Origin of the sequence: Hymenobacter antarcticus (assembly GCF_039539545.1) — a bacterium.
GTDB classification, from domain to species: Bacteria; Bacteroidota; Bacteroidia; order Cytophagales; family Hymenobacteraceae; genus Hymenobacter; species Hymenobacter antarcticus.
Genome location: NZ_BAABDI010000021.1, coordinates 1 through 56,557 on the forward strand (window position 1 = coordinate 1; position 56,557 = coordinate 56,557).

The window sequence follows — 56,557 nt, forward strand, 5'->3', positions numbered from 1 at the left end:
CAACTCACGGCCCGCTTTCCCAAGCAAATTCATGCCGTTACGGCCCAAGGTTTCTTCCTCAAAATCGTCCTCTTCATCTTTGTGCACGCCCTCGACCAAGCCGGCATATAGTCCGCAACTTGGGTTACTTACCTCCGATTAATGTCGAATAATCCCACCTTACTACTTGCTTCCATGAGCCTGCTGGCCGCTTGCAGCGGCCCCAGTAAGCAGGAAAAGCAGGAGGCCGCCGCCGCGCTGCCGGCCCAAACCATAACTACGCCCGCTGCCGACTCGGTACACTTGCCCGCGCCCTACGCCACCGAATCGGTATCGAACCGGGTGAAAGTCGTGGGCTGGCCCGCGGGCAAAACCCCCACCGCGCCCGCCGGCTTTGCCGTGGCCGAATACGCGGGCCAGATGGAAAGCCCCCGCTGGATGTATGTGGCCCCCAACGGCGACGTGCTGGTGGCCGAGTCGAGCACCGTGCCGCAGTCGACCCCGCTGAAAGTAGCGGCCAAGCTGAACCTGGACAAGTCGCGCTCCCTGCGCTCGGAAAGCGCCAACCGCATTACGCTGTTTCGCGACACCGACAAGGACGGTAAACCCGACCTGCGCACCACCTTCCTGGCCAATCTGAAGCAGCCTTTTGGCATGCTCATCATCGGCAGCTACTTCTACGTCGCCAATACCGATGGCGTGCTGCGCTTTGCCTACCAGCCGGGCAGCACCAAAATTACGGGCAGCGGGCAGCGCATCCTCCGCCTGCCCGCCGGGGGCTACAACAACCACTGGACCCGTAACCTGCTGGCCAGCCCCGATAACTCCAAAATCTACGTGACCGTGGGCTCGGGTAGCAACGTGCAGGAGCACGGGGCCGAAAACGAGGTGCGCCGCGCCAACATCCTCCAGATAAATCCCGACGGCAGCGGTGAGAAAATCTACGCCAGCGGCCTGCGCAACCCCGTGGGCCTTGGCTGGGCCCCCGGCACTACCACCCTCTGGACGGCCGTGAACGAACGTGACGAGCTAGGCGACGAGCTGGTGCCCGATTACCTGACCAGCGTGAAAGAAGGCGGTTTCTACGGCTGGCCCTATGCCTACTACGGCCCCAATGAAGACCCGCGCCGCAAGGGCGAACGGCCGGACCTGGTGCAGAAAACCCTGGTGCCCGATGTGCCGCTGGGTGCGCACACGGCCTCGCTGGGCCTGGCTTTCTATGATAAAGCGGCTTTCCCGGCCCGGTACCGCAACGGCGCCTTCATCGGCCAGCACGGCTCCTGGAACCGCACGGCGTTTTCGGGCTATAAAGTGGTGTTCGTGCCCTTTGCCAACGGCCGGCCCAGCGGCCCGCCCGAGGATTTTCTCACCGGTTTCCTGGCTGGCGGCGACTCCAATGAGGCTTACGGCCGTCCCGTGGGCGTAACCGCCTTACCCGATGGCTCCCTGCTGGTGGCCGATGATGCTGCCGATAAAATCTGGCGCGTGAGTGCCCAGGCCATCAACTAGCGCCCACCCGATAAAGACTGGTGGCTGCCAACCCGCCCCCGGCAAATGCGGCCATCCGTCAACATTCACCCTTTGCGGCCTTGCGGGATTCACTCTGCCAGTGCAGTCAGGAAGCTTGCTGCACAAGTAGTAACCTACCCCCGTTTTCTCCTCCGATTGTGGCCGAACCTATCGCAACTCCCCAACGCAGCAAGCCTGCCGAACCCGCTACCATCGTGCTGGCCGGGGCCACCAGCGACGACGTGTTTCCGCCCTGGCAGGGCATGCAGTACCTGCACAACATGTTCACCGGCCTGCCCAGGCTCGCTTCGCTGGACAATGCCCGCTACCCCGAAATCCAGTGGACGTCGGTACGGGAAATGCTGGCTACTCGGAAGTAACGCCCGCCGCCATGCCGCGCCCTGCGGGGGCCGCTGAAGAAATTGGCGCTTCAAAGTCGAACGAACCAGTCAAGCTGTCTCTTCATTTTGCGAGGACATTGCATCGTCTTCTTCCGGTGCCTACCTGGATGCTTTCCCAGTCACATCAGTTGCAGAGTGGTGTCGCGACCCCAAAGACAATTTCCTGCTCAGCCTGGCCCTGGACAGCCAGGCCGATTACCTGGTTTCGGGTGATGAGGATTTGTTGGTGCCGGGCAGCGTCGGTTCCACAAGCATTGTGACATTGGCAGCGTTGGCGCAGCAGTTGGGATTAGGAGATTAATATCACTCGACCCTGCCGCCGCTCCGGCGCGGCCGCCCCGCCTGACGCCCGCGCCCTACCGGGTTCCCGGTGGCGCGGCGGTGCTTTGCGCAACGGGCGCTTCAGCAACGGCTGCTACAGCGGTTTCCAAGTCCGTGTACCCTTTTGAAAGAAGTTAAAAGGTGAGAGTTAAAAGTTAAAATACACGCTGCCTGAATTTTAACTCTCAACTTTTAACTTGGTGCATAAAACGGGAAACCGCTCTGGCTGCCCGCCAATGCTACTCTACGTGTATTGAACAACGGCAAAATACAGTGGCATACCTACCGTGATATTCAGGGGAAACGTTACGCCCAGCGCCATGGGTAGGTAGAGGCCCGGGTCGGCTTTGGGCGCCGCTAAGCGCATGGCTGCCGGCACGGCGATGTAGGAAGCACTGGCCGCCAGAATAGCGAAGATGAAGCGGTTGCCCACACTCTCGGTCACCTGATGGCTGGCCACGGCTACCAGGCAGCCATTGAGCAACGGCACGAACACGGCAAAAGCCGTGACAAAGCGTCCGTAGCGCAGAAAAGTGCCGAAGCGGCGGGCCGTGACCATGCCCATTTCGAGCAAGAAAATAGCCAGAAATCCTTTGAAAATGTCCGTTGTGAAGGGCTTTATGCCGTCGGCCTGCTTGGTGTCGGCAATCAGGCCAATCACGAGGCTGCCCAGCACCATGAGCACGCTGCCATTGGTGAAGGAGTGTTTCACGACCGTGCCCAGTCCGGTGCCAGCCGCGCTGGTAGAATCCTCGTAGCGCATCATCAGGACAACGCCCACGATGATGGCGGGAGCCTCCATCAGGGCCATCACGGCCACCATGTGCCCGCCAAAATGCAGTTGCTGCGCATCGAGAAACGAGACGGCCGACACAAACGTGACGGCACTCACCGACCCGTAGGCGGCCGCCACGGCCCCGGCATCGGCGATGCTGAGCCGCTGCTTCAGCACGAAAAACGTGTAGACCGGAATCAGGCCCGCAACCAGCAGGCCGAAGCCCAGCGAGTAAATGATTTCGGCGCTAAACGCGCCGTGGGCGAGCTCCTGCCCGCCCTTAAACCCGATGGAAAACAGCAGATACAGCGAGATGAACTTGACGGTGCTCGGCGGGATTTCCAGGTCGCTTTTTACGGCTGTCGCTATAATGCCAAGCACAAAGAATAGGAGCGTGGGATTGGTCAGGTTCGAAATAAGGAGGGGCACATCCATGCAGAAACAGGAAAAAGGGGGGGGGCTAAACGAGCCCACTGACACAGGGAGTGCCATTTTGTGCGTTGCTTATCGCTCTGATTAGCATTTGGCGTTACACAAAAACGACACAAATTTAAAGCGCAATTTTAGTGTCGCAATCACTATTGATAGTAAATCTATTATTTCGGGCGGATGATTGACTTTACTGCCTCTAACAATCCTTTCTTTTCAGTGCATCGCTGCCCCTTGCGCTATCAACCCCTCAAAATAACCGACCGCCCTCCGCCCAACCCCGCCCTGCCCAAAAGCTACTGCGCGCCCCGGGCGCTTCTGCTGCTGCCCCGTTCTCCCGCCCGCCCGCCCGCCCGCCGCCGGGCCGCGCCATGCGGGAGCCGCTGAAGAAACGGGCGCTTCAATTCAACCAAGTCCGAACTGATTTCCAAAGTGAGGCGTATCTTAGTGAGGATGAAAAAGACTTCTCAACTTCTGCCGGATGCTTCGGATATAGTGCTTAGTGAAGCACGTAAGCGGACTGCGTTTAAAACGCTACGCCAGCGTTACGAGGCGCATGAGAAGGCGACGGGCCTCAAATCCAGCGAGGAGTTTACGAAACTGCAAACTGGCAAGAGTGCTTGATGACCCGCATTGCCTGCGGTGTGAGTGCGACCGGTGGGTACATTGAATACAGCATCCGGCACCTGCACCCTGAGTGGGACATTCTGACCCAAACGTACGAAATCCGCTCAATGACCGACGATGGGCGGTTCATCTATCACAGCGACTTTCAGCTATTCCCGATTGGTAGCAGCATCCCAGCCGACTTCAGCCGTTACCCGCGAGCAACAAAGGCTGAACTGTGGCAAGCCATTTTCCGAGTAAAGCGCTACTATCTGGCTACGTTCGAGCCCGATATCGTGCAGCACCTCATCAAGCAGCCGTTTTCGGTGCCGCAGCGGTTTGCCTTCTACCGCCAGCATCTGAGCCTGCCGAACTACGGCATCAGCCATGACCGATTCAATATCTGGTACGTGCTCAAAGTGGAGTAGCCCTCCCCGGCGCGCCCGCCCCGTACTGCCGCCCGCCGCCGCCCCACGCGCCCTGCGGGTCCCGCTGAGCGAAACGGGAGCTTCTGTGTAACTTGTGCAAGCAAATCCTTCTGAATATGACCACTACCCTCGTCTTAGAACCCACCAACGATTCCGACCTGCACCTGCTGCTGAGTCTGGCACAACGGCTGGGCGTGAAGGCCACTGCTTCACCAGCCGCTAAATTATCGCTGGATGAGCGCGAGCGTCGTTTTCGGGCGCTGTTCGGTTCTTGGCAGTCGGATGAAAGCGGGGATGAGATAAATAAGATGTTACAGGAGTCGCGCCAGAGCAACCGCCCCGATATTACGTTATGAGCGCCGGCTATTTGCTCGACACAAATATCTGTGTACACTATCTGCGGGGCGAATACCAGCTTGACGCGAAGTTCAGTGCGGTTGGCTTGGCGCAATGCTTCGTGTCCGAAATCACCATTGCGGAACTGCTGTTCGGCGCGGCCAACAGCGCTCCGGTTTGGCAAGCCCGCCAGCACCAGCAGGTAACAGAATTTCGGGAGTTGTTTGCCGAGCAGGTATTGCCCATTGCGCCCGCGCTGGAAATATTCGCCGACCAGAAAGCGGCTTTACGGCGCAGTGGTCGGCCGATAGATGATTTTGACATCCTCATCGGCAGCACGGCGCTGGCCCACGGCCTCACCCTGGCCACGCGCAACACCCGGCACTTTGCCGACCTGGCCAACCTGCCGCTGGAAAACTGGATTGACACGCCTTAATTTCGCCTCCCACCCCGGGCTCCCGCCCGCCGCCGCCCCGCGCCCTGCGGGTCCCGCTGAAGAAACAGGAGCTTCTTCAGTAGCGTCAGGAACTAAGCGGAATCTTTGTAGTTTTGGATAGCATGAAATACACCCTCGAAATACCCGACCAGGAAGCGGAGTTCGTTCTGGAGCTGTTGCGGCGTATTACGTCCGTCAAGCTCACGCCCGTAACCAGCAAAGGCAAAAAAGCGGCAATGGATACGACCGAGTATCTGATGAGCACGCGTGCTAACCGTGAGCGGCTATTGGCTTCAATTGAACGGTTAGAGCGCGGTGAAGGGGTGCAGCATGACCTTATCGAAGTGTAATGCGGCTTTCGTGGGATGAAGATGCGTGGGAGCAATACCTGCACTGGCAAACAACGGATTTGGCCATCCTGCGCAAAATCAACGGCTTGCTGAAAGAATGTGTTCGTACCCCGTTTGCAGGCACTGGCAAGCCCGAACTGTTAAAAGGCAACATGCGCGGCTATTGGTCGCGCCGCATCACGCAGGAACACCGCTTGGTTTATAAAGTCGCGGGTGAAGAGCTGCGAATTGCCCAATGTCGCTTTCACTACGACGATAAGTAAGCCCCAACGCCCTCCCCGGCGCGCCCGCCCCGCCTGCTGCCCCCCGCCCCGCCCCACGTGCCCCCAGGCGCTCCGCCCGCCCCGTCCGGCCGCCCACCGCCGCCCCGCGCCCGGCGGGTCCCGCTGAGCTAAACCACCGCTTCTCCAGTAGCTTCTTCTCCTGCGCCACCCCCGCCCGCTGCCCGCGCCGCTGAAACGATACGAGAGCTTCTGTGTAGATTTTAAGTGCCTTTCTGTAAAGTCAAAAATATGCCTTCTAAGAACTGTTCATTGATTTCAGTTCGGTTTGTTTTATAATAATTTATCATAAATTTTAAATATTCATCATGCTTGCAGCAAATAAATCTTTTAGCCAAATGAATAATAGCTAAGTCTTTATCTATCGAAAATACGTCTGGTAATTGCTTCATTGATTTGATGTCAGCGAATACGGCTGTACGCTGTGCTGAAAGAGGAAAAATAAATTCTTCGTTAATTCTATCGTGGATTGATTTTGGGTTGAATATTATGGGAAAGTCGCCTGTAATTGGAAACCCTCCCTCTTGGTATAGAATATGCCATTTCGATGTATCATAATTTGCGTTTGCCATTGAGTTTATAGACAAAGAGCCCATAAGAGGCCTTAACATTTTTCGTGCATCTGGCTCATCCATTATGCGCTTATTGATTTCAACGGCTTGTTTGTCGGTGGCTCCTTTAAATTGTAAGCCGAAGTCCTTGATTGAAAGTCTTTGGACAATACTTTCGTAAACAGCATCCAATGCTGGATTCCGCCACCTCATTGTTTCAACAAGGAACTTTAGTCCAACCATAATATCAGATGTGAGGACTGGCTCAGTATGATTAGATTTTTCGATTGCAGAAAGTGTAGTTGCGAAGGTTGATTCAATATGAGAATACATGTCTTCTACCATCACACTTTTCTCACCACCTAAATTTGTTGTGTTTCTGAATTTTTCATAGAATTCATTCTCTGGTCTGCTTTTGCGAAACTCATTTCGAACTTTGTCATAAATTGTAAATCCTCCATTTGTATCTGTGAATCCTCTTAAATAAAACTGGGGAATATAATGGTGTTTTTTGGATAAAGGAGTCATGACTTTCAATTTTAATGCTTAAATTTTTTTGTTTGCGGTATGGAGGCAGTAGTACAGATTTATTATAGAGAAAATGACAGTGATTACTGTTTCATTGGAAGCGGGTTCTTTATTTCGCACAAAATAATTGTTACAGTAGGTCATAACTTTGATGTTCCTGGAAAATACTTTGCTCTATTGAATGGCGAATTTTTAGAGCTTCGGATTCTAAAAAAGGAAAAAGAATTTAAAGGAAATACTAAGATTGATTTAGCTTTATGTGCTTTTGTTGATAGGGATATAGTAAATGAAATCTATTTTGAGCCTGTATCCGAAGCTCCAAAACGGTTTGAAGAGTGCAAGGTTATTGGCTTCTCTGTTCATGGCGAAGTTGAAAAGGATGTATGCTATAAGCCTCGAGATATTACGCAATTCATTGAGCATTGTGAGATGCATTTTGAAGGGGCTAATTCAGGAGAATACAATATTGAGTTTTTAGCGCTTTCTCTCCAAAATATAAAGAAAGGCATGAGTGGTGGCGTAATTATAAATGCTGAAGGTCAGTACATAGGCGCGTTGATAGGTCCTAGGCTATTTAATACGCCAACGGGAGCTATTGGCAATAGTAACTATTTCGTTATTATGAGTTCAAGTTTCAAAAGGATTCTTCAGTTTCAAAAGGATTCTTCATCTTAAAGAGTCACTATGATATCCAGCGTAAACAGACAAAATTTCTTATTATCTGTTTGCCTTTTGTTGATTTTCCCGCCAAAAAGTCCGGTTTCCACCTCTCGCACCCCGTTTGCTAGTCCTCTTGTACATCTTCCTAACCCGAAGTACTTACACGGAAGACAACGCAAAATGGACTTTAAAAACTTCACCATCAAGGCGCAGGAGGCCGTGCAGAAGGCTACCGAAATTGCCGGCGGAAACCAGCAGCAGGCCATCGAAACGGGCCATTTGCTGAAGGGCATCTTCCAGAGCGACGAGAGCGTCTTCTCGTTTCTGGCCAACAAGCTGGGCGCCAACCTCAACATTCTCACACCGCGGCTCGATGCCCTGGTGGCCGCCTACCCCAGGGTGAGCGGCGGCTCGCCCTACTTCGCCAACGACGCGGCCAACGCCGTGCAGCGCGCCAACGCCGCCATGAAGGACCTGGGCGACGAGTTCGTGTCCATCGAGCACCTGCTGCTGGGCATCCTCTCCGGCCGGGATGCCGTGGCCACGCTGCTCAAAGACACCGGCTTCAACGACAAGGACTTGAAGGCCGCTATTCAGGAGCTGCGCGGCGGGCGCAAAGTCACCAGCCAGAGCGCCGAAGACCAGTACCAGAGCCTGAACCGCTACGCCACGAACCTCAACGAGCAGGTGCGGCGCGGCAAGATGGACCCCGTGATTGGCCGCGACGAGGAAATCCGCCGGGTGCTGCAAATCCTCTCGCGCCGCACCAAAAACAACCCCGTGCTGCTCGGCGAGCCCGGCGTGGGCAAAACCGCCATCGTGGAGGGCCTGGCCCAGCGCATCGTGGCCGGCGACGTGCCCGAAAACCTGCGCGACAAAGTCATCATGAGCCTCGACATGGGCCTGCTCGTGGCCGGGGCCAAGTACAAGGGCGAGTTTGAGGAGCGCCTCAAGGCCGTCATCAAGGAAGTGACCGACTCCGATGGGCAGATTGTGCTCTTCATCGACGAGATGCACACCCTCATCGGGGCCGGCGGCGGGGGCGAAGGGGCCATGGACGCCGCCAACCTGCTCAAGCCCGCTCTGGCGCGCGGCGAGCTGCACGCCATCGGAGCAACTACGCTCAAGGAATACCAGAAGTACATCGAGAAGGACAAGGCCCTGGAACGCCGTTTCCAGGCCGTGCTGGTGGACGAGCCTAACCAGGACGACGCCATCAGCATCCTGCGCGGCATCAAGGAAAAGTACGAGCTGCACCACGGCGTGCGCATCACCGATGACGCCGTGATTGCCGCCGTGGAGCTGAGCGCGCGCTACATCACCGACCGGTTTTTGCCCGACAAGGCCATCGACCTCATGGACGAAGCCGCCGCCAAGCTCCGCATCGAGCTGAATTCCATGCCCGTGGAGCTCGACGAAATCCAGCGCCGCATCATGCAACTCGAGATTGAGCGCGAAGCCATCCGCCGCGAAGACAACCGCGACCGCGAAGCCGTTCTCAGCAAGGACCTGGCCGAGCTGAACGACAAGCGCGACACCCTCAAAGCCCGCTGGGAAAGCGAAAAAGCGGTTCTCACCGGCATTCAAACCCAGAAGACTGCTATCGAGCAATTCAAGCTGGAAGCCGAGCAGGCCGAGCGCCAGGGCGATTACGCCCGCGTGGCCGAGCTGCGCTACGGCAAGATTCAGGAAGCCGAAGCCCGGCTGAAAACCCTGCAAGACGAAGCGGCGGCGAACAAAGACGGCGGCACCATGCTCCAGGAAGTCGTGACCAGCGAAAGTATTGCCGAGGTGGTGGCCAAGTGGACCGGCATCCCGGTGAGCAAAATGCTGCAATCGGACCGCGCGAAGCTGCTCCAGCTCGAAGCCGAGCTGGGCAAACGAGTAGCAGGGCAGGCCGAGGCCATCGCGGCCATTTCGGATGCCGTGCGCCGCTCCCGCGCCGGCCTGCAGGACCCCAAGCGGCCCATCGGCTCGTTCATTTTCCTGGGCACCACCGGCGTGGGCAAAACCGAGCTGGCCAAGGCCTTAGCCGAGTATTTGTTCAACGACGAGAATGCGATGGTGCGCATCGACATGAGCGAGTTTCAGGAGCGCCACTCGGTGTCGCGCCTCATCGGGGCCCCTCCCGGCTACGTGGGCTACGACGAGGGCGGGCAGCTCACGGAGGCCGTGCGCCGCAAGCCCTACTCGGTGGTGCTGCTCGATGAAATCGAAAAGGCCCACCCCGACGTGTTCAACATCCTGCTGCAAGTGCTCGACGATGGCCGCCTCACCGACAACAAAGGCCGGGTGGCGAACTTCAAGAACACCATCATCATCATGACCTCGAACACGGGGGCCGACATCATTCAGCGCAATTTCAAGGAGCTGAACGAGTACAACCACGACGAAGTGGTGGACCGCACCCGCGACGAGGTGATGGACCGCCTCAAGGAGCACATGCGTCCCGAGTTCCTGAACCGCATCGACGAAATCGTGATGTTCCAGCCCCTCAAGCGCAAGGAAATCCGCCGCATCGTGGACATCCAGTTCCGGCAAATCCAGCAGCGCCTGGCCGAAGCCGGCATCCAGCTCGAAGCCACCAGCGAAGTCCTGGATTTCCTGGGCGAAGCCGGCTTCGACCCGCAGTTCGGCGCCCGGCCTTTGAAGCGCGTGTTGCAGCGCGTGATTCTGAACGAGCTGTCGAAAGATATTCTTTCGGGCCGCGTTTCGAAAGATGCTGTTGTTGAGGCGGTGCTGGAAGACGGCGCGGTGAAGTTTGAGAACGTGGAGATGCCGGCGGTTTAGGTTTGGTTCGTTTTGAAATGGGAAAGCCCCGCTGGCATCGTGCTGGCGGGGCTTTCCTTTTTTTAACGAAATAGAGAGGTTATTTCTCTATCTGCACCAGTTTGTCGTTTATGAAATGCAGGTTGCGTTTATATGAGTAGTAAAACAGTTCATACACTTCGTCCGCAGTAACTCTTTTGGACCTGTCATAGGGCGTGCCCCAACTGTATAAACACATTTCTTTTGTCATGCCAATGCTAACTAAACCTTTGGCAACCAATTCTCCTTTTTCAGGTCCGAATTTATCGATACAGTTTTTCCTGTAATTGCTGGCCTTGACTTGGGCGGAAAGCTTGGCTTGTGTATCTCTCTGTTTCTGTAGAATGGCAAACTGTTCCTGCTTTAATTTTTTGGCTGCTTCCTGTTTAAGGTAGTCATCTTTGAGTGTGAATTTGTAGGATTGGTATTGAGGAGCAAGACTTTCAGTAACGATAGTATTTCCATTAGCATCAGTGAATATGTAAGAAATATCGCCTTTACTTATTTCTAATAGGGCAACCTCGCATAGCCACTCATCTTTATCAGAAACCGTTATGTCCTTTGACGTTCTGAAGTCTTTAATGGATAAAGTCTTTTCATAACTTGGGATTCGAATAATGAATTTCTTTTTGTCGTATAGCTTCTGCTGCTTTACGAAATAAGCTACAGATATGAAAGGTTTTCCGATGTTGTCAGTGTAAATGGAGTCGCCGACTTCATTCTTGAGTAGGTATAATCCGATTCCTCTATAATAATTAGGTTCAAATTCATAGTCTAATTCGGTGGTTTCATCATTGTTTTGCTCTGCTCTCAGTTTGCGGATTTTAGAAATTACAGCTTGTGATTGTTCGCGATTAAGAATGTTTAATACGGTGTAATATTTATCACTTATGGCGTTCTTGTCAGCGCATACCTCAAATCGAAGGCTGTTGTTGACAAATCCAAAGGATGTATTTACTGCCTTGTAAATATAGGTTTTGATGTTTTTTATACTGCTTGCATGTTTGAAATCGTTATACAGATAAGCATCTTTGTTTGAAATTGGCGCAACTTTGTTTGCGCTTGCGGGAATGATGCTGCTATGAGTAGCATATAAATTACAAACACCAGAGAAGGAAGGTAGATATATTTTTTGGCCTATGTATTTATAGTTGTCAATAAAATTATCCTCGATTCTGAAATCTTGCAGACTGTCATAAGGCTCTGGCCTTGCAACGGGTGCCGTCTCAACGAAATTGTCAAACTTCTTAACAACAATTTGTGACCTGACCGTTAAAGACAGAAACATGCACAATAACAGAAGGGCTGCAAATTGAAATTGATTAAAGGCTTTCATTCTCAATCGAAGTAAATAAAGTGGGTTAGTGCTTTCGCAGTCTTTGAATCATTAAAGCGCAAGTTAGTGCCGACTACAGAAACTCTAGTTACTGTCGCCGCTTGGGGTGGCGGCCGGGGCGCCGGGGCGGGGGTGTAATTTTAGGGCATCTTACGCACTCCGCATGAAACGAATCCATCTGTTCGAGCTTGAAGACTTCGCTTGGTTTCCCAACTGGATACGCATCTGTCTGACGCGACTCATTGTGGTTATGCACAAATTCCTGGGTTCACCGGCGGACTTAATTCAGCTGCTCAACCGGGCGTTGGCCCATTCCGAAAGCGCGGCCATCGTGGACTTGTGCTCGGGCAGCGGAGGACCAATGCTGGAAGTCTACCGGACGCTGAAAAAGCAGCCCGGCCTGGGCAGTCTGCAGCTCACGCTGACGGATTTGTATCCGAATTTGACTTTGGCGGCTGCCATCAACGCGCGGGCAGATGCTGAGCTGCGGTACGATACTCAATCCATTAACGCAGCCAACGTAGCCTCGGGATTGCGCGGCGTGCGCACCCTGGTCGGCAGCTTCCACCACATGCGCCCGGAGGTAGCCCGGCATATTCTGCAAGACGCAAAGGAAAAGCATCAGCCCATCTGTGTGTACGAAATCAGTGACAACAGCTTTCCCATCAGCCTGTGGTGGGTGGCCCTGCCCCTGAACTTCCTGATGGCGCTTTTCATTACGCCCTTTGCGCGTCCGGTTACGGTAAAACAGCTCTTTTTTACTTACGCCTTGCCGATTATCCCGTTCTGCTTTGCCTGGGACGGGGCAGTGTCCAATGCCCGCACGTACACCTTGGGCGATATGGCAATCCTGCTCGAAGGGTTGCAGTCCGATGACTACACTTGGGAAACCGGCTTGATTTCGGGCAAGGCTAAGAAATTGTATCTACTCGGCCTGCCCAACAGACTGTAGCATCCAACGTTCTGGGATTGGGGTGGAGATACAGCCTCGCCCGATAGGCGGCCACGGGTCACGCTGCGCTAAATTCTCATCATCACTCACTACCTGAAACGCCCGCTACTCCCGCCGTTTGGGGTGGCGGCCGGGGCGCGGGGGCGGGGGTGTTTTAGCTTTTAGCTGATGGCTATTAGCTGTTAGCTTTTGTTCTCGTTCGTCGTATTTTTGACTACTCACCCATTTCAACCCGCATGGATACCGCCGCCATCACCGCCCACATCGAACTGAACCCGCAGGTGCGCTTCGGCAAGCCGGTGGTGAAGGGCACGCGCACGACCGTGGCCGAAGTGCTGGAAATGCTGGCCAACGGCATGAGCGCCGCCGACATTGAGGAGGACTTTCCGGCCATCGGCGCGGCGCAGGTGCGGGCCTGCTTGCTGTATGCGGCCTACAAGGAAAGCATTGTGCTACTGGCCGCCGCGTAGTTGCTCATGCGCCTGCTGCTGGACGAAAATATCTCCTGGCGCTTAGCCGCCTACCTGCGGCCGCATTGCGCGACGGTGCTCCACGTCCGCGATATCAACCTGGACAACAGCCCCGATACCAGCATCTGGCGCTACGCCAAGCAGCACGGCTACGATGTGCTGACCAAGGACGAGGATTTCCTGCGGCTGGTGTTGGCCGAAGGGTTTCCGCCCCGCGTGGTGGCCGTGCAAAATGCGCAAGTGCCGGTAGCCAAGCTGGCGGAGTTCTTGCTGGCGCGGCTGCCGCAGATTCAATCGTTTCTGGGGCCGCAAACGGAGTTTGGGCTGTTGCAGCTGCGGCTGCCGTGAGCAGAAACTGAAGACACTCCCACTACCCTCGCCGCTTGGGGTGGCGGCCGGGGCGCCGGGGCGGGGAGGTTTTGGCTGGCTATTAGCCCTCGTTCGTCGTATCTTAGATAGGCAAATGCCTGATGAAGCAGGCCGCGATATTATGAAAAAGACCGAAGATATTCCCGCCGAAGTACTGCAAGCGGCTACGCGGCAAGCGTCGTTGCGGGCAGTGAGCGAAAGCCGGGCGCTGGGCCTTACCGTGACGGTTTACGAAAACGGCAAACTGGTGCGGATTCACGCCAACGGGCAGCGTGAAGTAGTGATAGACCAGTACCAGAACCCCAGCCGCAAAGCCTAGCGATGACGGCGAGTGCCACTCCGCGACTGCGCCTGTTTGCGGGGCCCAATGGCTCGGGAAAATCGGCGCTGCTGGATGAATTGCGCGGGCAGTTCAATCTGGGCGTGTATGTGAATGCCGATGAGATTGAGAAGCAGCTGGTCCGGCAGCGGTTCCTGCATCTGTCTGATTACCAGCTGGCCGCAACGCAGGCCGATTTTGCGGCGTTTCTGGCGGGCGGAAAAACGGCCGTGGGAGCGCAAACCAGTCAGGAAATAGGGCTACACATTGCGGAGAATATCGTGGTAATGCAGCCGGAAGCGGCCGTGAATTCGTACGTGGCTGCCACGGTGGCCGATTTTTTGCGGCATCAGCTGCTGGCGGCCCGGCTCAGCTTCACGTTTGAGTCAGTGATGTCGCACCGGTCGAAGCTGGAGTTTTTGCAACTGGCGGCGGCTCAGGGCTACCGCACTTACCTCTACTACATTGCCACGGAAACCCCGGCTGTAAACGTGGACCGCGTGAGCAACCGGGTGAGCAAAGGCGGGCACGGCGTTTCGACGGAAAAGATTGTGAGCCGATATGCGAAAAGCCTGGGCCTGTTGGTCGAAACCATGCAGCAGGTAAGCCGGGCGTATCTGTTCGATAATTCGGGCACGTCCATTTGGTGGTTTGCCGAATACGAGCCGGATAAATTGACGACAGTTGCCGAGGAACTGCCGGAGTGGTTTCGGCGCGCCTGGATGAAGGTATAAAGACACTGCCGCTACCGTCGCCGCTTGGGGTGGCGGTGCGGGGCGCTGGGGCGGGAGTGTAAGCGCCTCTATTGCGAGGCACAAGCTCGCCCGAATAGTAATGCACGAGTTACGCTCCGCTAAACTCGCGTCAGGGTACGCTGGCAGAAATCGCGGCTACCCCTGGCGTGCGTCACCCTCGGATACGGGCTCCGGTATGGGGAACGCCCCACGGGCCAGTAATTGCCTATTTCCGAGCCGCGGCTTTCTCCAGCCGCTCGTTTAAAGCCATTCCCAAGCCGGTATCGGGTAGTCGCTCGGCAAACAACTGCTGCAGGTCCAGGGCGTCGAGATAATGCAAGGCCGCGTAGAGGCCGTGGGCAGCCTCGGCCAGGTCGCCCCGGCCGGGGCTCAGCACCACCTGCTGCGCAGCGGGCAGGTTCGGGAACGGCTCGCGCAGGGTGAGCGCACCCGTGGTGGCGGGGTCAAAAGCGGGCAGCGCCGCTTGGCCCGGGCCAAAGAGCCGCAGTGGCGTGTGGGGCGAGTAGTGGTAGGGCAGCAGGCCCGGGCTGGCGGCGGGCCGGGCTTTTTCGGGTGCGCTGCGCAGGCGGGTGGCGGGCACTACGGCTCGAAGCATTTCCAGCGAAATGGCCCCGGGGCGGTACACCACCGGCTCGCCATCGGGCCCAAATCCCACCACCGTGCTTTCGATGCCGGCCTGGCAAGGCCCGCCATCGAGCACGTAGGGAATCTGGCCGCCCAGCTGGCCCAGCACGTGCTCGGGCCGCGTGGGGCTAATGTAGCCGAACGGATTAGCCGAAGGTGCGGCCAGTGGGAAATCGAGTTGCCGCAGCAGCTCCTGTACCAGGGGGTGCGCCGGGATGCGCACGGCCACATCCGGCAGGCCGGCCGTTACGAGGTCGGGCACCACGGCCGGCTCGCGGGGCAGCAGCAGCGTGAGCGGCCCCGGGCTAAAAGCTGCCAGCAACTGATGCGCCGCCGCGGGTACGGCATCGAAACGGACGTACCCGGGCAGTTGCTCCACGCTGGCGAAATGCAGAATGAGCGGGTTGGTCAGGGGCCGGCCCTTCACCGCGAAGATGCGGTGCAGGCTGTCCTGCCGCAGGCCGTGCCCGGCCAGGCCGTACACGGTTTCGGTAGGAATGGCCACCAGCTCGCCGGCGCGGAGCAAGTCTGCGGCATGGGCCACATCGGTGCCTAATAAAGTATTCATAGCAAGCGGCTGGGCTCCCGGTGAGAAGCAAAGTGAGCCTCAAAAGTAAGGGCCTGCTGTTTGGTGCAGGGCAGTATTGCCGGCTTATGTAACTGCTGTTACGCAGCAGGATGTAGCGCGGACTTTGTAGTCCGCGAGTCTGCGCCGCTACAACCACTAAACGGCGCAGACTCGCGGACTACAAAGTCCGCGCTACATCCCCCGAAGCGCTTTAGCAACGAGAGTGCGTAACAGCAGTTATGTAAGGCATCTGGTGCCAAGCCGGGGAATTGCCTTTTTGGGGAAGGGGCTCGCCCCAAGCTGGCCTAAGCCGGCGCGAGTTTAGCGCAGCGTAACTCGCGCCGGCACTCATCACCTGAAACCTTCGCTACGTTTGCCGTTTTCGGTAGTAGCCGGGGCGCTGGGGCGGGACTTTAGCCGTTCGCTCTTCGCTACTGGCTGCTAAGTAGTCGTGCATAAGTAATCGTATTCGCTTGAACGTCATGCTGAGCTTGTCGAAGCATCTCTACCGCTTCGTTGAACGGCTCATGCCAAGCGGTAGAGATGCTTCGACAAGCTCAGCATGACCGCCTTTTCACTGTGCGTTTACTTGTGTGTGACTGCTTGAGTAGTCATTCAAAAGTAAACGGGCTGTCAGTTGCTCGTTGTTGGTTGTCAGTCAGACAATTGCCATACTGCCAACAACTGACAACGAATGCCTAACAGCCTAGTCCTCGTTCATTGTATTGTTGACCAACCACCTATTCCAACCCGCATGGATACCGCGCCATCACCGCTCATATCAAACTGAACCCGCGGGTGCGTTTCGGCAAGCTGGTGGTGAAGGGCACGCGCACGACCGTGGCCGAAGTGCTGAAAATGCTAGTCAATAGTATGATTGACAACGATATAGTGAAGGGTTTTTCGGCTAGCGGCCCGGCGCAGGTGCGGGCCTGCCTGCTGCACGCGGCCTACCGGTGGCGCTGCGCCCGCCGGTCCATCCGTTCGCGGTAGCGCCGGCCCTGTGCCAGGTGGCGGGGGCGCAGTTTCTGGCGTAGCGCGGGTGGCAGGGGCGTACCAGCCAGGTAGCCGGTGCGCAACTGCTCGAAGTGGGCTTTGGTATACGGGGCGTTGTGAATGAGCATGAAGGCCAGCCCGGCACTCATCAGGCCCAGGCCCACCGCCACGGAGTTATCCGATGCCTTGGCGGGCTGAGGCGCGTAGGGACTGCTGGACGAGGTGGCGGCACCCGAGCCCGTCAGAATGCGGGCTATGGGCAGCAGGGCTACCAATGGCCAGGTCCCGGCCGAGCGGCGCGCCAGAAACAGCCCTTGCACCGCATCAAGCGTATCGGTGCGGGCATCGGCCAGCACCTGCTCCACCGACGGGGTAGCAGCAGGTGGGGCCAGGGGGGCAGCCGGCAGCGGGGCCGGGGCAGCAGCCGGTACCGGGGTCGGGGCCGATGGGCGCAAGGCTAGCAGCGGGTCGGGCTGCGAGGCGGTTCCGTGCAGGGGGGCGAAGTTGCCGTGCAGGCGACGCTGGATATCGGTAGGCAAGTGGCCCGTTGCGGCCAGTTCCCGCAACACGCGGTGCTCGCGCCCCCACCCAAACCGGACAACTTTTTTGGTGCCCAACAGCGCCAATGTCGAGCCGATGACCACGCCGGGCGTCCAGACGCCGGCACTGGTGCTTTGTTGGGCGGGAATGATGGAGGCCGCCATCCCGGCTGCCCCAAACGCCAGCCACCCAAAGCCCCCGCCGCGCCGGCTCTGGAACAGCTCGTGCACGGCGCGGGCGGTGTCCTGGCGGGTGAGGGGGAATGCAGCCTGGGCGACGGAGGCCTGTGCCCGGGCCTGGCCCGCCCCGAGGAGGAGTGAAAGCAGCAGCAATCGGTAGCGGTTGAACATAAAATGAACAGGAAGTAAAAAAGCAGCACAAGGTAGTGAAGGCCCCACCAACTCGACACCGTTAGCTTTGCCGCATGGCTTCCGTCTTTCAGACTTATTTCCAGCTGGGCTTTCTGCACATCTGCACGCCCCGCGCCGCCGACCACCTCACGTTCCTGCTGGCCCTGTGCGCGCCCTACGTGCTGACGGACTGGCGGCGGGTGCTGGCGCTGGTCACCAGCTTCACGCTGGGGCACTCGCTCACGCTGGCGCTGGCTACGCTGGGCGTAGTGTCCTTCAACCCGGCCATTATCGAAGCCCTGATTCCCATTACCATCATGGTCACGGCCCTGCTGAACCTGCGGGGCGCGGGCCGGGTGCTGCGGCCCCGTGCCCCGGTGCTGGCCGCCGCACCCAATGCGCTGGCCCTCGGCTTCGGCCTGATTCACGGGCTGGGCTTCTCCAACTACCTGCGGGCGCTGCTCGGGGCCGGTAGCCGGCCCATCCAGGAGCTGCTGGCCTTCAATGTGGGCGTGGAAGTAGGGCAGGTGCTCATCGTGACCATCATTCTGCTGCTTGGGGCAGTGCTGCTGCGGGGGCTGGGCGTAGCCCGCCGCGACTGGCTGCTGACCACCAGCGGGGCGGCCCTGGGCATTGCCACGGTGCTGCTGCTGCAACAGCTGTGGCCGTAGCGCGGGGTACAGGGAGGAGTTAAAAGTTAAAAGTGAGGAGTTAAAGGGGGCGTTAGGATTTCACCTTTAACTCTCAACGGTATCCCCCGCCCGTTGTCGCTGAACCAGTCACTATAGCGCAACGTTGGCGTAACTTTCGCCGACCTTTTCGACTAAGGTTTTCAACTTCTTTCGATTTCTTCAACTCACGCTTACTCTATGCGTCGTTTTTTATTCGCCGGCCTGGTGCTGGCCGTGGCGGGCCAGCTGCCCGCCGTGGCCCAGAACACCAACTCGGGCACCGACAAATTTGCGCAGCTCGAAACGATGCTGCCCACACCCAACAGCTACCGCACCGCCAGCGGCGCGCCCGGCTCCGACTACTGGCAGCAGCGCGCCGACTACGACATCAAAGTGACGCTCGATGATGCCAGGCAGGCCATTACGGGCCGCGAAACCATCACCTACACCAACCTCTCGCCCGACGCGCTGCCCTACCTGTGGGTGCAGCTCGACCAGAATATTTTCGAGCAGAACTCCATCACCAACGCCACTCAGGTGGGCTCGATGCAGGACAAAGTGCCGTTTCAGGCGCTCGAAGGCATGCTGTCGGATTTCGATGGCGGCTTCAAAATTGAGAGCGTGACCGGGGCCAACGGCAAGGCGCTGAAAACCGTGGTGAACAACACCATGATGCGCGTGGATTTGCCGTCGCCGCTGCAGCCGCGCCAGTCGGTTTCCTTCAATGTGAAGTGGCACTACAACATCAACGACCAGACGAAAATCAACGGCCGCAGCGGCTACGAGTATTTCGCGGACGACAAGAACTACCTCTACGAAATCGCGCAGTTCTACCCGCGCATGGCCGTGTACTCGGATAACCAGGGCTGGCAGCACAAGCAGTTCCTGGGCAACGGCGAGTTCACGCTTCCCTTCGGTGACTACAAAGTGAGCATCACCGCGCCCGCCGACCACATTGTGGGAGCCACCGGCACGCTCCAGAATGCGTCTCAGGTGCTCAGCAGCACCCAGCAGCGCCGCTTCGAGCAGGCCAAAAATGCCAAGAAGCCGGTGCTCATCGTGAGCCAGGAGGAAGCCGTGAAAAACGAAGCAAACCGCGCCACCGGCACCAAAACCTGGAATTTTGCCGCCAAAAACGTGCGCGACTTTGCCTGGGCCAGCTCGCGCAAGTTCATCTGGGATGCCATGGGCATCAATCAGGACGGCAAGCAGGTGATGTGCATGTCGTACTACCCCAAGGAAGGCAACCCGCTGTGGGGCCAGTACTCAACGCAGGTGGTGGCTCATACCATCAAAACGTACTCGAAATACACCATTCCCTACACCTACCCAGTGGCCATTTCGGTGCACGGCCCGGTGGGCGGCATGGAGTACCCCATGCTGTGCTTCAACGGCGGGCGGCCCGAGAAGGACGGCACGTACTCGGCGGAGCGGAAATACGGGATGATTTCGGTGATTATCCACGAAGTGGGCCACAACTTCTTCCCCATGATTATCAACTCCGACGAGCGGCAGTGGTCGTGGATGGACGAGGGTCTGAACTCCTTCGTGCAGTTCCTGACCGAGCAGGAGTGGGAGCGCAACTATCCCAGCCGCCGCGGCGAGCCGCGCAACATCACGGCCTACATGGCCACCGATAAGACCCTGCAAACCCCGATTATGATTAACTCGGAATCGGCGCTGCAGTTTGGCAACAATGCCTACGGCAAGCCCGCCACGGCCCTCAACATCCTGCGCGAGACGGTGATGGGCCGCGAGCTGTTCGACTATGCGTTCAAGACCTACGCCACGCGCTGGGCCTTCAAGCACCCCACGCCCGCCGACTTCTTCCGCACCATGGAAGACGCCTCGGCCGTGGACCTGGACTGGTTCTGGCGCGGCTGGTTCTACACCGTCGACCACACCGACCTGGCCCTGGAATCGGTGAAATCCTTCAACGTAAGCACCAAAAATCCACAGGTCGAAAACCAGCGCCTGCAGCAGCAGAAAGCCGCCGCGCCGCAGTCCATCACGGCCCAGCGCAACGCCACCGACATCAAGCAAACCCTGGTGGAGGAGAAAACTGAGCTGAAGGACTTCTACAACGGCTACGACCCGCTGGCCGTGACTTCGGCCGACCAGCAGCGCTACGCCGCTTATATGAAAACCCTGAGCCCCGAGCAGCAGCAGCGCCTCGGCAATACCCAGAATTTCTACGAGTTGAGCCTGCGCAACGCCGGCGGCCTCGTGATGCCCGTGGTACTCCAGATGACTTACGCCGACAACACGCAGGAAATCCAGACGATTCCGGCCGAAATCTGGCGCAAAAACAACGAGAAAGTCACGAAAATCATCGTGACCAAGAAGCCCGTCATCAGCTTTGTCATCGACCCCTTCCAGCAAACGGCCGATACGGACTTGAGCAACAACGCATTCCCGCGCCAGCCCGCCGCCTCGCGCTTCGAGCTATTCCAGCAGCAGCAGCAGGCCGCGCCCAACCCCATGCAGCAGGCCGCCCAGGCCAGCCCCATGCAGAAAATGGAGCAGAAGCCCGGCAGCGGCAACTAAGGTTTCCGCCCGTCATTGCGAGGAGGCACGACATTCCGCGAATTAAGCGGCGTCAATCCGTCCTGTTCTCAGCGACTACCCTACTAACGTGAAAAGCCCCGACACTACGCAGTGTTCGGGGCTTTTTCGTAAGGCTGGGGTCGTTGCTCCGGTCTGACCGCCCTAGGCGGTCTGACCGGTTGAAGCACCACCGATTTTGGCCGCTCGACAACCGGTCAGACCGCCTAGAGCGGTCTGACCGGACCGTTCATTCTTCGCCTGGCGGCAGCCGGATAAGGACAAGATTCTATGCAGTATCGGGGCTTCTTCCTAAAGCTGGCCACATTTCAGGGATGGTGGCTGAGAACAGGACGGATTGACGCCGCTTAATTCGCGGAATGTCGTGCCTCCTCGCAATGATAGCCGTAAACCTGCTTAACTGGCCTTTGGGGCTTCGCCGCCTACCATGCGCGAAATCAGCCCGTGGTCCTTGGTCAGCTCGGCCCATACCACGCCCACTACATGCACCACGAAGAAGCCGATGATGAGCCACATGGTCACGTTGTGGATTTCCTCGGCCGTGTGTTCGAGTTTATCGAATAAGGCCACTTCGTTATGGTACGTCAGGATGAGGCCGGTGAGGCACATAACCGCCAGGAAAGCATAGAACAGCGCATAGGTGCTCGTGGAGAAGAGAATTTTGCCAGCCGTCCCTTTCTCTGCGGGCGGGGCCAGGCGGTAGCGCCGGGCCACTGCCAGCAGCCGGGCCGAAAAGCGCATATCCGAGGGCCCGCGCAGCTCCAGCACCACGCGCAGTAGCCAGAAACCCACCAGGGCCAATCCAATGTAGATATGCCATTCCCAGATGCGCTCGCTGATAATGTGCGTGAGCGAGCGGGCCTGCTGCGTCGTGAGCACGATATTATCCTTGCTCAGCGCCTGCTGAAACTCCGGCACCGCCGACCGCGAGTTCACAATAACTTTCTGAAACAGAATGGTCGCCAGCTGCGCGCTTATGAGCAAGGCGCTGCCCCAGTGCCAGAAACGTAGTGGGGCGCGGTAGTCTTTGGTCGGGGCTTCGGTAGCGGGGGCAATGGTTGGAGTCATCAGCGAAAAATGGGGGCGAAAATGGGTTATGCAGGCAGCGCAGCGGTGGTTTCTAAAACCGCGGTGGATACCGTTTCAGTCCGGCCGGGGTATTCGCGCAGGGCGTGCGCCAGGCAGGTTAGCGCTGCGTTGAGGTCGGTTTGGTTGAGCACGTAGGCGATGCGTACCTCGTGCCGGCCCAGGCCCGGCGTGTGGTAGAAGCCGTTGGCGGGGGAAAGCATCAGGGTCTGGTTTTCGTAGGAAAATGACTCCAGCAGCCACTGGCCGAAGGCTTCGGTATCGTCGACGGGCAGGTGGGCCAGCACGTAGAACGCGCCGCCGGGGCAGGGGCACACCACGCCGGGCATGGCCCGCAGCCGGGCCACGGTCAGGTCGCGCCGGGCCTGGTATTCAGCTTTGCTGTCGTCAAAGTACGACTCGGGCAGCTCGGCGGCGGCTTCGGCCAGCAGCATGCCCAGGCCGGGCGGGCTCACCCGCATCTGGGCGAAGCGGAAGGCGGCCGCGTACACCGCTTTATTCAGCGTAACCAGCGCGCCAATCCGCGCCCCGCAGGCGCTGTAGCGCTTCGAAATGGTGTCGACCACTACCACGTTGGGCTCGGCCCCGGCCAGCTGCAGCGCGCTCACGTAGGGCGCGTCGTAGCAGAACTCCCGGTAAGCCTCGTCCGAAATCAGGTATAGATTATGGGCTTTGCACAGGGCCAGCATGCTTTCCAGCTCGGCGCGGCTATACACGTAGCCGGTGGGGTTGCTGGGGTTGCAGACGAGGATGGCGCGGGTGCGCTTCGTGATGGCCCGCTCGAAATCGGCCAGCGGCGGCAGCGCGAAATTGTCCTCAATGTGCGCCGTGACGGGCACGATATTCACGCCCGCCGCGATGGCGAAGGCCGTGTACGTGCCATAGAACGGCTCCTGAATAATCACCTCGTCGCCGGGGTTCAGGCAGGTGAGCAGCGCAAACAGAATGGCCTCGCTGCCGCCCGTGGTCACGATAATATCCTCCATCACCACGGGCAGGCCGTTGCGCTGGTAGTAGGCGGCCAGCTTGTGACGGTAGCTTTCGGTGCCCGCGCCGTGGCTGTAGCCCAGCACCCGGATATCAGCGTTGCGCAAGGCGGCCAATGCGGCCGGTGGCGTTTCAATGTCCGGTTGCCCGATATTGAGCGGATACACGATTTTGCCCTGCTTGCGAGCCTGTTCGGCATAAGGAGCCAGCTTGCGGAACGGGGAAACGGGCATGGCCTGCCCCCGCTGAGATATTTCTAACATACACTTGCTTTAAAGCCCGCCACGCGCGTTGCGGCGGCTTCAGTTGGTTAAATATAAGCGTGGCTGGCTGGTCAGAGGCACTTCTGGTACAGATTGTACAAAATCCGGTTGTCGGCCTCGGTCAGCGGCCCGCCCACGTTCTGCTGGATAAAATGCAGCTTAAACGCCCGAGTAGCCGCCGGTAAATCCCGCGTATCGTACCCGATAATGCGCAGCGCCTCCCGTTGGTTAAAGGTCGTAACCGGGCCGTTGAGGCGGGCCAGCTGGGCATCCACGGTGCTGGTGTCGGGTAGCAGGGTGGGGGCGGGGAGAGCAACGTCAGTTTCGGGTAGCCGCGGCAGCAGCAGACGGCTGGCCAGCGCAATGGCACTATCGGCCCCAAACGGACTGGGCAGCGGCCCGGCATCATACCACAGGCCGAAGCCGTTGTCCGCCAGTTGTTTCCAGGGAAAGTACGCGCTGGGGTCATTCTTGCGGCTGGGCGCAATATCGGCGTGACCGATGAAATTGGCGGCCGGAATGCCGTAGGCTTTCCTCAGGTCTGCCAGCACCAGCAACAGGCTACTCACCTGAGCCTGGGCAAAAGGCTCGGCCCCGTTGTTGTCCAGCTCAATACCGATGGAGCAGGAGTTGATGTCGGTGGTGTTGCCCCACCGGGCTACGCCGCCGTGCCAGGCGCGCAGGTAGTCGTTCAGCATGTGGTATATCCGGCCGTCGCGCCCAATCACGTAGTGCGCGCTCACCTGCGTGCGGGGCAGCGTGAAGGTCTTCAATGTTTGAGCCGTGGAATCCTGCGCCGTGTGGTGAATGACGACGTAGTTGGGCTTGCGCAGGTTAAAATTGGTGGTGCCCACCCAGTACCTGCCCAGCAGGCTGTCGGCCCCCGGCGTTGGGCCGGGCATGGCCCGCAGGGCCTCCCCGTAGGCCTTCACCTGGGCCCGATACGACTTATTGGTGGCGGCGTAGGGGTTGCGCTGGGCGGCGCAGGCGGTGAGGGTGGCGGCCAAGGCCAGGCCCATACTGTGGCGGAGGTTCATGCGGGCGCGGAAGATTTGAAGGGCTGAGTGAGCACCGCAAATTTCAGCAAAAAAGCAGGAAAGCCAGCAACTTAGCGCCCGTTGCCACCAGGCTGCACCTTACGAAATAAGCAATGCGGGAAGATGGTGATGCCCACCGTGGTGTAGCCCCGGCCCTGTTTTAGCTCGCGCACGCCGGGGGCATAAATAGTCTGACTGTTCCTTTCATCGTAGCCAAACGTGGCTGACGTGCCCCAGGCTGCCTGCAATTGCACCGGCCGGTCCTCGAACGGCCCATTGCCCAGCCGCACCCGCATGAACAACATGGGCTCGCTTCGGGTCATGCTGCTCAGGTCCACGGGCGTGCGCTGGTCGGTAAGGGTGGTGAAACGCACTTGCGTGATGCGGTAGGCCGCCCCGAGCGAAATGACATCGCCGGTCTGAAAGATGCCATACACTTCCCCAAATAGCTTATTGTAGCGGGCATCGAACTCGTAGCGGGTGGGGTAGCTCAAAATAAACCCGCCTATGGAGTAAGCCGCCTCGTTGCGGGCCTGCCCAAAGCCCCCCAAGCCGCCCACTACCCAGCGTGAACCCAGCCGCCAGTACGTGCCCAGGCCGAAATCATAATGATGGCCGCGGTAGTACGTCGAGTCCCTGGTATCGCGGGAATCGTTGCGCAGGCTGCCGGTAGAGGCCCGCACCAGCAGGTGCGGCAGCGGGGAGTAGGTGCCGGACAGCTCGTAGCGGCTGTTGAGGTAGGTGCTGGCGGTGATTTCGGATTGTCGGGAGCCAGTGATTTGCGGCGCGGCGCATTGCGTGGGCTGATACACCACGCAGCCCGCCAAGCAGTGCGCACAGCTGGCTAGTAGCAGCGCGAGTAGGGGTTTATTCATGGGAAAAAGGAAGCGGAAAAGGAAAGACAAGATAAGCCGAAAAAAGCCCCCGCAACTTCTGCTGCGAGGGCTTTTTTAGCATAATCAGCGCACAAGCTAAAGCATGTGCTACAATCTATTTTGCGTAGGCCACGGCGCGCATCTCCCGGATTACGGTGATTTTAATCTGGCCGGGATACTGCATTTCCTTCTCAATTTTCTGCGAAATCTCGAAGCTCAGCTCGGCGGCGCGCTCGTCGGTTACGTTCTCGGCGTCCACCATCACGCGCAGCTCGCGGCCTGCCTGAATGGCGAAGCACTGGTTTACACCCTTGAAGCCGTTGGCGGTTTCTTCCAATTGCTTGAGGCGCTTGATGTAGCTCTCCATCATCTCGCGGCGGGCACCGGGGCGCGAGCCCGAAATGGCGTCGCAGGCCTGCACCAGCGGCGAAATCATAGCCGTCATCTCAATCTCGTCGTGGTGGGCGCCGATGGCGTTTACCACATCGGGGTGCTCTTTCCACTTCTTGGCCATCTCCATGCCCAGAATGGCGTGGGGCAGCTCGGGCTCCTCGGTGCTCACCTTGCCGATGTCGTGCAGCAGGCCGGCGCGCTTGGCTTTCTTTACGTCGAGGCCCATCTCGGCGGCCATGGTGGCGCAGAGGTTGGCTACTTCGCGGCTGTGTTGCAGCAGGTTCTGGCCGTAGGATGAGCGGAAGCGCATCCGGCCCACCATCTTAATCAGCTCCGGATGCAGGCCGTGAATGCCGAGGTCGATGATGGTTTTCTCGCCAATCTCAACGATTTCCTCCTCAATGTTCTTACGGGTTTTGGCCACAATCTCCTCCACGCGGGCGGGATGAATCCGGCCATCTTTCACCAGCAGGTGCAGCGAGAGGCGGGCAATTTCGCGCCGCACCGGGTCGAAGCCCGAGATGATGATGGCTTCCGGGGTATCGTCCACGATGATTTCCACGCCCGTCGCCGCCTCCAGCGCGCGGATGTTGCGGCCCTCGCGGCCGATGATTTTGCCCTTCACGTCGTCGCTTTCAATGTTGAAAATCGACACGCAGTTCTCAATGGCGTGCTCCGACGCGGTGCGCTGAATGGTTTCCAGTACAATCTTCTTGGCGTCCTTAGTAGCAGTCAGCTTGGCCTGGGCCACGGTGTCCTTCACGAAGGAGCTGGCCTGAATCTGGGCTTCGTTCTTCAGCGATTCCACCAGCTGCTCGCGGGCTTCGGCGGCCGTTAAGTTTGCTATGGTTTCGAGCTGGCGCTGCACGGAATGCAGCTGCTCGTCGGCCTCTTTCTGCTTTTCTTCGAGCTCAGCCGCGGCCTCCTCGTGGTCGGTGCGGCGCTTTTCAGCCTGGCTTTCCAGCTTGTCGCGCAGCTGCTGGGTGTCGGTCTGGTTTTTCTCGCGGGCTTTTTCCAGGTCCACCTCCTTGCGCTGTAGCTGCTCAAGCTGGCGCTGAGTGGTTTCGGTCAGCATCTTGATGCTTTGCTCCTGCTCCACCACGCCCTGGCGGCGTTCGGTCAGCTCCTGGTCGAGGGCCTGCTTGAGGCGGCGGCTCTCCGTGTCAAACTCGTTGCGGATGCTCTTGAACTTGTTCTTGGATTGCTCCAGACGCTCGTCGGCCTGCTTGATTTTTTCGTCGCGAAGGCGGTTGCCTTTCTCCTCCGCATCGCGGAGAATTTGCTGAGCGCGGGCCGTAGCCTCGCCCTCGTGGTCCAGCCGGGCTTTGCCGGCTAGCAGCCGTCCCACCACGATGCCCGCCACAAGGGCGACCACGGCGGCCAGCAGACTGTACATTATCACTGGTGACATATAATTATGGTTTTTGGATGGATGAAAAAACCATAACCGGGGGAACAGTTTTGCCCGGGCGCGGGCGGAAGCGGCCGATTGCCGCGCCGCCCTGCCGGGCCAACGAGTATTGTGGGTGCTGAGCGGGCTGTATCAGCCCGCCAGCACCACGCCTGATAGCAGCTCGTCGAAACGAGCCAGCCGCTCGGTCAGCGCCGCATCGGTGCCGTCCTTTTCCTTGCTCACTTTCAATTGGTCGGCCATCGTAGCCAGGGCTACCATGGCCAGCAGGTCCTGCTTGTCCTGAATGCCGTAGCCTTCCCGGAATTCGCGCAGCTTGTCGCCCAACAGGCGGCCCGCCAGGCGCAGCCGTTCTTCATCCTGCACTTCTACGCGCATCGGATAATCCCGGTCAGCAATACGAATTTTGATGGCTAGTTCGCTCATAAGGCGTCAGTTACGGCGGCAGGGGTGAGGGTCAGTCGGTTTAGTCTCTCAAATAGGCAAGACACTTGTCGAGTTCGCGGATGTATTCGTTGAGGCGCAGTTTTAATTCGTTGGCATGGGTTGGTTCCCCAGCTATGGTTTGCACAAGTTTAACGATATTTTCCTGGTTTTGGCGCTCCTTGAGTTGCCGGTCCCGCTCGCGCACGTCGCCCTTCAGCTGCTGCACGGTGGTGTTGGCATCGGCCAGGTCCTCGCGCAATTGCTGATAGGCAGCCACTAAGGTGGTAATCTGCCGCTCCAGGCGGTCGAGTTGCGCAAGCTGTTGAGTAGAGGCCACGGGCGGTAAATTTTTGGGTGAAGATAAAGCGCCGCTGCGAAAGCTACACTTTATACCCGGCCCGCTCGCTGCTTGCTAGTCAGGCAGGTTTGCTTTCGGGCCTGGGCGATACCTTAAAACCTGGGCAGCGAACAAAAATAGAACGTCATGCTGAGCTTGCCGAAGCATCTCGCGTGCAGGAGTAATCCAATTGATTGGGATACTATCACAAGCGAAATGTCTCGGCTACGCTCGACATGACGTTCTATTGCCAATCGGCAATTACTACAGCGGTTTTCAAGCTGCTGTATGGGTGTAGAGACGCAACATTTTGCGTCTCGTCGTTGCTAATGTTGGTTACATTGAGCGGTACTGCGCGGTTCCGGTCGTTCAACGACGAGACGCAAAATGTTGCGTCTCTACACCCGTACACCAATTCGAAGACTGCTTTAGCCCTTTTTCGACTTGGTTTTCATTTTGCCGCCATCTTCCATTTTGGTCTTCATCTTCTCGGTGGTGGGGGCGTCGGAAGCCGTCTTGGCGGCTTCGGCCACGCGGTTGCCGTCCATATCCAGCTCCACCACTTCGTAGCCGAGGGCCTGCACAGCGGGCAGCTGCTTGCGGTCGCCCACCACTACGATGTACATTTTATCGGCGGGCAGGTACTTTTTGGCCGAAGTCTGCACGTCTTCCTTAGTCAGCTTTTGCAGAATCTGGTTTTGCTCGTCCACGTAGGTAGTAGGCAGGTCGTACTCCACAATGCGGCTCAGGAAGCCCGCTTTTTGCTGGCCGGTTTCGTATTTCAGGGCGTCGCCCTGGCCGATGGACGTTTGCACGAAGCGCAGCTCCTCGTCGGAAATGCCGTTGGGGAAGTTCTTGATTTCGCTCATGAACTCCTTCACCGAGGCGGCCGTCGCATCGGCGCGTACGCCGGCCTGGGCCGTGAACGGGCCCACGTAGCTGCTGCCGCGAAAGCCACTGCTGGCGCCGTAGGTGTAGCCCTTGTTCTCACGCAGATTCAGGTTGATGCGCGAGTTGAAAGCCTGGCCCAGGTTGTAGTTGGCCAGGTAGGCGCGGTAGTACTCGCCGGTGGCGTCGTAGGGCAGGGCCAGGTAGCCCACCCGGATTTCCGACTGCGCCGCGCCGTCCTTGTTCACGAAGTAGATGCGGGTCTTGTCGGGCTGCGTGGCGGCCGTGGCGGCGGGCAGGGTCACGTTCTTCCTAGGCCACGCCTTGAGGAAGGCCAGCTGCGGGGTGAGGGCGGCCTGGTCCACATCGCCCACCACGGTCAGGAAGCTCACGTTCGGGGCGTAGTTCTGCTGGTAGAACTGCTTCACGTCGTCGAGGGTAATGCTAGCGGCGGTAGCGGCGGTGCCACTGCTGGCGATGCTCATCACGTCGTTCTGGCCGTAGAGCAGGCGGTTGTAGGTTTTGTTGGCGATGACCACCGGCTGGGTGTTCTGGTTGGCAATCAACTCCAGGGCCTGCTTTTTGAGGCGGTCAAAATCGGCCGGGTCGAAGCGCGGGTGCAGTAGGCGCTGGTCGAGCAGGGCCAGGGTGGCGGGCAGGTTTTTGGTCAGGCTTTGCACGTACACCGTGGTGCGGTCGTCGCCGCCCGACACCTGCACGGTGCTGCCCAGCTTGTCGAGGGCGGCTGAGAACTGCTCGCCGGTGTATTTTTCCGAGCCTTCGTTCAGTAGCGAAGCCGTCAGGCTGGCCACGCCGGCCTTGGCGGGGGTGGCCTGCTCCAGCCGGTGCCCGCCGCGAATGGTAAGCAGCATGGTCACGGTCGGAATTTCGGAATTACGCGTACCGATGACCTTCAGGCCGTTGGCCATTTCCTGGCGGTAGAGGGCCGGGATTTTGATAACCGGGTTGGCGCCCGCGCCGGGCTGCTTGCCGCGGTCAAAGGTGTCGGTGGCTTTCACGTACTTCAGGCCGGCGTACTCGTCTTTCGGGGCCTGGTAGCTGGCTTTGTCTACCGTGAAGTTATCGGGCTTGGCCGCAACCACGCCGCCGGTTTTGGGCAGCACGCTCAGAATCACGGCTTTTTTGCCGCGCAGGTATTTGTCGTACACGCGCTGCACGTCGGCCTTGGTGAGGGCCTGCAGCGCACGGGCCTCCACGGGAAGGCGGTTGGGGTTGCCAAAGTACGTTTGGTTGGCGGCGAGCTGGCTCACCTTCACCTGCACGCTGGACAAGCTGTTCACCACCTGGGCCTCAGTTTGGGCCTTAAAGCGCTGCAGGTCCGCGTCGTTCACGCCGCGCTTTTCAAATTCGGCCAGCGTATTGCGCACGATGTACTCCATGCTGTCGAGCCCTTTGCCGGGGAAGGGCAGGGTGATGAAAGTCATTTGGCCGCCGAGCTCCGAAACTTGCTGGTAGGTGGCGGCCTGCACGGCCTTCTGGTTTTTCACCATGTTCTTATACAGCAGCGAGTTTTTGCCGCCGCCCAGGATTTCGGCCACCGCGTGGAGGGGCAGCTCGTCAGGATGGCCCTCGGGCACAGTCGGAAACACCATCTGCAGCATGGGGAAGCGCACGTTGTCGGTGTAGCTCACGTAGCGGTCAGCAGCCAGCACGGGGGTTTGCACCTTGGCTTTGGCCACGGCCGGGCCGCGCTTGATGGGGCCGAAGTATTTTTCCGCCAGCTTCACCACCTGGGCCGGCTGCACGTCGCCGCCCACAGTCAGGGTGGCGTTGTTGGGGCCGTACCAACGTAGAAAGAAGTTCTTCAGGTCGTCCACGTTCGAGCGGTCGAGGTCCTCAAGCGAGCCGATGACCGACCAGGAGTAGGGGTGGCCGTAGGGGTAGAGCGTCTTGCTGATGTATTCACCTACTTGGCCGTAGGGCGCGTTGTCCACGCGCTGGCCTCGCTCGTTTTTCACCGTCGAGCGCTGAATCTCAAACTTTTTCTGGCTCACGGCGTCGAGCAGAAAGCCCATGCGGTCGGCCTCCAGCCACAGCCCGGTTTCGAGCTGGTTGCTGGGTAGCGTTTCGAAATAATTGGTCCGGTCCGTGTTGGTGGTGCCGTTCATGGTGCCGCCGGCAGCCGTCACCAGCTTAAAATGCTGCTGGTCGCCCACGTTGTCGGAGCCCTGAAACATCATGTGCTCAAAGAAGTGGGCAAAGCCCGACTTGCCCACCTGCTCCCGCGCCGAGCCCACGTGGTAGGTAACATCGACGTGCACCAACGGGTCGGAATGGTCTTCGGCCACGATGAGCGTGAGGCCGTTGGGCAGCACGTACTTCTCGTAGGGCACCACCAGCTCGCCGGGCTTGCGGGTTACTTTTTCCACGAGCCGGGTGCCGCCGGGCGTGGTCATGAGCGCGGCTTTGGCGGCGGGGGCTTTGGCAGCGGGCTTTTGCTGCGCCAGGCTGGCCGTGGTAATCAGGGCCAGGCCGAGGGTTGAGAGGAAACGAAGGTTCATTTTTGGAGAAAAGTGATGGATAGGAGAGTGTAGCATTAAATGCGGCCGCAACTTACTGCCGGGAAGGCCAAATATTGGGAGGCTTACGCCACGGTTGGGTTTATCGCGGGGCGGGTTGAGGAATTACAATCGTCCGGAAAGTTTCCGCAGGAGTGCACAGAAAAAAACGCGGAGGTACGCAGGGAAACATCCTCTGCGTACCTCCGCGCTACCTCTGCGAACCTCTGCGGGAACTTCCCGAACCGCTACTTGCGAATCAGCGCCCCGGCCTGTTTCTCAAACTGCGCAATCAGCTTCTGCATCACCTGGTCGATGGCCTGCTCGCTGAGCGTCTGGGTGAAATCCTGCAGCGTGAAGCTCACGGAGTAGGATTTTTTGCCCGCGCCCAGGTTTTCACCGGCGTACACGTCGAACACGTTGATGCTTTGCAGCAGCTTTTTCTCGGTGCGCCGGGCAATCTGCTGCAATTGGTCGAAGGTCACGGACGAGTCTACCACGATGCTCAAATCGCGGCGCACTTCCGGGAATTTCGACAGCTCGCGGGCTACCAGCGTGGGCTTGTATTTCTTGCTCAGCGCGTCCCAGTCCAGCTCGGCGTACCACACCGGCTGCGTCACGTCGAGGCGTTTGAGCACTGAGGCCGCGACGGCTCCAAGCTGCGCCACGGGCTGGTTGTGCACCAGCAGCGCCAGGCCGCCGGCCAGGTACTCGTGCTGCACCGGCTGCGAAGCCGCCCCGCCGAAGCCCAGCGCCGCCAGCACCTGCTGCACCGCCCCGGCCAGGTCCTGGAACGCCGCCTTTTCGGACTTGTGCTGCCAGGTTTCGCCAGCGGCATTGCCAGTCAGGTAAATCACCAGCTTATTCTTTTCCTGGTATTTCCCGTTCTCGTTCTGCGAATACGTTTTGCCGAATTCGTACAGCTTTAAATCGCGCTGGCGGCGGTTAATATTGTGCCGGATAATTTCCAGCCCCGAATGCAGCAGCGTAGGCCGCATCGCATTCAAATCAACGCTGTTGTAGTTCAGAATCCGCACCAGCGAATTATTCGCTTCGCCCTCCTTCTCGAAATACAGCGAATTAGTGAGCGAGTTGGTCAGAATTTCCGAAAAACCCTGCCCACTCAGCAGCGACGCAATTTTCAGGCGCGTTACCTCCGGGTCGGGGTTCGGGAATCTGGCCAGGAAAGAAGCCGAATTATTCGGCCGTAATTCCACATTGTTGTACCCGTAAATTCGCAGAATTTCCTCAATCACATCGGCTTCACGGGTCACGTCCACCTTGTGCGGCGGCACGGTTAGCACCCACGTATCCTGGTCGCCCAGGTCGGGGTTTTCTTCGGTGATTTCAATATCTAAATCGGTCAGAATCTGGCGGATGCGCTCGGGGGCGATGTACTGGCCCACCAGCCGCTCCACGCGGGGCAGGCGCAGGCGCACCGTGGCGGGCTGCACGGGGGCCGGGTACTCATCCACGATGGGCGCGGCCACCGTGGCCCCGGCTACTTCCTGGAGCAGCAAAGCGGCGCGTTGCAGGGCCACCAGCACCATATTGGGGTCGGTGCCGCGCTCGAAGCGGAACGAGGCATCGGTTTTCAGCTGATGCACCTGCGAGGTGCGGCGCACGGCAGCGGGCCCGAAATAGGCGCTTTCCAGGAATACGCGGGTGGTCGCTTCGCTCACGCCCGACGTTTTGCCGCCGAACACGCCGGCCAGGGCCATGGGTACGCCGTGGGCATCGGCAATCACCAAATCTTCGGCCTTGAGCGTGCGCTCGGTGCCGTCCAGGGTCACGAATTTTTCGCCGGCTTCGGCCCGTTTCACGCGGATTTGACCGCCCGTAATCTGGTCGGCATCGAAGGCGTGGAGGGGCTGGCCCAGCTCGTGCAGCACGAAATTAGTCACGTCCACCACGTTGTTGATTGGCGAGAGGCCGATGCTGCGCAGGCGGCGCTGCAGCCACTCCGGCGAGGGACCAACCTGAACGTTATCGAGCAGCAGGCCGGCGTAGCGCGGGCAGGCGGCGGTGTCCTCAATGGTCACCCCAATGTTGCTGCCGGCTGAAGCGGGCGCGGCAAAGGCGCTGGTGTCCGGCAGGTGGCAGGGCTGGCGCAGCAGGGCGCGCAGCTCGCGAGCCACACCGTAGTGCGAGGCGGCATCGGCCCGGTTGGGCGTGAGGCCGATTTCGTACACCGTATCCGAACCCAGGCCGAAATAATCGGCGGCGGGCGTGCCGTTGGGCAGCTCGGTGTCCAGCACCATGATGCCGTCGTGCGAGGTGCCCAGGCCAATTTCGTCCTCGGCGCAAATCATGCCTTCGGAGGCTGCGCCGCGGATTTTGCTCTTCTTGATTTTGAACGGCTCGCCCTGCGTGGGGTACAGCATGGCGCCTTCCAGCGCCACTACCACGCGCTGGCCGGCGGCCACGTTGCTTGCGCCGCACACAATCTGGCGCGGGGTGCCGTCGCCCACGTCCACGGTGGTCAGGCTGAGCTTGTCGGCGTCGGGGTGGGCCTCACGGGTGAGCACGGTGCCCAGTACCAGACCGCGCAGGCCGCCGGGAATGCTTTCCAATTCCTCCAAACTCTCCACTTCCAGGCCCGAGCCGGTGAGGAGCGCGCCAATTTCGGCGGCGGGTTTATCGGTAGGAATGAGGGTTTTAAGCCAATCGAGGGAAATACGCATGATTCGTTGTCAGGTGTTAGTTGTCCGTTGTCAGGCCGCTGACGACGGGACAAAGGTACGGCGAGGGGCAACGGGCCAACTGAGCAGAATGTGTACCCCGAATTTCCAATTTGGCCCGTGGAAGATGTTAGAACGAGTACCCCGAATTTCTAATTCGGCCGCCTGAACGCGTTGGTGGGGTGTCGTTCACGCGGCCGAATTGGAAATTCGGGGTACACGTTCTTTTCGCGCTGGCGGTGCGTTTTAGTCGTGAAACGACTTTTCGCCGGCCGGGATGGCTACTTGCAGGCGGTTTTCGGCCGGGGGCACGGGGCAGCTGTAGTCGTTATTGTAAGCGCAGTAGGGGTTGTAGGCGCGGTTGAAATCCAGGGTGATTTCGGTTTCGTTGAGTTTCGGGATGGCCGCGTCGAGGTAGCGGCCGCCGCCGTAGGTTTCGCGGCCGTTGGTGAGGTCGGTGAAGGGAATAAACAGGGTGGAATCGGTGCCGTTGGCTTTCAAATAAATACGCAATTGCTGCGGCGCGTCATTGATGGTGAATTTCACCTGACCCCAGTTCAGGTATTTCTCCTGCTTGTTGTCGCTCATTTGCAGCAGCGTCGTGTCGGGAGTGGTATTGCGCGAAATATCGGCGTGCGGAATTAATGCGGGTTCACCGGGATAGTATTTCAGACTATCGAATTTCGCCTTTTGCGGGGTTGATAGCGGCGATTCTTCGGACTGGCGGAAGCTGCGGTTTTTCTCGCTGCGGAATTTATTTAATTGCGCTAAATAGACGCTTGAATCGGGCTTAGTCGCATTCAAACAATAAATGATAATACCAATTACGGCGGCGGCGAAAACTATTTTTTTAATCATGCTAATTAGTTGGGTGACGAGGCAACGGGTCGGCGGCTAATTGAATCAGGCGGCTAACCTGCACTACCAATTGCCTTCTTACCTTGTTCGCATCATGCGAAATTCATTTCTGCTGGCCCTCTGGCTGGGCTGCGCTGCTACCGCGGCGGCCCAACAACCCACTGCCACCATGTACCGCGCTACCGAGCGCAAAGTAAACGCCCTGGTGCATACCAGGCTCGATGTGCGGTTCGATTACGCCAAACGCTACCTCTACGGCAAGGCGTGGCTCACGCTGAAACCCCACGGCACCGCCACCGATTCGCTCCGGCTCGATGCCAAAGGCATGGACATAAAGACCGTGGAGCTGGTGCAGGGCAATACCACCAAGCCGTTGAAATACGACTACAACCAGCGCCAGCTGCTGATACGGCTGGGCCGCACGGTGCCGGCAAATCAGCCCTACACCGTTTACATCGAATACACGGCCAGGCCCGATGAGCTGGGGGCCAGGGGCAGCGCGGCCATCCGCGACGCGAAGGGGCTGTATTTTATCAACCCCGATAGTGCGGTGAGCGGCAAGCCGGTGCAAATCTGGACGCAGGGCGAATCGGAGGCCAGCTCGGTTTGGTTTCCGACCATCGACCGGCCCAACCAGAAAACCACGTCCGAAATCAGCCTGACGGTGCCCAGCAAGTACGTCACGCTCAGCAACGGCCAACTCACCGCGCAAGTGCCCGCTGGCCCCGGCCTGCGCACCGATACCTGGAAAATGGACCAGCCGCACGCCCCGTACTTAGTTATGCTGGCCGTGGGCGACTTCAAAATCTACAAAGACAGCTGGCGCGGCAAGGAGGTGAATTATTACCTGGAGCCGCGCTACGCCGCTCAGGCCAAAACCATCTTCGGTGAGACGCCCCGGATACTGGAGTTTTTCTCCGAGCGCCTCGGCGTGGCGTTTCCGTGGAATAAATACAGCCAGATTGTGTGCCGTGACTACGTGAGCGGGGCCATGGAAAACACCACCGCCGCGCTGTTTGGGGAGCAGGCCCAGGGCTCGGCCCGGGAGCTGCTGGATTGGGAGTATGCGGGCGTGGAGCGCGAAATCGCCCACGAGCTGTTCCACCACTGGTTTGGCGACTACGTGACCTGCGAAAGCTGGAGCACGCTGACCATGAACGAGTCGTTTGCCAATTTCAGCGAAGTGCTGTGGGCCGAGCACGCCCACGGCCCCGATGCCGGAGCCGCGCAGGCCGACCGCAGCCTGCGGGCCTACCTCCGCAACCCCGCCAATTACACCAAGCCGCTGACCCGCTTCCAGTATGCCGATAAGGAGGACATGTTCGATGCCGTGACCTACCAGAAGGGCGGCAGCATCCTGAATATGCTGCGGGCTGAGCTGGGCGAGGACGTGTTTTTTCGGGGTTTGCAGCGCTACCTCACCCAAAATGCCTTTGGCACCGGCGAGCCACACCAGCTGCGGCTGGCACTGGAAGAAGCCTCGGGCCGCGATTTGAACTGGTTTTTCGACCAGTGGTACTACGGCGCGGGCCACCCCATCGTGACGATTGACTACCAATGGGATGCGGCTCGGAAGCGGCAGGCCGTGGTGGTGCATCAGACCCAGGCCGGGGCGCCGTTTGTGCTGCCGCTGAAGGTGGATGTGTACGCCAACGGCCGGGCCCGGCGCTACGCCGCCACCCTGCGCCAGGCCGTGGATACGCTCTATTTCCCGGCCGCTACCAGGCCGGATTTGGTGAACGTGGACGCGGAAAAAGTGCTGGTCTGGCAGAAGCAGGACCACAAATCTCTGGCCGAATACGCCTACCAATACCGCCACGCCCCGCGCTACCTCGACCGCCGCGAAGCCCTGGCCGCCGCCCGGGCGCAGCCAACGGACCCCGTGGCCCGCCAGCTCCTCGTGGCGGGCTTGGGCGATAAATCGGCCGTGCTCCGGCAACTGGCTGTCGAAAGTATCGACCTCAAAAACGCCGCGCTACGCAAAGCGGCGACGTCGCTGTTGGTCAGGTTAGCGGCCAACGATTCGTCGGTGCCGGTGCAGGCCGCCGCGCTCACGGCGCTGGGCACGGTGCAGGAAAAGCGTTATGCCTCGTTATTCAATAAAGCCCTGGACAGCAAGTCGTACCGGGTGCAGGCCGCCGCGCTGCAAGGGCTGCTGCCGCTGAAACCGGCGCAGGCGCTGGCCCGCGCCACCGCTTTCGAAGCGGATAATAAGGGTGCGCTCACCGGGGCGCTGGTGGCCGTGTATGGCCAGGCTGGTAGCCCGGCGCAGTGGCCGCTGATGCTGGCCAAATACGATGCAGCCGACCCAAGTGGGCGTTTCGAAATGCTGGGCGGCCTCGCGAGCATGCTCGGCCGCCTCGAAGACCCGGCCGCGCTGGTGCAGGGCATCACCCGCATCCGGGACCTGACGGTGCAATTCAAGGCCTTTATCAATTCCGAGCGAATTATCGGGCTGCTGCGGCAGATTCAGCAGCAGCAGGCCGCCCGGCCGACTGCGGCGGAAGCGGCGAAACTGGTGGCGCGGGCCGTGGCGGAAATTCAGGCCGCGAAGTAGGAGGGCTTGCTCAAGGGCATTCAAGTAGCCAAATCAGTAGAGGGAATTGAGTTTGCGAATCTCAACGCAACAACTGATTTGCTAAACTTTGAAGGGTGAACCAGTTTCTTAAGCTCTCACTGTGTTGAAAGCCATATTTTGCAAGCTTTGCAGAAGCTACGGATAGAGTTTAGGGAAAGGAGCATTTTGCTTACACTCGCGTAGCCGGGGGATTTTGAAGGGTAGGCGGCAACGAGACGCGCTCCAGTTGCTCTTCGGTCAAGGCCGGCATCTGAAAGCGCTGGGCTTCGATGGCGGCATACCACGCATCGGGGATGGCCAGGTGGTGCTCCTGCACGTAGTCGGCTAAATCATCCAGCCAGCACCGCGTGCCGTCCGTGACGTAGCACAGCGACCCCGTGGTCCGGCGGCCCGTGAAGGGAGAGGGAAAATTAGCACGACTCGTGGCCAAGAGGGCGTGCCCGCTGCGCAGGTACGCCAGCAGCGGGTCGAGGTCGTAGCGCGCGGTTCGGGTCGGGTCCACAAACGCCTTGGCGCTGGGGTATTCCGCGTAATCGGGCCCGTATTCTTGCCAATAGCCGTACCAGGCATAGGGCCAGTTCTGTAAATCAAGGTGAGGCAACATGCGCAAAGGTTACACCAGAGGATGATAATGGAGTTCAGTGAAACGGTGGTGGCTCAGATGAACCGCACTATGTAAAACGAACCTCAAATCCAGACAATAGAAGCGGTTTTTACTTAGTAATTACTAGATACTTGAAAAATCAAAAGTGCCTCCTGATGCAACAGCGGCATTTCAACCTCCCATAGTGCGGTTCATCGGGTGGTGGCTGTTGCAGAACGCCTGAATGCGTTCCCCGTCAGGCTACAATGCGCCGTTACCCGTCCGAAGTAGGCCATTTATCTGCCTTTCTGGTGCCCAGGCTTGGGCCTTTCGGACTCGGAATTCGTTTTGTGGGCGTTCTGCAACAGCTACGGTGCCTTTAACATCACCCTACAGCATCCCCTCATCGGCAAAGCTGTAGTAGCCCTGGTCGGAATAGATGAGGTGGTCGAGAATGGGCAAATCCAGGAAATTGCCGGCTTCCTTCAGCTTTTTAGTGAGCTGGATATCGGCGGCGCTGGGGTTGCGGTTGCCGCTGGGGTGGTTGTGCACCAGGATAATGCTGCTGGCCAGCTGCTCCAGGGCTTCTTTGAATATCATTTTGGGGTCGGCCACGGTGCCGGCCACGCCGCCGCGGCTGATGGCCGTTTTGCGCATCACCACGTTGGCGCGGTTTAGCAGGATTACCCAGAATTCCTCGTGGGGCAGGTCCATCAGGTTGGGCCGAATCAGGTTGTAGATGTCGCGCGAGCAGGTGATGGTGGTGCGCGGGGCGGCGTCGGCTTCCTTGCGGCGGCGGCCCAGCTCCAGGGCGGCCACCACGGCAATGGCCTTGGCCTCGCCGATGCCGGGGTGGCGGCACAGTTGCTTCACGCTTTCCCTAGCCAACGCATTCAGGTCGTTGCCCACGCCTTGCAGCATGAGCTTGGCCACGTCCACGGCCGAAAGTTTCACCGTGCCCGAGCCCAGCAGAATGGCAATCAGCTCGGCGTCGGAAAGGGCGGCGCGGCCTTTGGCTTGCAGCTTTTCGCGGGGCCGGTCTTCCTCGGCCCAGCTCTTGATGCCCAACGCAGTGGGCGCGGCGTAGGGTGGGGGCGGAGGCGTACCCGGGCGGGTAGTGGTTTCGGACAGCCGGTCAGGGTTTTCCATGCTTCGCAGTTGGGCAGAAGGTAAAAAGTGCGTTAAATGTAAAGCAAAAGGCGGCCGGGCGCGTTTAAGCCCCGAAACTGCTGTTGCCCCAAGGTGCGGCAGCGAAATCTGACTCGAATTTATTTATGCGAAATCCGTTGGTTTTATGGTTGGTGCTGGCCGTGATAGTGCTGGCCGAATGGTATGGTTATCAGGCAATCCGCACGGTGGCGCAGCACCTCTCGCCCGCTGCCCGGCGCGGGGCAGCGGTGGCCTACTGGCTGCTCACGGTGGGCGTCTGGGCGCTGGCCTTTTGGGCGGGCTCCACCCGCCAGACCGGTAACACCGTGCTGAAAAGCTACCTCATGAGCCTGCCGCTGCTGCTGCTGGGGGCCAAGCTGCTCATGCTGCTACCGTTATTGTTGGAGGACCTCACGCGGCTGGGCCGCTGGGTGGTGAGCTCGGCCACGCGGCCGGCCGGGAGCGCCGGGGAGGCCATTCCGCGCAGCGAGTTTCTGGCCAAGGTGGCGCTGGGCGTGGGGGCTATTCCGTTTTTTGCGCTGCTCTGGGGCATGGCCAAGGGCGGCACCGACTACACGGTGCGCCGCGTGACGCTGCGCTACCCCAACCTGCCGCCGGCTTTCGACGGCTTCAAAGTGCTGCAGATTTCCGACCTGCACACCGGCAGCTTCAACTCGACCGAGCCGCTGGAGCGGGCCGTGGCCATGATAAACCGGCAGGGGGCCGACCTCATTCTGATGACCGGCGACCTGGTGAACAACCGCGCCACCGAAGTGGAGCCGCACATTCCGGCCCTGCAGCAAATCAAGTCCGAGCTGCCCATTTTTTCCAGCCTCGGCAATCACGACTACGGCGACTACGTGCAGTGGGAAAGCCCCGCCGAAAAGCGCGCCAACCTGGAGCGCCTGATGCAGAACCACGCCAAAATTGGCTGGACGCTGCTCAACGACACCAGCCACACCATCACGCGGGGCGACGATAAAATCTCGGTGCTGGGCGTGCAGAACTGGAGCAGCCACGCCAACTTCCCCAAGCACGGCAACCTGCCCCAGGCCCACGCCGCCAGCGGCGACGCCCCGTTCAAAATCCTGCTCTCGCACGACCCCTCGCACTGGGAAGCGCAGGTGCTCAACTATCCCGATATCGACCTCACCCTCAGCGGCCACACCCACGGCATGCAGTTCGGCGTGAACCTGCCCTTCCTGAAATGGAGCCCCGTGAAATACGTGTACAAGCAGTGGGCCGGCCTCTACGAGCAGGGCCGCCAAAAGCTGTACGTCAACGTCGGGCTGGGCTTTTTGGGGTACCCGGGCCGGGTGGGTTTTTTGCCCGAAATCACGGTATTTGAATTACGCCGCGCCTGATTAATTAGTTATTTAGGAACGAGGCGTGGTAACATCCGCAAGGATATCACCGTAAAGCGCCCCCAAACCAATTTATGGTTTGCTTTTTCAATCTCCCTTCTTCTTTTATGAAAAATTCCCTGTTGATTCTCGCGGGCGCTGCTGCCCTTTCGCTGGCCTCCTGCTCGCAGGAAAAAACCACCGAGGTAAACACCGTTCCCGGCGACGGCACCACCACAACGACGACCACGACGACGACCGTTATGTCGGAAGCCGACATGAATGCCCGCGCCCAGCGTATTGCCGACAAAATGGTGGCCGACATGAAAATCACGGATGAGGCCACGAAAACCAAAATCCGCACCGTGTACGTGAACCGCTACAAGCGCATGAACGACCTGCAGACCAGGTACACGACCGACACCACCGGTATGGCCGCTGCCATGCGGCAGTCCGATATGGATACCGACATGGAATTCAAAACCGTGTTTGTGGACCCCACGCAGTACCAGGCCTACGAGTCGAGCCGTTCGTCGTATTACGACTACGATAACACCTACACCCCCAGTGCTTCGAGCGCGGATAATATGTCGTCCGATGCCACGTCGTCGGGCAGCAGCAACAGCAGCAACATGAATTCGATGGATGCTGGCGAAGGCGGAAAAATGAAGGTGAAAGCCGATGGTGACATCAAAATCAAAGACGCCGCTGGTAACAAACTCAAAGTAGACGGCGATGACGGTACCATTAAAATGAAGCCTACCGAAGGCGAAAAAACCAAAATTGAATAGTGAACGGGGGCTTCCAGCCCCATGTTTCCAGCCCGCGCCTGCAACGGCGCGGGCTTTTTTTGGCTCTATCGGTTGCTACTTTGTGGTAGCGTTGCGTTAAACTGATTGATGGCTGTCGAAGTATTTTTTCGTGTGTGGGCCGGTTGGGGCCGCCTGGGCCGGGGGCTGAGTCTGCTGGCGGCGGTGTGGCTGCTGGCGGGCGTGAGCACGGGGTACGCGCAGGTGCAGCAGGTTCGCGTGAGCGGCTCGGTGAGCGAGGCCCGTACGCGCATGCCCATTCCGGGGGCTACCGTGCAGGTGCAGCGCACCCGCCGCGGCGTAGTCACGAACACCACTGGCGACTTTGGCATCGACGCGCTGGCTACGGATACCGTTCTGTTCCGGGCGCTGGGCTACAAAACCCAACGCCTGCCGCTGGGCGGCACCGGCCTCTCGCAGCTGGTGGTGCGCATTCAGCTGGCCCGCGACAGTGTGCGCCTGGGCGAAGTGCAGGTAACCGCCGACCGCCCCGACCGCGCCATCATCAACCGGGCGCTGCGCAACATGAAACGGCCCGCCGCCCCCGTCGTGAGCGGTGCCAAGCGCCCCCCGAAACCCAAGCCGCTGTTCGCCGTGGACTCTACCGCTCCCAAAATGCCGGTGCCCACCATCGCCAGCCCCGTGAGCCTGCTCTACGACCAGTTCTCGCGCGAGGGCAAGCAGCGCCGCAAAATGGAGGAAATCGAAGCCAATCAGAAGGCCGAAAAGGCCCGTAAGGCCCGCGCCGAGTACAATAAGGCCTTCCGCGACAATCGCGGCTACCAGCCGTAAGGCTTGCCTGGAGTATTTTCTGAGTCAGTTTACATTTCTGAAAGCAGTTATCTGAAAAAAGTTAAAAGCTGAGGGTTAAAAGTTAAAAATCAATACGTCTGATTTTTAACTTTTAACCCTCAGCTTTTAACTCTCAACCCGGTACATGAACTTGGAAAACGGTGTAGAAGCTCCTGTTTGAGTCAGGTGAAAGTGAGCACAACGGGCTGGATTAGCCATTTGCCAACCCAATCCGGCCCTTGCCGTAAGCCCTCAGTACAAAAGCCGGGTGCATCTGCCTTAATGGGGCGATGAATTACTGTGCCGCCAGTACCTTCCGGCTAGTATCCCGTTCCGCTAAGCACCCGTGGCCGGTAGCGGCCGCAACGGCCAGCCAACCACAACGGCCCAGCGGAAACCGACCGGGTTCGCAGTAACACATTTTCACATCTTCACACCAACAACATGCCTTCCGACCACCTTCTCGCCACTGTCAGCGCCCTCAAGAACGGCCTCACCAGCCTGCCCCTGGGCTCGGCCATGGACAATACCGAAACCTGGCAGCAGCAGTTTCTGCACAGCGGCCAGCCCGAATTGCAGGATATTGCCCGCGAAATGGGCAACCTGCAGTCGCTGCTCTCCAGCGGTGCGCTCAGCGCCCGCGCCATCGGCAACTGCCTCACCATGCTGGGCAACCAGACCAGCGAGGCAAGTGCCCAGGCTTCCGCCGACCTGAAAAAGCCCCTGGTAGAGCTGGCCGACCTGCTCCGCCGCCACGGCGGCGACCTGTTGGCGCACGCTGAAAAATCCGCCAAATAGCACCACACTGAGCTTTATAGGCTCTACTAAAAAGGCCCCGTCCAGCATTAGTGGACGGGGCCTTTTTTTGTGTCAGGAACGGGCAGTTGGAGCCGTAGCGCGAAGCACCGCTTCGCGCTACGGCTCGTTGACTTCTGTTTTAGCAGGAGAAGCCGCGCTAGTTCTGCTGGCCGTTGCTGCTGCTGCTCCGGCGCGAGCGGCTTGGCACCACTTCCGTCGACTGCCGCCGGCGGTTGTCCTTGATAATGGGCTGCTCCCGGATGTCGGGTACGGCGTTGGGCGACGTTTCGGGCGTGGCGGCGGGCGAAAATCCGCGCTCAGGCAGCAGGCGGCTGGGTTGGGCATCGCGGTTGGTGGGGGTGCGCTGCATGTCCGGCGGCCCCTGAATGGTGCTTTGGTTCAGGGCCGGATTCACGGGCGGGATGGCCGTCTGGCCCTGGCTGCCGCCGCGCACCGGCGCGGAGGGGTCGAAGGGCACGGTTTGGGCTTGTGCCGAAGCGGCCAGCAACAGGCCGGCAAATATGAAGGCTGATTTCATGGAAGTAGGATAAGCAGGAAAGAAAAAAACCGACTGCTTCTAATGAAACAGCCGGTTTTTATATAGATACGCAATTGATGCGCAAATAGTTAGTCCATCGGCTTGGTTTTCATTTTGCCCTTATCGCCCGAAGTGCGGGTCTTGTTTTTCATGCCGCGGCGGTTGGTGCGGTCATCCATCGTGCCGCGGGGCGTGGTCATCGTACCGTTGGGCGTGGTCATGGTACCGTTGGGCGTGGTCATGGTACCGTTGGGAGTCGTCATGGTACCGTTGGGGGTAGTCATGGTACCGTTGGGGCTGGTCGTGGTGCCGTTGGGGCTGGTGGTGCCGGCGGGCGTAGTCTGAGCGAAAGCAGTGCTGCTGAGGCCCAGCATAAATAATGCGGCGAGGAGGATTTTGCTGTTTTTCATAAGTAGGGAATGAGTAGGTATTAGAATGAAAAAATGGCTGATTCTGACGAAGCGGCACTGCCGCATCAGCCCACTCTTTACGGACTATCAGGGCGCGATAGTTGCGAAATGACAAAATATTATAACAAGGTAAATGATTTCAAATCAGCTATTTGTATGTTAAAAAATAGCCGATTATGGTCTGCTTCAATTGTGCTCGCGGAAGCGAATGCACCCAGTTGGAATGCTTGTGTTCAAGCAGCTAAGTCGCCTAATGCCGGGGTTGAGAGCGGCTGATTAACTGGTGGCAAGTTTCCGGCTAACCGGCCTCAAGTTAGCCGCCAAAAAAAACGGCTGGCCCGCATCGTGCGAACCAGCCGTTTTCGTAGTCAGAATCCGGAACCAGGCCTACCGCATCACCAGGCGGCTGGTGGCCCCATCGGTAGCGCGCAGCAGGTAGAGGCCGGCGGGCCGGCCGCGCACGGGCCAGTTGGCCAGCAAAATATCAGCAGCCTGGTCCGAGGCATCGAAGCTGAAACCGGGCTGGCTATGGTCCTGGTAGCCAATGGGCCGCAGGGCGGTGAACTGCCGCGTGGCCAGGTCGAGCGTGGCCAGGGCATTGTTTTCCTGCAACCCCACATACGCCGTGCGCGAGTCGGCCGATATAGTCGCGTATTCCGGCTCCAAATCCCGGGCTACGGAGCTGGCTGGTCCGGCGGCCGGGCCGCCGTAGATGCGGATTCCGGCGGTGCGCAACGCGGCCGCCTGGACGTTGTAGCTGCTGAAATCCATGGTAGTAGCGCTGGCCTGCGTCACGCCCGCGATGCCGCCGCTCACGTCCACCACCGTTACTGAGCCCACGGGGTCGTTGGTGTAGGTAGCATTCGGCTCGCCCTCGTTGGCGGTGATGACGTAGCGGCCATCCGGCGAGAAAGTGACCATGTCGGGCAGGGCCCCGGTCGTCACCTGCTTGAGGAAAGTGCCGCTCTGGTCGAAAAACACGATTTTGCCAAGGTCCTGCGGCGTAGTGCCTTCCACCGCGCAGGCCACCAGCCCGTTGCGCACGGCCACCGAGTTGAGGTTGCCATACGGCACCATGCTGATGGAGGCCACCGGCGTGATGGCACCCGGCGTGGCGAAGTTGAGAATATCCAGCTTGCCGCCGATGGAGTTGGCCACGTACAGGCGCTGGGTGCTGGGGTCGTGGGCCACGATTTCGGCCGAATTGATTTGGGTGCTGCCGCTGAAGGTCGGGCCGTTCTGGTGGCTGCCCAACCGGTTCAGGGTGAGGTTGCCGGCCCGCACCGGTGCCTGCGTGTCGTTGTCTTTGATAAACACCAGAAACTTGGTGGTGCTGGCCGTGAGCGTGGCGTTGGTGGGATTCTGGAGGCGTACCGAAAAGTATTCGGCCGGCTCGGCGGTGGCGTCGTCGGTGATGGGCAGCGTGAGCGTGACCGTCGTGGGGCTTCCCGGCGCGAAGGGGAGGGTCTGGGGGCTGGCAAAGGTGAAATCGGCCCCCGCCGTGGCCGTGGCCAGCGGCATCACGATGGCCTGCACCGTGCTGGCCGTGGCGTTGGCGTTGCGGATGCTGAGCGGCAGCGTCACGCTGCCCGCGTTCTCGGCTACGATGAGCGTGGTGCCGGTGAAACCCAGGTCGGGCACGGCCTGGGCCAGCGCAGTTGTGGGGCCGGCTACGCTCATCGCCAGCGTGCAGGCAATCGAAAGGCGGGAAAAGTAAACGTGTAGGGGCATAAAAAACAGCTCGATGAAACAGTGCGCCAAAACTATCAGTAAGTCATTACCTCAACATTACAAGCATGTTACCCAATTATAGCCGGGCGGAATTTCCCGCTGTCAGTAATTTTATTCGGGCCTTTGTAACGAACGGGCCGAAGACCGGTACTCCCTTCATTCCAACTCCTAAACACCTTCCGTGGAAACCACGAGCGACGAAGTACTGATGGCCGCCGTCCGGGCCGACAACCTCGACCAGCTCGTACCGCTGTTCGAACGCTACCACGGGCCCCTGTTCAACTACCTCACCCGCCTCACCAACGACCGCGAAACCAGCGAAGACCTCACCCAAACCGTGTTCGAGCGCATTCTGAAATACCGGGCCAGCTACCAGCCCACCCAGCCCTTCCGGGCCTGGATATACCAAATGGCCCGCAACGTGCACGCCGACTACTGGCACCGCCAGCAAAAGCTGCGCGCCGCCGACCTGGACGAAGTGGAGCGTACCGGCGGCCTGCGCAACGCGGCCTTCTCCCAAATGCGGGTGAACAGCAGCGCCGACGACCTGCACGAAGCCCTGGCGCTGCTGCCCACCCCGCAGCGCGAAATCCTGGTCCTGAACCGCTTCCAGGGCTTTGGCTACGAGGAAATCGGGAAGCTGCTGGGCTGCACCGCCGAGGCCGCCCGCGTGAAAGCCCACCGCGCCCTGCAAGCGCTGCGCAAAATCTATTTCGCCAATTAAGCCATGACTACGCCCCAACTTTCTATCTGCCACGACCTGGAGGCACTGCTGCCGGCCTACGTCGAGCACAGCCTGCCGGCCGCCGAGGCCGACCGGGTAGCGGTCCACCTGGCCACCTGCCCCAGCTGCCAGCGGCAAGTAAGCCAGCTCCGCGCCCTCACCGATGACCTGGACGCGGCCCTGCCCGAAGTGCCCCGCACCGCCCTGCGCGCCAATTTTATGGCCATGCTGGAGCAGCAAAAGGCCCTGCTGGCACCCGAAGCTGCTGCCGTTTCGGCTCCGGCCCCGGCCGTGGCCAAAGTGGTATCAATGTGGCCCACGGCTATTGTGAATAACTGGCTGCGCATTGCCGCCAGCATCGTGCTGGTAGCCGCCGGGGTCTTGCTCGGCCGCCAGCTGCCCTGGGGCGGGCGTAGCAGCGGTGGCCTGGCCGTTGGCACTGCCGCACCCACCACCGGGGCAACGCCCGATGGACTGGCCCAGGCCCTGGAAGGAGGCGATGGCCGCTCGGTGTCGGCCAGCAACCGGATTCGGCTGGTGACCAATTCGACCAAGGAAACGGAGCCCGGCGACCCCGCCGTGCAGGTGCTCATCAACACCCTCAACTTCGACCCCAACACCAACGTGCGGCTGGCGGCCTGCGAAGCCCTGTACCGCCTGCGGGCCGACCCCCGCGTGAGAGAAGCACTGGTGCACTCGCTACCCATTCAAACCGACCCCAATGTGCAAATTACGCTGATTGACATGGTCGTAGCCATGCGCGTACGCCGCGCCGTGCCCCAGCTGCAGCGCCTCGCCAAGCGGCCCGATGCCCTGCCCGTGGTGCGTGCCCAGGCCGAAGCCGGCATCGGCAAACTGATTTAACCAGTCTGTTATTCAGGCTAATTGTTTGAAAAAGAACGTCATGCTGAGCTTGCCGAAGCATCTCTGCCGCTTCGTTGCGACGGTATATATTTAGTCATACAGAACGTCATGCTTCGGCAAGCTCAGCATGACGTTCTGTTATCCTTTGAATCACCTCAGATACCATGAATAAGCTCATTCTTCTCACTTTAACGGGCCTTCTGGCGACCCAGGCCAGCCACGCCCAGGACTACAAGCTCAGGCTCAGCGGCAAAGACCGCAAAATCGTGCTCGATATGCAGGGCAGCGACGTGACCGTGGAAGGCATCGACGGCAATGAGCTGGTGATTCGCGGCAACGGCTTCGAGGAAGCGCCCAAGCGGGCCGAGGGCCTGCGGCCCATCTACAACTCGGCGGTGGATAACACCAAAATCGGCCTTTCGGTAACGCAAAATGATAACACCGTGCGCATTGTGCGGGCCTCGCGGAAGGATGCCAATTACGTAATCCAGGTGCCCCACAACTCGGCCGTGCAGTTCAACCAAACCAACTGGAACGGCGGCGACCTGATGGTGCGCGACCTGACCGGCGACCTGGAAGTGAACATGAAATCCGGGGACATGAAGCTCACGAACGTGGCCGGCCCCGTGGTGGCCAACACCATAAGTGGCGATATTCTGGTGCGCTTCGCGGCCATGCGGCCGGCTCCCAGCTCGATTTCGACCGTGAGCGGCGATGTGGACGTGAGCATGCCCGCCAATACCAAGGCCACGATGAAGCTGCGCTCGATATCGGGGGAGGTGTACACCGACTTCGATATGAGCATGGGCAAGGGCCAGGACGAGCTGCGCCACATCGGCGGCCAGGTTGTGGACGGCAGCATCAACGGCGGCGGCACCGCCGTGTCGCTCAAAACGGTGAGCGGCGACATCTACCTCCGCAAGGCCAAGTAGCAAAACGGTCATGCTGAGCGAAGTCGAAGCATCTCTCCCGCTTCGTTACAGCGGTTTCCAAGTCCATGTACAGAGTTAAAAGTTGAGAGTTAAAAGTTAAAAATCAGACGTAGTGGGTTTTAACTTTTAACTCTCAACTTTTAACTGTTTTCAAAAATGTACACTGACTCGGAAACTGCTCTATTGGCAGCGTTGATTACTCACGCAGTAGAGATACTTCGACTACGCTCAGCATGACGTGCTTTCTCGAAAGAGCGGCCCCCCAAGAATAACCAACACAAAACCAGGCCTTCACCTCTAATTACCAGCACGATGCGCCGGTTCCTCCTCTTCCTTTTGCTGGTGCTTGCCACGAGCGGTATCCAGTCGGCCTGGGCCCAGAAAATCATCGAAAAAAGCACGAACCTGACCGCTGGCCAGCGCGTGTACCTGAACCTGCGGCAGGCCAGCAACATCCGCATCCGGGCCGGGGCCAGTGGCAAAATGACGCTGAAGGCCTCCGTCAGCATCAACCAGAATAAGCTGAACGAGGCTTTTGCATTCACCACCGAGCAGACGGGCGAAGAGCTGAAGCTGTCCTCGGACCTAAACAAGGAAATGCTGCGCAACGCCCAGCCCGGCGACTGCCCCAACGGCGGGGCCTACTACGGCGATACGTACTTCGCCAACGGCAAAGACGACGGCGCGCCCGACCGCGACGGCAACCGCCATAACCCGGTGTGCGCCGTCATCGACTACGAAATCACGGTGCCGGCCGACGTGGCGCTGCGCGTGAGTACGCTGAGCGGCAACATCGATATCGAGGGCCTCACCGGGGCCATCGAAGCCAGGTCGCTCAGTGGCTTTGTGGACGTGGCCTGGCCCGCCACTAAGGGCGCGGAGCTCTCGCTGAAAACCATTACCGGTGAGGTGTATACCGACCAGGACATTGCCTTCAGCACCGCGCCCCGCAAAAACCCCATTGCCGGCTACCAGCTGCGGGGCACCCTCAGGGGCAGCGGGCCGCTCGTCAAGCTCGAATCCATCAGCAACGACGTGTATTTCCGCAAGCGGAAATAATTCATTCAACTATTCGGCAGCTTCACGCAACGGGTAGTCAACTCTTTCAGAAGTAATCAGGTAGTGGTTCAACGGAGCGCCTGCTCCCCCCGCCTCCTACGCCGCCTGATGCGCTGCTTGCATTAAAAAGAGGCCCCCGCCATGTGGAAGGGGCCTCTTTTGTGTATCAAGCATAAGCGGCCGCAGGCCAGGACTTATTTGGCCACCACCAGGCGTTGGGTGCGGGTTTCACCCTTGCTCACGAAGTGGCAGAGGTAAATTCCAACGGGCCACTGGGCCGAGTTCAGCGCGAATGAATAGTCGCGGCCGCTTTCGGCCACGTCGTCGAATAGCGTAGCCACCAGGGTACCCATTTGGTTGTATACCCGCACCGTGGCAACCGTCTTTGCCGGTGTGCGGAAATGCACCGTGGTGCCCGTGCCCGCCGCTATCGGGTTGGGGAAGGCGTCCAGCACCGCTTCGTCGGTCGCGGCACGGGTCAGCGCATCGGCGGGATTCGTCGACGAGGGTTTGCAGCTGCCCAGGTAATCGTCGTGCTTGGAGCCGGGGCCGATGTGGGCGGGTACGGCGTTGACGGAGACGCAGATTTCGTGGCCGTTATGGCATATCAGCACCTTCGGGTTCTTGGGGTTGTTGCCGCAGCGCACGTCCACTACAATCAGTTTTACCACCGTAGAGGCCGTGCAGCCAGCCGCATTGGTGGCCACCACCGTGTACTCATAGGTGCCGGCGGCCGTTGGCGTGAACACCGGGTTGGCGCTGGTGGCGCTGCTCAGGGCAGTGGCTGGTTTCCAGCGGTAGCTCACCCCACCCGTGGCGCTTAGGATAGCAGTCTGGGGACCATAGCCCAGGAAAATGGTGTTGGGCTGCGCCGGGGTCGGCACCGGCCCTGCAATCGTGACGGTGACGGTGGGCGGCGTGGCTGGCACGGGGGCAACCAGCGTTGCCTGTGTGGTGGCGGTGCAGCCGTTGGCATCCGTTGAAACGACGGTGTACTGGCCGGCTGCCAGCGTTGTCAGGTTCTGGCCCGTGGAGCGGAACCCGTTCGGCCCGGTCCAGGCAAAGGCTACCGGGGCCGTGGCTCCGGTCACGACCAGGGCAATGCTGCCGCTGATGGGGCTGGCGCAGGTTGGGTTAACGGCCGTGGCATCCAGCCGCGAGCTGCACCCCACCACCGTAATGACGAACGACTGCGAAATGTTGCCGTAGCTGTTGCCGTGGTGGTAAATGTCCTCGGCCTCCAGCGTCACGCGGTGCGTGCCCACCTGCGCCGCGCCCGGCGTGCCGCTGAGCGTAGCCGTGCCGTTGCCATTGTCCACGAGCCGGAGCCAGCTCGGCAGCACCGAGGCTAACAGCTGCAGCTGGTCGCCAAAGGGCAGGTCGGGGTCGGTGGCCGTGATATTGTACACGAATGGCTGCCCCACCACCCGCGTCAGGCCGCTGGGCTGCGACGTGAACGCCGGGGCCGAGTTAATAACAAAATTGAGGGTGTGGGTAGCCTGCTCGTTGTGCGTGTCGCGGGCCGTGAGAGTCACCGCGTGCGGGCCCCAGTTGGCCAGGGCCGGCGTCCAGACCAGCTGGGTGCTGACGGGGTTGGCGGCGGCCGTGGGCAGCGCCGTTGCAAAGCTGGCACCCGCCGGCAGGCCGGTGGCGCTTACCAGGCTCACCTGGTCGGTAGCATCGGGGTCCGAAGCCTGAATCAGGTAGCGCAGAGCCGTGCCGGGCGTGGTTTGCACCACACTGCGGTCGGCGGGCGTGGGCGGCACATCAAACCGCGGCCGCTGGCTCACCACAACGGTCACCGACGTAAAGGCCTGAACACCGGTCAAATCCTGAGCCACGAAGTTGATGATAATAGTACCCAGGTTAGCCGCCGTGGGGGTCCAGGTGAAAGCGGTTTGTACCGGGTTGCCGTTGGCGGGCAATGCCGGGGCCACGCCAGCGCCTATCGGTAGCCCAAACGCCTGCAGGTTCACCACGTCGTTGGGGTCGCTGTCGCTGGCCCGCACCCCAAACGTGAGGGCCTGGCCCGGGGCCAGCTGGTACACAAAGCCATTGGGCGGCGTGATGCTGTAGTCAAATACCGGTGCGTTGGAAGTGCCGGTTATATTAATGAGGAAGTCGATAAGCACGCTGGTGCGCCCGTCGCTGACCTTGATAACCGCATTAAACTGCTGACCTACCGAGTACCCTACGGTGCCAAACGTGACCACGCCGGTAGTCGCATCAACGGCTAGGGCGGGGGCGTTGGCGAAAGGATTGCCATTTAAGTCGGCCACTGTGGCCAGCGAGAAGGTAAGGGCATCGCCGTCGGGGTCGCTCACCGGCAGCTTGAATGTGGCTGCCGCCTGACCCATTGCCACGTTCACGACCGGCACCAGGGTCGATACGGGCGAATTGTTCCCCGAGCCCACGTTCACGAGGGTGCTCACGTACCAGCTGCCGTTGGCGTTATTAGACAGGGTACTCAGGCGACAGCAATTCGTGTAAAAGGCCCGGAAATCGCCCACCGTTGCGTAAGTATGGCTAATGGTAGCCTCGCCGTAAAAGCTGTCGTTGACCACATCGACTGATGTCACCGTGAGGTTGACGGCACTACTCGTCCCGTCGCCAAAGTACAGTTGGTCAGTTACTACCGTCGAGCCAACGGTCAGGTTCGTGGCGCCGAAACTGCGCCGCCACGCCTGGCTCACCCGGAATTCTATTGTGCGCTTGCTGGGGTCTGTAGCCACAGTACGCCAGGTTAAGGTGCCGTAGCGGAAGTGGCTGGCGTGAGCCGGGGTAGCTGCGCCCGCGCCCAGCACGAGGCAAAGCAGCAGCACGCGTAAGGCGGGCCAGCAAATGAGATGGGTCCGGGGCTTTCTCCCCTCACCCGTCAAGTCCCGCGTAGTTTCGGCATTGTCGAAGTGTTTCATAAGAAAAAATCAAGAATGGATTAAAGTATGAGTATTGCGTGGAAAAATAAAATAATAATAAATAATTACCCCGTACAAATTCTGGTAATTATTATATTAATATCTTTTTAAGATGCCAAAAAGGCTGTTTGTAAAGGATATAGTTCAAATGTATGAGAAATAATCAGTCAAGCAAATAAATATGAAATAATTCTTTTGTTAACTTTTTAATTATTGCCGTCTAAGCCCTATTGTAGCCAATAGCTGTGCTTCAGGTAATGGCAGCACACCCAATCCCTGCGCTACAGCAATTGCCGAGACCTACTGAATTGTCCGTCCTTTGCGCGGCAACATCCCATTCATCATCCTGCATGGCGGCAAACCCTGCCCTTGAACTCCGAACCGTGGCCGTGACGCGCTACGTGACCCCGCTCCGCGAGGGCGGCTCACTGCCGGCTCTGGTCGAGGCCGACGACAACTTCCTCTACGTGCTCAAGTTTCGGGGCGCGGGCCAGGGCGTGAAGGCCCTGATTGCCGAGCTCATTGTGGGCGAAATAGCCCGCGTGCTGGGCCTGCGGGTGCCCGAGCTGGTGTTTTGCGAGCTCGACGAGTCCTTCGGCCGGACCGAGCCCGATGAGGAAATTCAGGACCTGCTGCGGGCCAGCACCGGCCGCAACCTCGCCCTGCACTACCTCTCCGGGGCCATCACCTTCGATGCGCTGGTGACCACCATCGAGCCCCGTCTGGCCTCCCAAATCGTGTGGCTCGACTGCCTCGCGCTGAACGTGGACCGCACCGCCCGCAACACCAACCTGCTGATGTGGCACAAGGAGCTGTGGCTGATTGACCACGGCGCGGCCCTCTACGCCCACCACGCCGGTCCGGAATGGGCCGCGCCGCGCCCGCGCCCTTTCCCGCAGGTGAAGGACCATGTGCTGCTGCCCCAGGCCAGCGAGCTGGCCGAAGTCGATGCCGACTACCGCGCCCGGCTTACGCCCGAGGTATTCCGCGCCATCGTGGCCCTGGTGCCCGACGAGTGGCTGACCAACGGCGACGCCCCGCCCGAGGCCCAGCGCGCCGACTACGTCCGCTTCCTCGAAGCGCGCCTGGCGGCCTCCGAAATCTTTGTTCAGGAAGCTCAGGACGCCCGCCATGCACGTATTTGAGTACGCCGTGCTGCGCGTGGTGCCCCGCGTGGAGCGCGAGGAATTTCTGAACGTGGGAGTCATTCTGTACTGCCGCAGCCTGGGCTTTCTCGAAACCCGGTGCGCGCTGCCCGAAGCCCGGCTGCGCGCCTTCGCCCCCGATTTAGAGCAGGAGGAAATAATCACCCGCCTGCACGCCTTCGAGCGCATTTGCCAGGGCCGGGCCACTGGTGGCACCATCGGCCAGCTGCCCATTGCTGAGCGGTTTCGCTGGCTCACCGCTACCCGCAGCACCGTGGTGCAGTGCTCGCCCGTGCACCCCGGCCGCTGCGCCGACGCGGCCGCGACGCTCACGCGGCTTTTTGCCGAGCTGGTGCAATAACCGTTGGTTTCACTGCTAGCGCATTTTCCGCCTTAATTCCTTTAAAAACTGTACACTGACCCTGAAACCGCTCTAATCCCACCCATCTCCAATATGACCCCAACCATCGAAAACTACGCCCTCGGCCACTGGATGCCCGGCTCGGGCACCCAGCAGGAATTGCTCGATGCCAGCACCGGCGACCTCATCGCCGTGGCCAACACCGAGGGCCTCGATTTCGCGGCCATTCTCGACTACGGCCGCCGGGTGGGCAACCCGGCCCTGCGCAAAATGACTTTCCACGAGCGCGGCCGCATGCTCAAGGCCTTGGCCTTCCACCTGGATAGCAAGAAGGAGCAGTTCTACGAGTTGAGCTACCGCTCGGGCGCGACCCGGGCCGATTCGTGGATTGACATCGAAGGCGGCATCGGCAACCTGTTTGCCAACGCCTCGCTGCGCCGCAAGTTTCCCGACAAGCCATTTTATGTGGAGGGCGAGCCGGTGGGCCTGTCCAAGGGCGGCACCTTCATGGCCCAGCACCTGATGGTGCCCCGCGAAGGCGTGGCCGTGCACATCAATGCTTACAACTTCCCCATCTGGGGTATGCTGGAGAAAATTGCGGTGAACCTGCTCGCTGGCATGCCCGCCGTGGTGAAGCCCGCCACGCCCACCGCCTACCTCACCGAAGCCGTGGTGCGCGAAATCATCGCCTCCGGTATTCTGCCGGCCGGGGCCTTGCAGCTGGTCATCGGCACCGGCCACGGCATCCTCGACCACGTCACGTATCAGGATGTGGTCACGTTCACGGGCTCGGCCACCACGGGCCGCAAGCTGCGGGCCCACCCGCGTCTCATTGAGGAAGCCGTGCCCTTCACCATGGAAGCCGACTCGCTCAACGCCGCCGTGCTGGGCCTGGATGCCAAGCCCGGTACGCCGGAGTTCGACTTGTTTATCAAGGAAGTACGTAAGGAAATGACGGCTAAGTGCGGGCAGAAATGCACCGCCATCCGTCGTGCCATCGTGCCCGCTGAGCTGCTGGAGGATGTGCAGATTGCCCTGGGCAAGGCTCTGGCCCAAACCACCGTGGGCCACCCGCAGGCCGAGGGCGTGCGCATGGGCGCGCTGGCCGGCCGCGCCCAGGCCGAGCAGCTCCGCGAGCGGGTGCGGCAACTCGCCAAGACCACGCCCATCGTCTACGGCGACCTCGACAACGTGGAAATCCTGGGCCAGGACCGGGGCGCGCACAGCACCAAAGGCGCGTTTATCTCGCCCATCGTGCTGCTGAATAACGACCCCTTCCGCCACCTCGACAGCCACGAAGTCGAAGCCTTCGGCCCGGTCGTGACGCTCATGCCCTACCGCGATACCGCCGAAGCCATCGCCATCGCCAACCTCGGCAAAGGCTCGCTGGTGTGCTCGCTGGCCACTAATGACCCCCGCACGGCGCAGGACTTCGTGCTGGGCGCGGCCACCCACCACGGCCGCATCCTGGTGCTGAACGGCGAGATGGCCAAGGAAAGCACCGGTCACGGCTCGCCGCTGCCGCAGCTCATCCACGGTGGCCCGGGCCGGGCCGGTGGCGGCCAGGAAATGGGTGGCATTCGCGGCGTGGAGCACTTCATGCAGCGCGTGGCCCTGCAAGGCTCGCCCAGCATGATTACCGCCATCACGGAGGTGTACCAGACCGGCGCGCAGCAGATTGAATACGACAAGCACCCCTTCCAGCGCTATTTTGAGGAGCTGGAAATCGGCGAAACCTACACCACGCACAAGCACACCGTAACGGAGGCCGACATCAGTAATTTCGCCAACGTATCGGGCGATAATTTCTACGCCCACGTCGATGCTACTTCGCTGGATGGCACGCTCTTCACCGGCCGCGTGGCCCACGGCTACTACATTCTGAGCAAGGCTGCCGGCATGTTCGTCGACCCCCGCAAAGGCCCCGTGCTATTGAATTACGGCCTCGACGAGTGCCGCTTCACCAAGCCCGTGTACCCCGGCACCACCATCGGCGTGCAGCTCACGGTGAAGGAAAAAGTGGGTCAGGAAAAGCGCGACGAAACCGACATCGCCAAAGGCATCGTACGCTGGCTCGTTACCGTGACCGACGAAACCAGCGAAACCGTGGCCGTGGCGACGATTATGACTATGGTCAAAAAGAAAAACCAGGAGTAGCCTCAGTCGGGCAATCCCGAATTGTCAGGCAAAAAAAAGCCCCGCTGGTCGTGCGACCGGCGGGGCTTTTTTCGGTAATGGGTGGAGATGCAGGGATTCGAACCCTGGTCCAGACAAGGAAATCAACGTGCTTTCTACGTGCGTATCTATGCTTGGATTTTCATGGCGGTACAGGCGCACATCAGGCCTTTGCACTGCCCCTAGCTGCAGTTGAGTTTCGCCCCCGAGTCACAGCTCCCCGAAGGCTATTTTCTACTTACGACGCTCCGAACTCCCAGGTGTAGAAACTTACCCAGGCGGAACGATGGCAATTACCTAATTCTGAATTAGGCAGCCATGGCGTACGAATAGTCGCCAGTTGTTGTTTGATAGATTTTTTGACAGGAGAGCTTCCATCAACTCCTGGCACGCTTACCCGCAATTTGCGCAAGCTGTCAATTCCGGTCATCCCCAAATGGTAAAGAACGAGTCCCAAATGGTTTGTTAGGACCAAGCGGGCCGCAAAGATACGCGGTGAAGCTGAAACGGTGGGGCAGGAGGGAAGGTTTCCGGTGGGCCGGGTGTTTGGGAATGAATTAGAACGAGGAACAAGTGAAAGGAACGTCATGTCGAGCGCAGCCGAGACATCTCGCGTGTGGTAGTAATTCAATCGTTCAACGATTATGGTTACTGCCCCGAGCGAGATGTCTCGGCTGCGCTCGACATGACGTTCCGATAACCTGCGGATAAGCCAAACCGCTTCTAAAGCCGCCCATTTCTGGGTAACTTTGCTACACAGAACTTATGGATAATTTCGTCGTTTCGGCCCGCAAGTACCGTCCTTCCACGTTTCGCAGCGTGGTGGGGCAGCAGCACGTCACCACCACGCTGCAGAATGCCATTCAGAGTCAGCACCTGGCCCAGGCGTTTCTGTTTTGTGGCCCGCGCGGAGTGGGCAAAACCACCTGCGCCCGCATTCTGGCCAAAACCATAAACTGCACCAACCTCAGCCCCGA

Annotated in this window: 53 protein-coding genes, 1 other RNA gene and 1 pseudogene (1 of these 55 cut by a window edge); 33 read left to right on the forward strand and 22 right to left on the reverse strand. The window is 59.5% G+C overall.

All coding sequences use genetic code 11. From position 1 onward, the window contains the following. The 4 genes and pseudogenes from ABD819_RS21560 to ABD819_RS14435 form a co-directional block, all read left to right on the forward strand. Positions 1–111: pseudogene (locus ABD819_RS21560) on the forward strand (IS982 family transposase); the annotation flags it as partial. 63 nt (positions 112–174) lie between these two features. Next, on the forward strand, positions 175–1,488 hold the full coding sequence (locus ABD819_RS14425; protein ID WP_345125467.1) for a PQQ-dependent sugar dehydrogenase: 1,314 nt from the start codon (positions 175–177) through the stop codon (positions 1,486–1,488). 158 nt (positions 1,489–1,646) lie between these two features. After that, the gene (locus tag ABD819_RS14430; protein WP_345125468.1) at positions 1,647–1,868 is read left to right on the forward strand and encodes a hypothetical protein; all 222 of its coding nucleotides are present in this window, start codon (positions 1,647–1,649) and stop codon (positions 1,866–1,868) included. Positions 1,869–1,992: 124 nt separating this feature from the next. Continuing rightward, positions 1,993–2,190 (forward strand): putative toxin-antitoxin system toxin component, PIN family, encoded by a 198-nt coding sequence (locus ABD819_RS14435; RefSeq protein ID WP_345125583.1) that lies wholly within the window; start codon positions 1,993–1,995, stop codon positions 2,188–2,190. Positions 2,191–2,454: 264 nt separating this feature from the next. Here the strand turns inward: ABD819_RS14435 and ABD819_RS14440 are convergent, their stop codons facing one another. Beyond that, complete coding sequence (locus ABD819_RS14440) at positions 2,455–3,420, reverse strand: sodium-dependent bicarbonate transport family permease (protein WP_345125469.1); 966 nt, start codon at positions 3,418–3,420, stop codon at positions 2,455–2,457. A gap of 614 nt (positions 3,421–4,034) precedes the next feature. On the opposite strand from ABD819_RS14440, the gene ABD819_RS14445 reads away from it, so the two are divergent. From ABD819_RS14445 to ABD819_RS14465, 5 genes are all read left to right on the forward strand, one after another. Beyond that, entirely contained in the window at positions 4,035–4,448 is a 414-nt protein-coding gene (locus tag ABD819_RS14445) for a hypothetical protein (protein ID WP_345125471.1), read from the forward strand. Positions 4,449–4,564: 116 nt separating this feature from the next. Beyond that, positions 4,565–4,804: a hypothetical protein gene (locus ABD819_RS14450; protein ID WP_345125473.1), complete on the forward strand. Its 240-nt coding sequence runs from the start codon at positions 4,565–4,567 to the stop codon at positions 4,802–4,804. Continuing rightward, complete coding sequence (locus ABD819_RS14455) at positions 4,801–5,220, forward strand: type II toxin-antitoxin system VapC family toxin (protein ID WP_345125474.1); 420 nt, start codon at positions 4,801–4,803, stop codon at positions 5,218–5,220. Before ABD819_RS14450 ends, ABD819_RS14455 begins: the two co-directional genes overlap by 4 nt. Positions 5,221–5,342: 122 nt before the next feature. After that, on the forward strand, positions 5,343–5,570 hold the full coding sequence (locus ABD819_RS14460) for a hypothetical protein (protein WP_345125477.1): 228 nt from the start codon (positions 5,343–5,345) through the stop codon (positions 5,568–5,570). Beyond that, positions 5,570–5,833, forward strand: a complete 264-nt coding sequence (locus tag ABD819_RS14465; RefSeq protein WP_345125479.1) for a Txe/YoeB family addiction module toxin — start codon at positions 5,570–5,572, stop codon at positions 5,831–5,833. Before ABD819_RS14460 ends, ABD819_RS14465 begins: the two co-directional genes overlap by 1 nt. Positions 5,834–6,054: 221 nt before the next feature. On the opposite strand, the gene ABD819_RS14470 is transcribed toward ABD819_RS14465, so the two are convergent. Beyond that, on the reverse strand, positions 6,055–6,930 hold the full coding sequence (locus tag ABD819_RS14470) for a DUF4238 domain-containing protein (RefSeq protein ID WP_345125481.1): 876 nt from the start codon (positions 6,928–6,930) through the stop codon (positions 6,055–6,057). Positions 6,931–6,969: 39 nt separating this feature from the next. On the opposite strand from ABD819_RS14470, the gene ABD819_RS14475 reads away from it, so the two are divergent. After that, positions 6,970–7,605: a S1 family serine peptidase gene (locus tag ABD819_RS14475; RefSeq protein ID WP_345125482.1), complete on the forward strand. Its 636-nt coding sequence runs from the start codon at positions 6,970–6,972 to the stop codon at positions 7,603–7,605. 165 nt (positions 7,606–7,770) lie between these two features. Next, positions 7,771–10,380: an ATP-dependent chaperone ClpB gene (clpB, locus tag ABD819_RS14480; RefSeq protein WP_345125483.1), complete on the forward strand. Its 2,610-nt coding sequence runs from the start codon at positions 7,771–7,773 to the stop codon at positions 10,378–10,380. Between the two features lie 79 nt (positions 10,381–10,459). On the opposite strand, the gene ABD819_RS14485 is transcribed toward clpB, so the two are convergent. Next, positions 10,460–11,734 (reverse strand): hypothetical protein, encoded by a 1,275-nt coding sequence (locus tag ABD819_RS14485; protein WP_345125485.1) that lies wholly within the window; start codon positions 11,732–11,734, stop codon positions 10,460–10,462. Between the two features lie 163 nt (positions 11,735–11,897). Here ABD819_RS14485 and ABD819_RS14490 point away from each other — a divergent pair, with 163 nt between their 5' ends. The 5 genes from ABD819_RS14490 (at position 11,898) to ABD819_RS14510 (ending at position 14,578) form a co-directional block, all read left to right on the forward strand. Next, positions 11,898–12,686, forward strand: coding sequence for a hypothetical protein (locus ABD819_RS14490; protein WP_345125487.1), 789 nt, complete (start codon positions 11,898–11,900; stop codon positions 12,684–12,686). 236 nt (positions 12,687–12,922) lie between these two features. Continuing rightward, positions 12,923–13,156, forward strand: a complete 234-nt coding sequence (locus ABD819_RS14495; RefSeq protein WP_345125489.1) for a DUF433 domain-containing protein — start codon at positions 12,923–12,925, stop codon at positions 13,154–13,156. Between the two features lie 6 nt (positions 13,157–13,162). Continuing rightward, positions 13,163–13,504, forward strand: a complete 342-nt coding sequence (locus tag ABD819_RS14500) for a DUF5615 family PIN-like protein (protein WP_345125490.1) — start codon at positions 13,163–13,165, stop codon at positions 13,502–13,504. 142 nt (positions 13,505–13,646) lie between these two features. Continuing rightward, on the forward strand, positions 13,647–13,844 hold the full coding sequence (locus ABD819_RS14505) for a hypothetical protein (protein WP_345125492.1): 198 nt from the start codon (positions 13,647–13,649) through the stop codon (positions 13,842–13,844). Positions 13,845–13,846: 2 nt separating this feature from the next. Further along, positions 13,847–14,578, forward strand: coding sequence for an ATPase (locus ABD819_RS14510; RefSeq protein ID WP_345125493.1), 732 nt, complete (start codon positions 13,847–13,849; stop codon positions 14,576–14,578). Positions 14,579–14,804: 226 nt separating this feature from the next. Here the strand turns inward: ABD819_RS14510 and ABD819_RS14515 are convergent, their stop codons facing one another. Continuing rightward, entirely contained in the window at positions 14,805–15,791 is a 987-nt protein-coding gene (locus ABD819_RS14515; RefSeq protein WP_345125494.1) for an L-threonylcarbamoyladenylate synthase, read from the reverse strand. Positions 15,792–16,577: 786 nt separating this feature from the next. Here ABD819_RS14515 and ABD819_RS14520 point away from each other — a divergent pair. Continuing rightward, entirely contained in the window at positions 16,578–16,784 is a 207-nt protein-coding gene (locus tag ABD819_RS14520) for a DUF433 domain-containing protein (RefSeq protein ID WP_345125585.1), read from the forward strand. On the opposite strand, the gene ABD819_RS14525 is transcribed toward ABD819_RS14520, so the two are convergent. After that, positions 16,742–17,677: a hypothetical protein gene (locus ABD819_RS14525; protein ID WP_345125496.1), complete on the reverse strand. Its 936-nt coding sequence runs from the start codon at positions 17,675–17,677 to the stop codon at positions 16,742–16,744. The two genes, ABD819_RS14520 and ABD819_RS14525, sit on opposite strands and share 43 nt — an antisense overlap. A 74-nt stretch (positions 17,678–17,751) precedes the next feature. Between ABD819_RS14525 and ABD819_RS14530 the strand changes: the two genes are divergently transcribed. Both ABD819_RS14530 and ABD819_RS14535 read left to right on the forward strand, forming a co-directional pair. Continuing rightward, on the forward strand, positions 17,752–18,348 hold the full coding sequence (locus ABD819_RS14530; RefSeq protein WP_345125497.1) for a HupE/UreJ family protein: 597 nt from the start codon (positions 17,752–17,754) through the stop codon (positions 18,346–18,348). A 198-nt stretch (positions 18,349–18,546) separates the two neighbouring features. Continuing rightward, positions 18,547–20,895, forward strand: a complete 2,349-nt coding sequence (locus ABD819_RS14535) for a M1 family metallopeptidase (protein WP_345125499.1) — start codon at positions 18,547–18,549, stop codon at positions 20,893–20,895. Between the two features lie 414 nt (positions 20,896–21,309). On the opposite strand, the gene ABD819_RS14540 is transcribed toward ABD819_RS14535, so the two are convergent. From ABD819_RS14540 to ABD819_RS14585, 10 genes are all read right to left on the reverse strand, one after another. Next, positions 21,310–21,981: a cytochrome b/b6 domain-containing protein gene (locus tag ABD819_RS14540; RefSeq protein ID WP_345125501.1), complete on the reverse strand. Its 672-nt coding sequence runs from the start codon at positions 21,979–21,981 to the stop codon at positions 21,310–21,312. A gap of 26 nt (positions 21,982–22,007) precedes the next feature. Then, positions 22,008–23,249 carry a pyridoxal phosphate-dependent aminotransferase gene (locus ABD819_RS14545; RefSeq protein ID WP_345125502.1) on the reverse strand — a complete coding sequence of 414 codons (1,242 nt, stop codon included), beginning with the start codon at positions 23,247–23,249 and terminating at the stop codon, positions 22,008–22,010. Between the two features lie 71 nt (positions 23,250–23,320). After that, positions 23,321–24,286, reverse strand: a complete 966-nt coding sequence (locus tag ABD819_RS14550; RefSeq protein ID WP_345125504.1) for an N-acetylmuramoyl-L-alanine amidase — start codon at positions 24,284–24,286, stop codon at positions 23,321–23,323. Between the two features lie 71 nt (positions 24,287–24,357). After that, entirely contained in the window at positions 24,358–25,161 is an 804-nt protein-coding gene (locus tag ABD819_RS14555) for a hypothetical protein (RefSeq protein ID WP_345125505.1), read from the reverse strand. A gap of 115 nt (positions 25,162–25,276) precedes the next feature. Beyond that, positions 25,277–26,965 (reverse strand): ribonuclease Y, encoded by a 1,689-nt coding sequence (gene rny, locus ABD819_RS14560; RefSeq protein ID WP_345125506.1) that lies wholly within the window; start codon positions 26,963–26,965, stop codon positions 25,277–25,279. A gap of 132 nt (positions 26,966–27,097) precedes the next feature. Then, on the reverse strand, positions 27,098–27,391 hold the full coding sequence (locus tag ABD819_RS14565; RefSeq protein WP_345125507.1) for a cell division protein ZapA: 294 nt from the start codon (positions 27,389–27,391) through the stop codon (positions 27,098–27,100). A gap of 40 nt (positions 27,392–27,431) precedes the next feature. Beyond that, the gene (locus ABD819_RS14570) at positions 27,432–27,728 is read right to left on the reverse strand and encodes a hypothetical protein (RefSeq protein ID WP_345125509.1); all 297 of its coding nucleotides are present in this window, start codon (positions 27,726–27,728) and stop codon (positions 27,432–27,434) included. A gap of 428 nt (positions 27,729–28,156) precedes the next feature. Then, a complete protein-coding gene (locus ABD819_RS14575; protein ID WP_345125510.1) occupies positions 28,157–31,138 on the reverse strand; it encodes a M16 family metallopeptidase in 2,982 nt (993 codons plus the stop codon). Positions 31,139–31,383: 245 nt separating this feature from the next. Beyond that, positions 31,384–33,819, reverse strand: a complete 2,436-nt coding sequence (gene pheT / locus ABD819_RS14580) for a phenylalanine--tRNA ligase subunit beta (protein WP_345125512.1) — start codon at positions 33,817–33,819, stop codon at positions 31,384–31,386. A 243-nt stretch (positions 33,820–34,062) separates the two neighbouring features. Next, complete coding sequence (locus ABD819_RS14585) at positions 34,063–34,620, reverse strand: DUF1684 domain-containing protein (protein ID WP_345125513.1); 558 nt, start codon at positions 34,618–34,620, stop codon at positions 34,063–34,065. A 148-nt stretch (positions 34,621–34,768) separates the two neighbouring features. Between ABD819_RS14585 and ABD819_RS14590 the strand changes: the two genes are divergently transcribed. Beyond that, a complete protein-coding gene (locus tag ABD819_RS14590; protein WP_345125514.1) occupies positions 34,769–37,231 on the forward strand; it encodes a M1 family aminopeptidase in 2,463 nt (820 codons plus the stop codon). Between the two features lie 190 nt (positions 37,232–37,421). Here the strand turns inward: ABD819_RS14590 and ABD819_RS14595 are convergent, their stop codons facing one another. Further along, entirely contained in the window at positions 37,422–37,856 is a 435-nt protein-coding gene (locus ABD819_RS14595) for a hypothetical protein (protein WP_345125516.1), read from the reverse strand. A 369-nt stretch (positions 37,857–38,225) separates the two neighbouring features. Beyond that, positions 38,226–38,984, reverse strand: coding sequence for a RadC family protein (radC, locus tag ABD819_RS14600; protein WP_345125517.1), 759 nt, complete (start codon positions 38,982–38,984; stop codon positions 38,226–38,228). A 137-nt stretch (positions 38,985–39,121) separates the two neighbouring features. Here radC and ABD819_RS14605 point away from each other — a divergent pair, with 137 nt between their 5' ends. From ABD819_RS14605 to ABD819_RS14620, 4 genes are all read left to right on the forward strand, one after another. Further along, complete coding sequence (locus tag ABD819_RS14605; RefSeq protein ID WP_345125518.1) at positions 39,122–40,348, forward strand: metallophosphoesterase; 1,227 nt, start codon at positions 39,122–39,124, stop codon at positions 40,346–40,348. A gap of 107 nt (positions 40,349–40,455) precedes the next feature. Then, positions 40,456–41,118 carry a hypothetical protein gene (locus tag ABD819_RS14610; RefSeq protein ID WP_345125520.1) on the forward strand — a complete coding sequence of 221 codons (663 nt, stop codon included), beginning with the start codon at positions 40,456–40,458 and terminating at the stop codon, positions 41,116–41,118. A 108-nt stretch (positions 41,119–41,226) separates the two neighbouring features. Next, positions 41,227–41,928 carry a carboxypeptidase-like regulatory domain-containing protein gene (locus tag ABD819_RS14615; RefSeq protein WP_345125521.1) on the forward strand — a complete coding sequence of 234 codons (702 nt, stop codon included), beginning with the start codon at positions 41,227–41,229 and terminating at the stop codon, positions 41,926–41,928. A gap of 444 nt (positions 41,929–42,372) precedes the next feature. Beyond that, positions 42,373–42,726, forward strand: a complete 354-nt coding sequence (locus ABD819_RS14620; RefSeq protein WP_345125524.1) for a hypothetical protein — start codon at positions 42,373–42,375, stop codon at positions 42,724–42,726. A 157-nt stretch (positions 42,727–42,883) separates the two neighbouring features. Here the strand turns inward: ABD819_RS14620 and ABD819_RS14625 are convergent, their stop codons facing one another. Then, positions 42,884–43,264 (reverse strand): hypothetical protein, encoded by a 381-nt coding sequence (locus ABD819_RS14625; RefSeq protein ID WP_345125526.1) that lies wholly within the window; start codon positions 43,262–43,264, stop codon positions 42,884–42,886. A gap of 89 nt (positions 43,265–43,353) precedes the next feature. Beyond that, the gene (locus ABD819_RS14630; protein ID WP_345125527.1) at positions 43,354–43,674 is read right to left on the reverse strand and encodes a hypothetical protein; all 321 of its coding nucleotides are present in this window, start codon (positions 43,672–43,674) and stop codon (positions 43,354–43,356) included. A gap of 33 nt (positions 43,675–43,707) precedes the next feature. Here ABD819_RS14630 and ABD819_RS14635 point away from each other — a divergent pair, with 33 nt between their 5' ends. Then, on the forward strand, positions 43,708–43,950 hold the full coding sequence (locus ABD819_RS14635; RefSeq protein ID WP_345125529.1) for a hypothetical protein: 243 nt from the start codon (positions 43,708–43,710) through the stop codon (positions 43,948–43,950). Between the two features lie 111 nt (positions 43,951–44,061). Here ABD819_RS14635 and ABD819_RS14640 read toward each other — a convergent pair whose 3' ends face one another. Then, positions 44,062–45,405 (reverse strand): choice-of-anchor I domain-containing protein, encoded by a 1,344-nt coding sequence (locus ABD819_RS14640; RefSeq protein WP_345125531.1) that lies wholly within the window; start codon positions 45,403–45,405, stop codon positions 44,062–44,064. 181 nt (positions 45,406–45,586) lie between these two features. Between ABD819_RS14640 and ABD819_RS14645 the strand changes: the two genes are divergently transcribed. From ABD819_RS14645 to ABD819_RS14660, 4 genes are all read left to right on the forward strand, one after another. Beyond that, a complete protein-coding gene (locus tag ABD819_RS14645) occupies positions 45,587–46,129 on the forward strand; it encodes an RNA polymerase sigma factor (protein WP_345125532.1) in 543 nt (180 codons plus the stop codon). A gap of 3 nt (positions 46,130–46,132) precedes the next feature. Beyond that, positions 46,133–46,993: a zf-HC2 domain-containing protein gene (locus tag ABD819_RS14650; RefSeq protein ID WP_345125534.1), complete on the forward strand. Its 861-nt coding sequence runs from the start codon at positions 46,133–46,135 to the stop codon at positions 46,991–46,993. A 164-nt stretch (positions 46,994–47,157) separates the two neighbouring features. After that, a complete protein-coding gene (locus ABD819_RS14655; RefSeq protein ID WP_345125535.1) occupies positions 47,158–47,925 on the forward strand; it encodes a DUF4097 family beta strand repeat-containing protein in 768 nt (255 codons plus the stop codon). Between the two features lie 312 nt (positions 47,926–48,237). Further along, positions 48,238–48,984 (forward strand): DUF4097 family beta strand repeat-containing protein, encoded by a 747-nt coding sequence (locus tag ABD819_RS14660; protein ID WP_345125536.1) that lies wholly within the window; start codon positions 48,238–48,240, stop codon positions 48,982–48,984. 194 nt (positions 48,985–49,178) lie between these two features. Here ABD819_RS14660 and ABD819_RS14665 read toward each other — a convergent pair whose 3' ends face one another. Next, entirely contained in the window at positions 49,179–51,899 is a 2,721-nt protein-coding gene (locus tag ABD819_RS14665) for a putative Ig domain-containing protein (RefSeq protein WP_345125537.1), read from the reverse strand. 350 nt (positions 51,900–52,249) lie between these two features. On the opposite strand from ABD819_RS14665, the gene ABD819_RS14670 reads away from it, so the two are divergent. The 3 genes from ABD819_RS14670 (at position 52,250) to paaZ (ending at position 55,562) form a co-directional block, all read left to right on the forward strand. Beyond that, positions 52,250–53,044 (forward strand): HipA family kinase, encoded by a 795-nt coding sequence (locus ABD819_RS14670; protein ID WP_345125539.1) that lies wholly within the window; start codon positions 52,250–52,252, stop codon positions 53,042–53,044. After that, positions 53,031–53,405 carry a DUF3037 domain-containing protein gene (locus ABD819_RS14675; protein WP_345125540.1) on the forward strand — a complete coding sequence of 125 codons (375 nt, stop codon included), beginning with the start codon at positions 53,031–53,033 and terminating at the stop codon, positions 53,403–53,405. The genes ABD819_RS14670 and ABD819_RS14675 overlap by 14 nt, the downstream gene beginning before the upstream one ends. Before the next feature lie 93 nt (positions 53,406–53,498). After that, a complete protein-coding gene (gene paaZ / locus ABD819_RS14680; RefSeq protein ID WP_345125542.1) occupies positions 53,499–55,562 on the forward strand; it encodes a phenylacetic acid degradation bifunctional protein PaaZ in 2,064 nt (687 codons plus the stop codon). A gap of 79 nt (positions 55,563–55,641) precedes the next feature. Here paaZ and ssrA read toward each other — a convergent pair. Further along, positions 55,642–56,014, reverse strand: a transfer-messenger RNA (tmRNA) gene (gene ssrA, locus ABD819_RS14685). A gap of 331 nt (positions 56,015–56,345) precedes the next feature. Here ssrA and ABD819_RS14690 point away from each other — a divergent pair. Next, positions 56,346–56,557, forward strand: the beginning of a protein-coding gene (locus ABD819_RS14690; protein WP_345125543.1) for a DNA polymerase III subunit gamma/tau. 1,894 nt of this gene lie beyond the right edge of the window; only the first 212 of its 2,106 coding nucleotides appear in the window; the start codon lies at positions 56,346–56,348; the stop codon falls past the right edge of the window.

What these genes read in the sequence shown, in the direction of transcription:
- ABD819_RS14640 (WP_345125531.1), bottom strand. Translation starts at nt 45,405, where the DNA reads ATGCCCCTACACGTTTACTTTTCCCGCCTTTCGATTGCCTGCACGCTG.
- ABD819_RS14510 (WP_345125493.1), top strand. Translation starts at nt 13,847, where the DNA reads ATGACGGCGAGTGCCACTCCGCGACTGCGCCTGTTTGCGGGGCCCAAT.
- ABD819_RS14525 (WP_345125496.1), bottom strand. Translation starts at nt 17,677, where the DNA reads ATGTTCAACCGCTACCGATTGCTGCTGCTTTCACTCCTCCTCGGGGCG.
- ABD819_RS14465 (WP_345125479.1), top strand. Translation starts at nt 5,570, where the DNA reads ATGCGGCTTTCGTGGGATGAAGATGCGTGGGAGCAATACCTGCACTGG.
- ABD819_RS14475 (WP_345125482.1), top strand. Translation starts at nt 6,970, where the DNA reads ATGGAGGCAGTAGTACAGATTTATTATAGAGAAAATGACAGTGATTAC.
- ABD819_RS14650 (WP_345125534.1), top strand. Translation starts at nt 46,133, where the DNA reads ATGACTACGCCCCAACTTTCTATCTGCCACGACCTGGAGGCACTGCTG.
- ABD819_RS14455 (WP_345125474.1), top strand. Translation starts at nt 4,801, where the DNA reads ATGAGCGCCGGCTATTTGCTCGACACAAATATCTGTGTACACTATCTG.
- ABD819_RS14550 (WP_345125504.1), bottom strand. Translation starts at nt 24,286, where the DNA reads ATGAACCTCCGCCACAGTATGGGCCTGGCCTTGGCCGCCACCCTCACC.
- ABD819_RS14450 (WP_345125473.1), top strand. Translation starts at nt 4,565, where the DNA reads ATGACCACTACCCTCGTCTTAGAACCCACCAACGATTCCGACCTGCAC.
- ABD819_RS14460 (WP_345125477.1), top strand. Translation starts at nt 5,343, where the DNA reads ATGAAATACACCCTCGAAATACCCGACCAGGAAGCGGAGTTCGTTCTG.
- ABD819_RS14495 (WP_345125489.1), top strand. Translation starts at nt 12,923, where the DNA reads ATGGATACCGCCGCCATCACCGCCCACATCGAACTGAACCCGCAGGTG.
- ABD819_RS14590 (WP_345125514.1), top strand. Translation starts at nt 34,769, where the DNA reads ATGCGAAATTCATTTCTGCTGGCCCTCTGGCTGGGCTGCGCTGCTACC.
- radC (WP_345125517.1), bottom strand. Translation starts at nt 38,984, where the DNA reads ATGGAAAACCCTGACCGGCTGTCCGAAACCACTACCCGCCCGGGTACG.
- ABD819_RS14625 (WP_345125526.1), bottom strand. Translation starts at nt 43,264, where the DNA reads ATGAAATCAGCCTTCATATTTGCCGGCCTGTTGCTGGCCGCTTCGGCA.
- ABD819_RS14670 (WP_345125539.1), top strand. Translation starts at nt 52,250, where the DNA reads ATGGCGGCAAACCCTGCCCTTGAACTCCGAACCGTGGCCGTGACGCGC.
- ABD819_RS14635 (WP_345125529.1), top strand. Translation starts at nt 43,708, where the DNA reads ATGGCTGATTCTGACGAAGCGGCACTGCCGCATCAGCCCACTCTTTAC.
- ABD819_RS14615 (WP_345125521.1), top strand. Translation starts at nt 41,227, where the DNA reads ATGGCTGTCGAAGTATTTTTTCGTGTGTGGGCCGGTTGGGGCCGCCTG.
- ABD819_RS14505 (WP_345125492.1), top strand. Translation starts at nt 13,647, where the DNA reads ATGAAAAAGACCGAAGATATTCCCGCCGAAGTACTGCAAGCGGCTACG.
- ABD819_RS14485 (WP_345125485.1), bottom strand. Translation starts at nt 11,734, where the DNA reads ATGAAAGCCTTTAATCAATTTCAATTTGCAGCCCTTCTGTTATTGTGC.
- ABD819_RS14425 (WP_345125467.1), top strand. Translation starts at nt 175, where the DNA reads ATGAGCCTGCTGGCCGCTTGCAGCGGCCCCAGTAAGCAGGAAAAGCAG.
- ABD819_RS14555 (WP_345125505.1), bottom strand. Translation starts at nt 25,161, where the DNA reads ATGAATAAACCCCTACTCGCGCTGCTACTAGCCAGCTGTGCGCACTGC.
- ABD819_RS14500 (WP_345125490.1), top strand. Translation starts at nt 13,163, where the DNA reads ATGCGCCTGCTGCTGGACGAAAATATCTCCTGGCGCTTAGCCGCCTAC.
- ABD819_RS14490 (WP_345125487.1), top strand. Translation starts at nt 11,898, where the DNA reads ATGAAACGAATCCATCTGTTCGAGCTTGAAGACTTCGCTTGGTTTCCC.
- ABD819_RS14535 (WP_345125499.1), top strand. Translation starts at nt 18,547, where the DNA reads ATGCGTCGTTTTTTATTCGCCGGCCTGGTGCTGGCCGTGGCGGGCCAG.
- ABD819_RS14575 (WP_345125510.1), bottom strand. Translation starts at nt 31,138, where the DNA reads ATGAACCTTCGTTTCCTCTCAACCCTCGGCCTGGCCCTGATTACCACG.
- clpB (WP_345125483.1), top strand. Translation starts at nt 7,771, where the DNA reads ATGGACTTTAAAAACTTCACCATCAAGGCGCAGGAGGCCGTGCAGAAG.
- ABD819_RS14440 (WP_345125469.1), bottom strand. Translation starts at nt 3,420, where the DNA reads ATGGATGTGCCCCTCCTTATTTCGAACCTGACCAATCCCACGCTCCTA.
- ABD819_RS14595 (WP_345125516.1), bottom strand. Translation starts at nt 37,856, where the DNA reads ATGTTGCCTCACCTTGATTTACAGAACTGGCCCTATGCCTGGTACGGC.
- ABD819_RS14565 (WP_345125507.1), bottom strand. Translation starts at nt 27,391, where the DNA reads ATGAGCGAACTAGCCATCAAAATTCGTATTGCTGACCGGGATTATCCG.
- ABD819_RS14545 (WP_345125502.1), bottom strand. Translation starts at nt 23,249, where the DNA reads ATGTTAGAAATATCTCAGCGGGGGCAGGCCATGCCCGTTTCCCCGTTC.
- ABD819_RS14660 (WP_345125536.1), top strand. Translation starts at nt 48,238, where the DNA reads ATGCGCCGGTTCCTCCTCTTCCTTTTGCTGGTGCTTGCCACGAGCGGT.
- paaZ (WP_345125542.1), top strand. Translation starts at nt 53,499, where the DNA reads ATGACCCCAACCATCGAAAACTACGCCCTCGGCCACTGGATGCCCGGC.
- ABD819_RS14665 (WP_345125537.1), bottom strand. Translation starts at nt 51,899, where the DNA reads ATGAAACACTTCGACAATGCCGAAACTACGCGGGACTTGACGGGTGAG.
- ABD819_RS14610 (WP_345125520.1), top strand. Translation starts at nt 40,456, where the DNA reads ATGAAAAATTCCCTGTTGATTCTCGCGGGCGCTGCTGCCCTTTCGCTG.
- pheT (WP_345125512.1), bottom strand. Translation starts at nt 33,819, where the DNA reads ATGCGTATTTCCCTCGATTGGCTTAAAACCCTCATTCCTACCGATAAA.
- rny (WP_345125506.1), bottom strand. Translation starts at nt 26,965, where the DNA reads ATGTCACCAGTGATAATGTACAGTCTGCTGGCCGCCGTGGTCGCCCTT.
- ABD819_RS14470 (WP_345125481.1), bottom strand. Translation starts at nt 6,930, where the DNA reads ATGACTCCTTTATCCAAAAAACACCATTATATTCCCCAGTTTTATTTA.
- ABD819_RS14515 (WP_345125494.1), bottom strand. Translation starts at nt 15,791, where the DNA reads ATGAATACTTTATTAGGCACCGATGTGGCCCATGCCGCAGACTTGCTC.
- ABD819_RS14620 (WP_345125524.1), top strand. Translation starts at nt 42,373, where the DNA reads ATGCCTTCCGACCACCTTCTCGCCACTGTCAGCGCCCTCAAGAACGGC.
- ABD819_RS14530 (WP_345125497.1), top strand. Translation starts at nt 17,752, where the DNA reads ATGGCTTCCGTCTTTCAGACTTATTTCCAGCTGGGCTTTCTGCACATC.
- ABD819_RS14630 (WP_345125527.1), bottom strand. Translation starts at nt 43,674, where the DNA reads ATGAAAAACAGCAAAATCCTCCTCGCCGCATTATTTATGCTGGGCCTC.
- ABD819_RS14655 (WP_345125535.1), top strand. Translation starts at nt 47,158, where the DNA reads ATGAATAAGCTCATTCTTCTCACTTTAACGGGCCTTCTGGCGACCCAG.
- ABD819_RS14675 (WP_345125540.1), top strand. Translation starts at nt 53,031, where the DNA reads ATGCACGTATTTGAGTACGCCGTGCTGCGCGTGGTGCCCCGCGTGGAG.
- ABD819_RS14540 (WP_345125501.1), bottom strand. Translation starts at nt 21,981, where the DNA reads ATGACTCCAACCATTGCCCCCGCTACCGAAGCCCCGACCAAAGACTAC.